Source organism: Cupriavidus oxalaticus (genome assembly GCF_038900635.1).
Taxonomy (GTDB): Bacteria; Pseudomonadota; Gammaproteobacteria; order Burkholderiales; family Burkholderiaceae; genus Cupriavidus; species Cupriavidus oxalaticus_B.
This window is the reverse complement of record NZ_JAYMRX010000009.1, coordinates 1-55,654: the sequence shown is the minus strand read 5'-3', so window position 1 is coordinate 55,654 and position 55,654 is coordinate 1. Positions and strand designations below refer to the sequence as shown.

Here is a 55,654-nt window from a genome sequence, read left to right as displayed (position 1 = left end):
GACAGCCCGGCCAGCCGCGCGGCTTCCATCACGTTGACCACCGCCTGGTGGCTGGCCTGCGCGTCGGCGTTGACGATCACCACCGGTGGCTGGCCATTTCCAGCTCCGGCGGGCCCGGAGGCGGCGCGCAGCTGGTCGGCCAGGCTGGTGACATCCTTCTGCTCCAGCACCTTCTTGTTGACCGAGTAGACCCCGCGCGACGACACCGACACCACGATTTCCTGCGGCCGCTGCTGGGCGCGCTCGGCGTCGGCGGTGGGCAGCTGGATCTGCAGCTCGGTATAGCGCGAGTACGTGGTCGTGATCATCAGGAAGATCAGGATCACGAGCAGCACGTCGATCAGCGGGATCAGGTTGATCTCCGGCTCTTCGCGCCGCTGGCGGGAACGGAATCGCATGGCGTGGCGGGTCCGTGATCAGCTGCGGCGCTGCGGCAGGATCGCGTCCAGGAACGCGGTGGCGCGGAATTCCAGCTCGGCCACGTAGTCGTCCACGCGGCGGCGGAAGTAGCGCCAGAAGATCAGCGCCGGGATCGCCACGATCAGGCCGAAGGCGGTGTTGTAGAGCGCCACCGAGATGCCGTGCGCCAGCTGTTCGGGGTTGGCGCCGGTGCCGCCCTGGCTGCCGAAGATCTCGATCATGCCGATCACGGTGCCCAGCAGGCCCATCAGCGGCGCCACCGAGGCGATCGTGCCGAGCGCGTTCAGGTAGCGCTCCAGCTCATGCGCGACCGCACGGCCGGCTTCCTCGACCACATCCTTGGCGGCGTCGCGCGAGGTGTGCGGCTGCAGCACCACGTGGCGCAGGCCGGCGGCCAGCACGCGGCCGAGCGGTGAGTTCTGTTCGAGCGTGTTGACCACTTCCGGCGTGGCGCGGCGCTGCTGCGCGGCGGCCAGCGCTTCGTCATAGAGGCGCGGGGGCAACACCTTGCTGCGCTTGAGCGTCAGGAAGCGTTCGACGACCAGCGCCAGTGCGAGGACCGAGGCCAGCAACAGCGGCCAGATCGGCCAGCCGGCCGCTTGAATGATGGAAAACAATTGGACCCCCGGGATCGACAACCCAATAAAGAAACCCCAACCAGCTGGTCGGCATGCCTTGAGGCGCGTCAGCAGGCAGCGCACTCCGGCATTGCTCTGAAAAATCAGGCGCAACTCTACCCCGCGGCCTGCCGCGCGGCAAGCGACGGCGGGCCGGCTGTCTCGGGCACGCATCGGAGCCGGCCGATGTGGCGGGCGACTTTCCACAGGGCGCAGGGACAGAATTGTGGATCGATTGTGGAAAGCTGCCGGACAAGCGATGCAAGTGCTTGATTCGCAAGAAGAAGCCTGGGCCTGCTTAAAAATTGTGCAGGCGCCCCCGGGGCGCTCGCGACGCTTGCCGCACATCGGGGGAAAGCCGGGTTTGACGCTGCCGCACACCATGTCTGTGCGCTACCGCAACATGCGGTGCGGTCTTCCACACGAGTGCGGGACAGAATTGTGGACCGGTTGTGGACAGGTGTCGGAGAAGCCACCTAAGTCATTGATTTTAAACGACTGGGATATGGTTGCTTAAAAATTAGGCAAACGGTCGGTGGCGTGCGATCGGGCGGGCCGGTTGCGCGTCGCTTGGGTATACCCGCGCTTTTCCACACCGGGAAGGGAGAGGATTGTGGATGCCCTGTGGATAAAGTCTGGAGAGGTATGCTAACCCATTGATTTCATGAGGTATGCAGCCTTCTGCCTAGAAATTGGGCAACGGCTCGCGTTTCGTCGTTCCACATGGTGCGGTGCCCGCGCGCGGCGTGACATGCCGGCTACGCCGCCCCGTGACGTGATGTCGGCCACGCTTGACGTATAGAGCAGCGGAAAAGTCGGGTAAACACCGCGTTTTATCCAGAGATCCTGTGGATAACTTTGTGAACAAGCGCCATCCGCGCCTGCTAAGTGGTTGATGCAAAAGAGAATTGGTTATATTGCCTAATTTTTATTGCCATCATAAAACTCATAAAAATCAAAGAGTTGTACGAGGCGATGCGGCTTGCCGGGCAGCGTCCGGCTATCATCGCTACCCCCTTGACAGACCAGTTATGCTGTGGACATGTCCCATTAACGCCGCTTGACCGGCGTGCGCCATGCCCGACCTGACCAGCTTTTCGCGTGACGCTTCCTCCACCGGCCCGCGCAGTGGCCGCGAAGTCATTCCTGTCGGTGAGCTAAACCACACTATTGCCCGATTGCTTGAGCGCAGCTTTCCGCTGGCCTGGGTGCGCGGGGAAATCTCCAACTTCACGCGCGCGGCCAGCGGCCACTGGTATTTCTCGCTCAAGGATGCGCGTGCCCAGATCCGCTGCGTGATGTTCCGCGGCCGCAACCAGCATGTCGACTTCCAGCCGCGCGAGGGCGAGGCGGTCGAGGTGCGCGCCGTGGTCACGATGTATGAGGCGCGTGGCGAACTGCAGCTCGGCGTGGAGGCGATGCGCCGCGCCGGCTTGGGCAACCTTTATGAAGCCTTCCTGCGGCTCAAGGAAAAGCTGGCGCAGGCCGGCCTGTTCGCCCCGGAGCGCAAGCGCCCGGTGCCGTCGCACCCGCGCACCATCGGCGTCATCACCTCGCTGCAGGCCGCCGCCTTGCGCGATGTGCTGACCACGCTGCGCCGGCGCGCGCCGCATGTGCCGGTGGTGGTCTATCCGGTACCGGTGCAGGGGGCCGGGGCGGCCCAGAAGATCGCCGATACGATCGACCTGGCAGATGCGCGCCGCGATTGCGACGTGCTGATCCTGTGCCGCGGCGGGGGCAGCATCGAAGACCTGTGGTCGTTCAATGAAGAGGCGGTGGCGCACGCGATTGCGCGCTGCGCACTGCCGCTGATTTCCGGCGTGGGCCACGAGACCGACTTCACCATTGCCGATTTCGTCGCCGACGTGCGCGCGCCCACGCCGACCGGCGCGGCCGAGCTGGTCAGCCCGGACCGTTCGCACCTGCTGGCACAGGCCCTGCGCGGCCGCGATGCGCTGGCGCAGGCGATGCGCCGCGCGCTGGACCTGCGCGCCCAGCACCTGGACTGGCTGGCGCGGCGCGTGCGCAGCCCGCAGGCGCAACTGCAGGAACGCCGCGCGCGCGTCGACAATCTGGCCCGACACTTGCGGTCGGCATTGCGCGACACCATGGTGTCACAGCGGCATCGCCAGCAGGTGCTGGCGATGCGCTGGAGCGCATGCCGGCCCGACACCGCCGCGGCACAGGCGGACCTGGCACGGCTGCGGCAGCGGCTGCAGGCCGCCGCCACGCGTGGCCACGAGCGCGCCGGCCAGCGCCTGGCGCGCGCCGCCGGAGCGCTGGAGCTGCTGGCGCCGCAGCGCACGCTCGAGCGCGGCTACGCGGTGCTGCTCGACCAGCGCGGACGCGCGCTGCGCTCGCCCACCGAGATCCGCCCTGGCAGCGTGGTCGAGGCGCACCTGGCCGAGGGCGTGGCCGACCTGTCGATCGCCGGCGTGCAGGCGAAGCTGCCTGAATTCTGAGTGGGCGGCATGTCCGCAACGGGTGCGATCCGCGCCCGGGGACGTGTCCAGAAAAGGGTGCGCAAAACCCCCGGAAACCCGCCTCCGGACAAACTAACATCGGAGCAGGGGGCATAGGCCTGCGGTTTGCGCGGGTATTCCAAGTCCCCTACAATCGGCAATTCCGGACCCTACAACCCCAACCCACAGAGACAGAACAATGGAACACAAGCTCCCCCCGCTTCCGTACGCGCATGATGCCCTGGCTCCGCACATCTCCAAGGAGACGCTGGAGTTCCATCATGACAAGCACCACCAGACCTACGTCACCAACCTGAACAACCTCATCAAGGGCACCGAGTTCGAGAACGCGACCCTGGAAGAGATCGTCAAGAAGTCGTCGGGCGGCATCTTCAACAACGCTGCCCAGGTGTGGAACCACACCTTCTACTGGGATTCGCTGAAGCCCAACGGCGGCGGCCAGCCGACCGGCGCGCTGGCTGATGCCATCAACGCCAAGTGGGGCTCGTTCGACAAGTTCAAGGAAGAGTTCACCAAGGTTGCCGTCGGCACCTTCGGTTCGGGCTGGGCCTGGCTGGTGAAGAAGGCCGACGGCTCGCTGGACCTGGTGTCCACCTCCAACGCCGCGACGCCGCTGACCACCGACGCCAAGCCGCTGCTGACCTGCGACGTGTGGGAACACGCCTACTACATCGACTACCGCAATGCCCGTCCGAAGTACGTCGAGGCATTCTGGAACGTCGTGAACTGGGACTTCGCCGGCAAGAACTTCGCTGGCTGATCCCCGGTCAACGTGGCATCTGCGAAAAGCCCCGGAAATTCCGGGGCTTTTTGCTTGGCGTTTCGAATTTGCCGATCCCGGTTGCAGGTCTTCCTGCGAGCCGGGCTGTTCGCCCACCAGCATGATGCGCGCGTGCGACGCGCCGGCGCCGGGCACGGCCTGCGTAGCGTTGCGCCATAGCGGGCAACGCCAGCACTCATTCAGCTCGGCACGGCTCACTGGTGGCTTCCTGCGCTCGGGCATCGGCATCGGAAAGGTGAGTCAGCCTTGCGCAGGCTCGCCGGCGGACAGCGACCAGTAGCGCTCCGGCGCGCACAGGTCGCACAGTTGGTCTTCGCCGAGCATCTGCACCTGGCTCTGGTAGGCATTGACCGCGTAGCTCTTCTGCGCGAGATGCTGGCTGACCGGCAGGTTGACCGGGGTCGCGTGCAGTCCAGCGCGCAGGCATTCGGCCAGCCGTTGCTGCAGCACACCGGGCAGGCGGCGGTAGATCGCGTCTTCGTAGTACAGCCACTGCACCGCCGGCGTCGATGCCGCTTGCCCTGGCGAGGGCGCCAGCAGCGCGGCCCACGCCGCCGCGCGTACCTGAGCCGCTTGCATCAGCAGGCGGCAGGCTTCATGCGTCACCACATGATCGGAATGGAACAGGCCGAGCGGCGCAACCACCATGCCGTCGGTCTGCGTCAGCAGGACCCGCTGCAGGCTGTCAGCGATCTCGCGCGGCGCATGGTGGCGGCCGTACTGGCTGTCCCAGAAATCGAGCCATACTGGCTGCGCGCCCAGCATGCCAAGCGCGCGGTTGTCTTCGCGCCGGCGCGCGCGCACCGCCTGCTCGGCGCTGTCGAAGCCCGCGGCGCGGTCCCAGTCAGGTGCCGCGACGCCGGCGGCCGGAACGCCGGCGAAGACCGTCACCACTCGCACGCCGCGCGCCGCGGCGATCAGGCTGCCGCAACTGAACACCGCATCGTCCAGATGCGGTGAAATCACCGTAACCGGGCCGGCTATGTGAGTCACCATCGAATCACCATTGCCATCGCCACTGGCAGGTTCGTGTCGCGCGCTGCCTGATGAGCAACACGGCGCGGGTTCCGCGGGCCGTGGCGAAATCCGTTCAGCGTTTGCCGTGGGCTCGGCCATTGCCAATGCCGCCGCCATGGCCGTCCGCGGCCGCCCCCGGGCCTCTGCGCACGGATGTATCGGCCGAGATCGTGCAGCAGACCAGGTAGTAGGCCCGCTTCAGCGCCATCGCGGCCTGCGCTTTCGAGCCGGCTCCGGCGCTGGCAAACGCTTCCTGCAAGCAGTTGTCGATGCTGGCGGCGGTGCCATGCCGCTCGAACAGGCCCTCGGGGCGCTGCGCCCATAGCGCGAATAGCACCCGCTGGCGTTGCGCCAACGTGTGCGATGGCCACACCCCGTCCCGGCTCAGCAGTTCCAGGCGGGTGGCCAGCAGGGCTTCGAGGAACAGGGTGGGCCGCGCTCGCTGCATGGCAGGGGCGGAAGGCCGTACCGCCGGTACGAGCGCAGAGTTGGCGCCAACCGCGGGCTCGGTCTGCTGGGGCGCGTCGTGATGCAGGAGGAAGGTCATGGCGGTGGGGCGGCACCCGCATCCGGTACTCATGCCAGGCATGACGTTGCGCCGCGGGGCCGGTGTCTGGTTGCGCTTGCGCGCTCACTGGTAGCGCTGCAAGGAGCGTTCCAACGCGCCCCCGAGACAGCAGGCGCGGCGCGGGCACGCGCAGCGCCTGACCTGCAGGGATTATTGCAACGTTGCGCGTAAATCCAGCGCAGGCGTTCGCTGGCGCACAGGCCCGCACAGACCAATCGGCGCGCGAAACGCGCGCGAAACGAACGCCGCGGTGCTTCAGGCGACGCGCAGATCCCGGATGGCGTTCAGCAAGGCTTCCAGTGAAACCGGCTTGGTCAGGTGGGCGTCGAAGCCTGCCTGCATCGACTCGCGGATATCGTCGGGCCGGCCATAGCCGCTTAATGCAATCGCGGTCAGCTTGTGGAGGTGCGGCTGGCGGCGGATGGCGCGAATGAAGTCCAGGCCCGACATGCCGGGCATGCCGATGTCCGACAGCAGCAGGTCGGGGCAATGCTGCCAGAGACGGTCCAGTGCCTCCTGCCCGCTGGTGGCGACCGACACGTTGGCGCCTTCCATTTCAAGCAGCATCTTGAAAGTCTCGACCGTGCCGGCATCGTCGTCGACCAGCAGGATCTCGGTGCCGCCCAGCGGCAGCGACGGCGACGGCGCCGGCGCGGTGTCGGCGGCGAACTCCTCGCGCAGCGGCAGCGTCACCGTGAACACCGAACCCTTGCCATGCCCGTCGGAATCCGCGCGCACCGTGCCGCCCTGCATGGTCACCAGCTCGCGTACCAGAGACAGGCCGATGCCGAGGCCGCCTTGCCGTGCGCTCGGCGGGGTGCCCTGGCGGAACATATCGAAGATATGCGGCAGGTTCTGCGCGTCGATGCCAACGCCGGTATCGCGTATCTCCAGCACGCCATCGCCGCCCTCTGTCGCCAGCGAGACCGTGATCCTGCCGCCGGCGCTGGTGTATTTGAGCGAATTGCTGACCAGGTTCCACACCACCTGCTCGACCCGCGTCAGGTCGGCGTCGATCATCAGCGGATCGGCCGGCAAGGTGCGCTCCAGCGCGATGTCCTTGTGCCCGGCCTCTTCCTCGATGGCGCGGCAGACGCGGTCGACCACTTCGCCCCAGTCGACTGGGGCGCGCACGATCGACAGCTTGCCGGTGCGCAGGCGCGACATGTCGAGCAGGTCGTCGATGATGTGCGCCTGCCCGATCACGGTGCGCCGGATGGTGCCGGCGGCGCGCTGGATCATCGCGTTGCCGCGCGCTTCGGGCGAACGGCTGATCAGTTCGGCGCTGGCGCTGATCAGGTTGAGCGGATGCTTGAGTTCGTGCGACACCACGGCCAGGAACTCGTCGCGCATGCGTTCGGCACGCGCGTCGGCGCGTTCGCCGGCGAGCGCGTCCGCGGAATCGATAAACCCCTGGCGCCCGGTGCGCGTGGCCAGCCGCGTCAGCGCCACTTCGTCGAGGTTGCGCATGATCTTGGCAAAGCCGCTGAAGCCGCCCTTGTCCAGGCGCGACAGCTCCCCGCTGGCGCGGAAGCGGCTGCCGTCCTTGCGCTGATGCCAGCGGTCTTCCTCGACTCGGCCGTACAGGCGCGCCTGCGCCATTTCTTCCTGCGCGATGCGGGCGGCCCGGTCTTCGGGCGTGTACAGGGTTTCCGCCGCCTGTCCAAGCATCTCCGCCTCGGTATAGCCGAAAATGCGTTCGGCGCCGGTGTTCCAGCTGGTGACGCGGCCTTCGTCGTCGAAGGTGATGATGGCGTAGTCGCGCGTGCTTTCGGCCACGATACTCATGCGCTTCTCGCCTTCGCTCAGGCGCTCTTCGGCGGCGCGGCGCGACGTGATGTCGATGAACGACAGCACCGCGCCCTCGATGCGGTCTTCGTTGGTGCGGTACGGCAGGAAGCGCGCCAGGTACCAGCGGCCGTCGCTGCTCCTGACTTCGCGTTCGATCAGGCGCAGGGAGTCGAAAGCTTCGCCGGCATCGTCGGCAAGCTTGTCGTACTCGAGCCGGTGCGTGATATCGAGCAGCGAACGGCCGATGTCGGACGGGATGATGCTGAAGACGTCGGTGGCGCGCGGGGTGTAGCGCTTGATGCACAGGTTGCGATCGACGAAGACCGTGCCGATATCGTTGGCCATGATCAGGTTCTGCAGGTCGTCGTTGATCTTGCCGGTTTCCTCGACCTTGCACTTGAGTTCGGCGTTGACGGTGGACAGCTCCTCATTGATCGACTGCAGTTCTTCCTTGCTGGTCTCCAGCTCTTCCGTGGTCGAGCGCAACTCCTCGTTGATCGCCTGCAGTTCCTCGTTGGAGGCCTTCAGCTCCTCGGTCGAGGTTTCGGACTGCTCGATGGTGGCCTGCAGCTGTTCCTTGGTGCGATGCAGTTCGAGTTCGAGCTGCGCGATCATCGGGTCGCGCTCGTCGGCGGACTTGCCGCGCGGCGATGCGCTCATGCTGTCCTCGACCTCGTCGAACAGCACCAGCACGAAGTCGCCGTTGGCCTCGGCGTCGTGTACCGGGCGCGCCGTCATATTGACGAAGAACTGCCTGCCATCGCGTTCAAGTTGCACGCGCCTGGCCTCGACGCTGTGGTTGGTCTGCAGCGCCTGGTAGATCGCGGTACGCAGTTCCAGCCGCAGTTCCTGGCGCACCGCGCCGATGATGTTGTGCGAAGGCACGCCGCCGGCGTACTGCAGGAAGCGCCCGGCGCGATCCGACAGATGCACGATCTCGGAATCGCGGCTGACCAGCACGCTCGGCGGCGCGTGCTGCTCGATCAGCCGCTGGTGCAGGTCGCCGAAGGAGAACTTGCGCTTGCCGGCCGGCTGCAGCACCGTCACCGGCGCGCGCGCATTGAGCATGCCCGACGACAGCGGCAATGGCGTCTCGGCGCGTACCGCGACGTTGGCGCGGTAGATGCGGGCCTTCTTGTCGACCACCGAAAACAGGTTGCTGACGCTGTCTGCGGCTTCGGAGCTGCCCAGGTACAGGTAGCCGCCCGGGCGCAGCGCGAAATGGAAGGTGCGCAGGATCTCGGTCTGCGCGTCGCGGTCCAGGTAGATCAGCAGGTTGCGGCAGCAGATCAGGTCCAGCCGCGAGAACGGCGGATCGCTGAGCACGTTGTGCAACGCGAACAGCACGCGCTCGCGCAGCTCCTTGCGCACGCGGTAGTGCGCGCCGTCCTTGGTGAGGAACTGCCGTACGCGCGACGGCTCGACGTCGGCGACGATCGGCTCCGGATACAACCCGTTGCGCGCGATCGCCACGGCGCGTTCGTCGATATCCGTGGCAAAGACCTGGAACGGCAGCTGGTCGGGTGTCTGCGATGAGGTTTCCTGCAACAGCATGGCCAGCGTATACGCTTCTTCGCCGGTAGCGCAGCCAGGCGCCCACACGCGGATCGAGTCGTTCTCGGGACGGTCCTTGAACAGCCGCGGCAGCACGTCGGCGCGCAGCAGGTCGAACGCGTCCTTGTCGCGGAAGAAATTGGTCACGCTGATCAGCATGTCCTGCAGCAGCGGTGCCGTTTCTTCCGGATGCAGGTGCAGGAAGTCGCGGTATTGCTGCAGGTCCGTCAGGCCATTGACCTGCAGCCGGCGCTCGATGCGGCGCAGCACCGTGGCGCGCTTGTAGTGGCGGAAATCATGCGAGGTGCGGGTGCGCAGGATCACCATGACCTCGCGCAACGCGCGCTCGTTGCTTTCCGATCGCGGCGCAGGCTCGGCTGCCTCCTCGTCCTCGGGCGGCTTGGGCAGCTGGATATGGCTGGCGGTATTCCACAGGTCGAGCAGGCGCTGCGGGATCTCGTTGGCCGGCATGACAAAGTCGACCAGCCCGGTGCCGATGGCTGCGCGCGGCATGCTCGAGTATTCGGCTTCCTCCGGCTCCTGGGCGATGGCGATGCCGCCCAGCTCCTTGATGCGGGTCAGGCCGACAGAGCCGTCGGAGCCGGCGCCGGACAACACCACGCACACGGCGCGCTGGCGATGCGCATCGGCCAGCGAGCGGAAGAACAGGTCGATGGCTGCGCCGCGGCCGTCGCGGCGTTCCTGCGGGCCCACGCGCAGGTAGCCGTCGATCATTGTGAGGCTGTGGTTGGGGGCAATCACGTAGACGTGATTGGCTTCGATGGGCGTAGTGTCGGTGACCTGCAGCACCGGCATGGTGGTGCGTGCCTGCAGCAAGGGTGCCAGGTTGCTGGCGTGGTCGGGCGCGAGGTGCACGACAAGGACAAAGGCTGCGCCGGTGCTGGCGGGCAGTCCGTCGAACAACTGGATCAGGGCTTCAATGCCCCCTGCGGACGCGCCCATCCCGACCACGGGAAAGGCGAGCTGGCTGTGCAGGGGGTGTTCACGATTCTTGGCCATCGCTGCGTGGATAAGTTAAGTGCGCCATTTGCATGCTCGGGTTGGCGCCGATGTGCAGTACGGCCAGTACGGTCGCGTCCAGGTCCGGCGGCAAGCCGGCGGCAATGTCCCGCAGCGCATCGACGCCACCGGAGGAGGTGCCCAGCACTATGGTGTCGCGCTTCATGGGAACTCGGGTTGGCTCGGGTTGGTTTCAGGTCGCTGCCGGCGGCCGGAATCGAGCGGCAGGCTGCCGGTCTACTCCGCGGTGGATACCTCTGCCGCTATTTCGGGCGCGGCAGCGGCGCCGGTGTCGGCTGGCTGGACGATAGCCGGCGCCGCCGCGCGGATCCGCAGCACGGTCTGGCGCGAGGTGTTGAAGCGCCGCGCGGTTTCGCTGACCGACAGGCCTTCCGCCAGCGAGCGCAGGATGGCATCGCGCTCGTCGGGGTTGTGCTTGGGCGGGCGCCCGACCGCCCGGCCCATGGCCTTGGCCGCCGCCAGGCTGTCGCGCACGCGCGCGCTGCGTGTGCTGCCCTCCAGCGCGGCCACTGCGCGCAGCACCATCACAGCCTCGGGCGGGGCGGGGCTGCTCAGGTTGGCGCGGCTCAGTTGCACGCAATGCAGCGCGACCCCGAGCAGGCGGAACCTGCGGATCGTGCCCAGCACTTCCTGCACGCTCCAGCCCAGGCAGCTCAGCTGCATCGTCACCAGGGTATCGCCAGCCCGCACCCGTTGCAGCAGCGACAGCAGCCGCGGCCGTTCGGCCGCGGGCACGGAGGCCGGCTCGCACTCCCAGAAAGCCCGGCGCAGGTCGACGGTATAGCCGGCCCGGTCGGCTATGCGCAATTCGTCTTCCATCGTTTCGAGGTCACGGGCGCGGTTCGAGTAGATGAAGGTGGACGTCATGAGAATTCCTCGTTCTGGTTTTCGTCTCCGGTCGCGCTGCGGACGCCCCTGCGGGCAAGCTCGCAGGCGACCTGTTTCTTCTGATTAGCAAAACTCGTCCCAGCAGCAGGGAGCGGCAAGATAGTGACGGTTAACGTGCGCGTGTGTGCATTTCTGGCGTGTACGTAAAGCAGGTTTTACGTACCCTTTACGGACGCTCTGCGATGTGCACGCCTCGGTTAGGATGTCCGATAGGTGCGATCCCGGCCTGCGCCGGACGCGCGGCGTGGCGTCCACCAGCGGCAATCACGACGGCGGTCTCCCCACGGCAAGGAGTTGGCGATGACAGCGCAGCACTATTTCGGCTATCTCGTTCACGGCACGGCGCGCGCGGGCGCAAACGGGCTGTTTGAAGCGTCCGGTGTGGTCGAGCGCGATGGCACGCCGGTGAACAGTTCCGGGCCCCGGGGCTGCCACCCGACGCGCGAGAGCGCTATTGCCGAAGGCGTTGCCTGGGGCAAGGTCTGGGTCGACATGCGCGTGCGTGGCTACACCGACCTGCGTGCCAACGCGCGCAAGCCCGCGGCGGCGAGGACATAGCCATGGCCAGGGTGATCCACGTCGTCATCACCGCGATATGCGGGCGCTGGTACGCCACGCCGGTCCATGAAGACGAGAGCGCCGGCGGGCCGACGGGTTTCGATTCGCGCCAGGCCGCGCAACGGTTCTGCGCGCGCGCCTTCCCGGGCGTGCCGATCTCGCAGGGTGGCATGCGCGCCCCGCGCCGCATCGTCGCCTGCCCCGTGGTCGCCGGATTCGGCGCCAAGTCGCAAGGCTGACTCGAAAGCCAGCGCGATACTTCTTTCGCCATCGCCCTGGCCGGCTCGAAGGGAGTTCCTCCGAGCGCCGGCCGCCGCGCGCCTTGGCGGGCACAAATAACAACCCTTCGCGCAGGAATTGCAATGATTGCCGTGCGCGCGTGCCGGATCCGCTCCCCCATTGACCTTGCCGAGCCGTGCTCGGACTCGGCACAGAACCTGCCTGCGCGGTGGCACAGCCGGGCGTAACCGGCTTCCCACTCAAACTCACCAGGAGGTAATCGTGGACAAGTCGAAGATCCCTGCAGACCAGGCTGACGCCCTCGGCGCCTTGATGGACGATCACCGCGCGGTCAAGAAACTGTTCAAGTCGTTCAAGGACACCGACGACCGCGATGAAAGGGAGTCGATCGCGCTCGAGGCCTGCCACCAGCTGACCGTGCATGCCACCATCGAGGAAGAGATTTTCTACCCGGCGCTGCGCGGCGCCAGCGATGACATCGACGACATGCTGGACGAAGCCGAGGTCGAGCACCAGGTCGCCAAGGACCTGATCGCCGCGATCGAGGAAGACCCGGCCGGCGACATGCTCGAAGCCAGCTTCACGGTGCTGTCCGAGTACGTCGCCCACCATATCGAGGAAGAGGAGGGCGAACTGTTCAAGAACACGATCAAGGAGAAGATAAACCTGCGCGACGTGGCACAGGCCATGGCGGCGCGCAAGGAAGAACTGATGCGGGAAACCGCCTGATTTCCTGCGAATCCTGCGAGCAGCCCGGAGGCCAGCGCTCGAACCCGGATCCCATCAGCTTTTCCCGCCAGCTTCCGTCAAGTCGCGCGCGCCGCGCCGCTGCCCCGCCCTGGCAGCCTGTGGCGCGCGCGCCACTGCCATCGATCCCCGTCTCCCGGATGCAACTTGCGTGGACCACAATGTGCGCCCACAGGAATTCTTTCATTCCGCATTCAGAGGAGTTGCGCCGATATGCCCCGGATTGCCGATGGTGTGCACCTGCCCGTAAACCTGCTGGCCGCCATCGTGGCGGCGGCGCTGCTGGCCGGTTGCGGCGGCGGGGGCGGCGACGAGGCATCGTCCACGCCGCCAGCCGCCACCACGGGGTCCAGCGCCGCGCCGCTGCTGGTCACCGGACTGGACCCGGCCTGCACCGGCTGCGGCGCGGCCAGCGGCTCGGCCTACGCCGGCAGCGGCACGGGCATCTGGCAGCAGCGCAACACCACCGGCGCGGATATCGACGTCAGGTTCGCGCTCGGCGGGCTGGCGGGCCAGTCGCTGTCGCTGATGCTCACCAATACCAGCGGTGGGTCCACCACGCTGTCGTCGTTCCAGCCCGCGGTGCTGGCCGATACCGTCAGCGGCCTCTCGACGCGCGCGCTGGCCAGCGTCAGCGCGCCGGCTGCGGCCGGCGCCGCGGATGCCGAGGCCACGCGGCGCGAGATTGCTGACTTCAACCGCAGCGGCTGGGCCGAGCGCGCCGCGGCGGCCGGGCAGCAGCGCAGCGTGATGAGCGCGCCCGCCCCGCAGCCGGCGCTGTTGTCGGACACGCGCGGCTGGTACCACACCGACAAGACCACGCGCACGGCCAGCCTGGTGCGGCAGGCCACCACCAGCGACGGCGTGACAGTCAATGTGTGGGTGGAAGACGAGGAATACGCACCGAACCGCGTGCAGCTGCCGCTGGTCGACGCGCTGGCGGAAACCTTCGCCGGCGCCGCGGGCAAGCCGGGGGTATACGACATGCTGAAATCCGTCGGCGGCCCGCTGTGGGGGCCGCACAATTTCGGCAGCACGCTGATCGCCGGCAGCGGTCAGCCGATCGATATCGTGATCCTCAATTTCGACCGCAACAGCCGCCCGTTCGGCATGGTCGGGTACTTCTGGGGCCTGCACAACCTGCGCCGCTCGGTAGAGGCCAACAGCAATGAATCGGTGTCGCTGTACCTGGATGCCGAAACGCTCTACCTCGGCGGCGACGCCGGCCTGCAGGCGATGAAGATGGTGATGGCGCACGAAGGCATGCACATGCAGAACTTCTACCGCCGCGGCGTGCTGATGGGGCCATCGTATGCGTTCCAGGACTGGCTGGAAGAGATGACGGCCATGATGATGGAGGACTTCGCCAGCTACGCCATCGACAGCAGCTTCAACAATATCCGCGACGTGCGCATGCCCGACTACGTGCGTACCAACAGCAGCAACTGCAACCTGTTCCAGTTCACCGGCTTCGGGCAGTCCTGCGAGAGCTATTCGGTATCGGGCAGCTTCGGCGGCTTCCTCAACCGCCAGCTCGGGCTGGCCTTCTTCAGGGACCTGCTGGCGCGCAACGGCAGCACCGTGTCGAAGACGGTGCTGGAAGAGGCGATTGCCAGCGCGCAGCCCGGCACGACGCTGGCCGACCTGATGCGGCGCTGGGCAGTGAGCGCGAATGCGCTGCTGCCGAGCACCGGCCTGCCCGCCGGCTATGGCTATCCGGCGCGCAGCGAAGGCGGCTTCACGCTGCCGGCGATCGACCTGCAGGCCTATGTGCCGCTGCGTCCGGCGCCGGCGCCGCAGTCCACGCTGGCCGCATACGGCAGCTACCTGGTGCGCACCGGCGCGGTCAGCGGCACCTACACCAACACCGTGCGCGTGCCGGCCGGCGCCGTGCTGTCGGTGGTGGCCTACTGAGGCCGGGCGCAAGGGAAGCGCAAAGGAAGCGCGAATGAAGAGCGAATGAAGCGCGAAGCAGCGGAACGGAAGCGGGCGGGGTGGACTTCAGGCAATTTGAAGGAGTCGCACAAGGCGGCACCGCCCGCGCGGCTTGGCATGGGGCTACGATTGCGCGGTCCTTACCGTCGTAACGCGTTTGCCCCATGACCTTTGTCGTGACGGATGCCTGCATCCAGTGCCGCCATACCGATTGCGTCGAAGTCTGCCCGATGACGTGCTTCCACGAAGGGCCCAACTTCCTCGCCATCGATCCCGACCAGTGCATCGATTGCTCGATGTGCGTGCCGATGTGCCCGGTGGGCGCGATCTACTCCGAGCATGACCTGCCCGACGACAAGCGCCATTTCGTCGCGCTGAATGCCGAACTGTCGCGCCGGCCGGACTGGCTGCCGCTGCTGCAGGCCAAAGGGCCGATTGCCGGCCACGAGCAATGGGCGGACCACCCTGACCGCCTCGCACTGCTGGTGCGCTAGCGCGTGCCGGTGTAGTCGGGAAACGCTTCGTCCAGCGTCAGCACGCTGCCGGTCAGCGCGCCGTCATAGCCCGGCAGCGCATTGACGCGCTGGCGGAAGGCCTCGCTGGTCAGCGCGCCGACCGCGCCTGACAGCGCCGCGCTGCGCAGCATCGATTTTTCGATGGCGAAGAAGTAGCGCTCCTTGATCACCGGCTCGAACCCCAGTCCGAACCGCCGCGCCGCGGTTTCCACGCCGAAGCCCACATCCGCCATGCCGCTGCCGATATACGCCGCCACCGCGGCGTGGGTGAACTCGCCGTTGCTGTAGCCCTCGATCCGTGCCGGGTCGATATGGCGCGCGGCCAGCATCAGGTCGAGCAGCAGCCGCGTGCCCGAGCCCACCTGGCGGTTGACGAAGCGCACCTCGCGCCGGGTCAGGTCTTCCAGCGTGCGGATTCCGAGCGGATTGCCCGGGCGCACGAACAGTCCCTGGCTGCGCACCGCCAGGTGCACCAGGCAGTGCGTGTCGGGCTTGAGCCAGGTGGTGAAGTGGCGCCACATGCCGTGCTCGAACTCGCCCATCGGCACATGGAAGCCGGCGATATCGCAGGCGCCCTCGGCCAGCGCCGCCACCGCCTCGACGCTGCCGCAGTACTTGAGGTCGTGCCGCACCTGCTGCTCGTCGAGGAAATCGCGCAGCGCGGCCACCGCGAAGCCATGGCTGGCGTGCAGCCGTACCGCCGCCCCGGACTGCTCCATCAGCTTCTTCAGTTCGATTTCCAGCTCGGATGCCAGGCTGTCCAGCGTCGGCGACAGCCGCGCGCCGATGCGCTTGCTGGCCCATACCAGCTGCTGCGCCAGCGGCGTCAGCGCGCTGCCGCGCCCGCGGGTCTTGTCGATCAGCGGGCCGCCGAAAAGCGCCTCGGCATCGCGCAGGATGCCCCAGGCGTAGCGGTACGAGAGCGACACCGCCTGCGCCGAGTGACTGATGCTGCCTGATTCCTCGATATGGCCGAGCAGGGCAACCAGCCGCGATACGTCCAGGGCCCCGGTGCCGGGCGTGGCGTCGTCGCGGATTTGCAGGTGGGGGAGGATCGAGATACGGAGCATATGAAAAAAATAGCTTATTGATGGACCGTTGTCACTCTCTTATATTGCATTCCAGGGCCTTGACAGCGTAGCTGAGAGGTCGGAAATAGGAAAAAAACAGCATATAAGGGGTGCGGACGGCAGTGGCTGCCAGCCCCAGCGACCCCACAGGAGACGCCATGCCAGACATCGCTCCCAACGCCCAGGCCTCCGCGGCCGCGATCGACGCCATCGTCGCCGCGCGGCAAGACATGCCGGGCGCATTGCTGCCGATCCTGCACGAGATCCAGGACACGCAGGGCTATATCCCGGACGCCGCCGTGCCCGTGATCGCCAGCGCGCTGAACCTGTCGCGCGCCGAGGTGCATGGCGTGATCACCTTCTACCACCACTTCCGCCAGCAGCCGGCCGGGCGCCATGTGATCCAGGTGTGCCGGGCCGAAGCCTGCCAGGCGGTCGGCGCCGAGGCGCTGGCCGACCATGCCAGGCGCGCGCTGGGGTGCGGCTTCCATGAAACCACCGCCGACGGCGCGGTCACGCTGGAGCCGGTGTACTGCCTGGGCCAGTGCGCCTGCGGCCCGGCCGTGATGGTTGGCGAGCGGCTGCACGGCTATGTCGATGCGAAGCGCTTCGATGCGCTGGTCCGGTCGCTGCGCGAAGCGCAGGCCGCCAACGAAACCGCGGAGGCCCAGGCATGAGCGCCACTGTCACCACCATCTTCGTGCCGCGCGATTCCACCGCGCTGGCGCTCGGCGCCGATGAAGTCGCCCGCGCGATCGAATGCGAGGCGGCCCGCCGCGGCGAAGCGGTGCGCATCGTCCGCAACGGCTCGCGCGGCATGTTCTGGCTCGAGCCGCTGGTCGAGGTGCAGACCGAGGCGGGCCGCGTGGCCTACGGCCCGGTCAGCGCGGCAGACGTGCCGGCGCTGTTCGACGCCGGCCTGCTGCGGGGCGGCGCACATGCGCTGGCGCATGGCCTGACCGAAGAGATCCCGTTCCTGAAGAAGCAGGAGCGCCTGACCTTTGCCCGCGTCGGCATCACCGACCCGCTGTCGCTGGACGACTACCGCGCGCACGAGGGCTTCGCCGGGCTGGAGCGCGCGCTGTCGATGGCGCCCGCCGAGATCGTGCAGGAAGTCACCGATTCCGGCCTGCGCGGCCGCGGCGGCGCCGCCTTCCCGACCGGCATCAAGTGGAAGACCGTGCTGGGCGCGCAGTCGGCCATCAAGTACATCGTCTGCAATGCCGACGAAGGCGACTCGGGCACGTTCTCCGACCGCATGGTGATGGAAGACGACCCGTTCGTGCTGATCGAAGGCATGACCATCGCCGGCCTCGCGGTGGGCGCCGAGCAGGGCTACATCTACTGCCGTTCCGAATACCCCCACGCCATCGCGGTGCTGGAAAGCGCGATCGCCATCGCCAACGCGGCCGGCTGGCTGGGCGACGATCTGCGCGGCAGCGGCAAGCGCTTCCGCCTGGAAGTGCGCAAGGGTGCAGGCGCCTACGTCTGCGGCGAGGAAACGGCGCTGCTGGAAAGCCTGGAAGGCAAGCGCGGCGTGGTGCGCGCCAAGCCGCCGCTGCCGGCGCTGGAGGGCTTGTTCGGCAAGCCCACCGTGATCAACAACGTGATCTCGCTGGCCACCGTGCCGGTGATCCTGGCGCGCGGCGCGCAGTACTACCGCGACTACGGCATGGGCCGCTCGCGCGGCACGCTGCCGTTCCAGCTGGCCGGGAACATCAGGCAGGGCGGGCTGGTGGAAAAGGCGTTCGGTGTCACGCTGCGCGAGCTGCTGGTCGACTACGGCGGCGGCACCCGCAGCGGCCGCGCCATCCGCGCCGTGCAGGTGGGCGGTCCGCTGGGCGCCTACCTGCCGGAATCGCGCTTCGATGTGCCGCTGGACTACGAGGCCTATGCCGCGTTCGGCGGCGTGGTCGGCCACGGCGGCATCGTGGTGTTCGACGAGACCGTCGACATGGCCAGGCAGGCGCGCTACGCGATGGAGTTCTGCGCGATCGAATCCTGCGGCAAGTGCACGCCGTGCCGGATCGGTTCGACCCGCGGCGTCGAGGTGATGGACCGCATCATCGCCGGCGATGAGCCGCAGGAAAGCGTCATCCGGCACGTCAAGCTGGTGCGCGACCTGTGCGACACCATGCTGTACGGCTCGCTCTGCGCGATGGGCGGCATGACGCCGTACCCGGTGCTGTCCGCGCTCAATGAATTCCCCGAGGACTTCGGCCTCGCCCCTAACCCGGCCAAGGCGGCTTAAGCCGACATTGTCTGACGCCAGAACAGAACACGGGAGACAAACATGGACTGCCGCGATGTGATCGACTTCGGTACCCCCGCCAGCGAATCGACCGAGATGGTCACCCTTGAAGTCGACGGCGTCAGCGTCACCGTGCCCGCCGGCACGTCGGTGATGCGCGCCGCGATGGAAGCCGAGATCGCCGTGCCCAAGCTGTGCGCGACCGACAGCCTCAAGGCCTTCGGCTCGTGCCGCCTCTGCCTTGTCGAGATCGAAGGGCGCCGCGGCTATCCGGCCTCGTGCACCACGCCGGTGGAAGCCGGCATGAAGGTCAAGACGCAGAGCGACAAGCTCGCCGACCTGCGCCGCGGCGTGATGGAGCTGTATATCTCCGACCACCCGCTCGACTGCCTGACCTGCCCGACCAACGGCAACTGCGAGCTGCAGGACATGGCCGGCGTGGTCGGCCTGCGCGAGGTGCGCTACAACGACGGGGGACCCGAGGTCAAGCCCATCGCCACGCACACCGCGCTGAAGAAAGACGAATCGAATCCCTACTTCACCTATGACGCCTCGAAGTGCATCGTCTGCAACCGCTGCGTGCGCGCCTGCGAGGAAACGCAGGGCACGTTCGCGCTGACCATCAGCGGCCGCGGCTTTGATTCCCGCGTGTCGCCCGGCACCAGCCAGTCGTTCATGGAATCGGACTGCGTCTCGTGCGGCGCGTGCGTGCAGGCGTGCCCGACCGCGACGCTGACCGAGACCTCGGTGATCAGGCTCGGCCAGGCCTCGCACAGCACCGTCACCACCTGCGCCTACTGCGGCGTGGGCTGCTCGTTCAAGGCCGAGATGAAGGGCAACGAAGTGGTGCGCATGGTGCCGTACAAGGACGGCAAGGCCAACGAGGGCCACGCCTGCGTCAAGGGCCGCTTTGCCTGGGGCTACGCCACGCACAAGGACCGCATCCTCAAGCCGATGATCCGCGCGAAGATCACCGATCCGTGGCGCGAAGTGTCGTGGGAAGAGGCGATCGGCTACGCGGCTTCCGAGTTCAAGCGCATCCAGGCGAAGCACGGCAAGGATTCGATCGGCGGCATCGTGTCGTCGCGCTGCACCAACGAAGAGGGCTACCTGGTGCAGAAGCTGGTGCGCGCCGCCTTCGGCAACAACAACGTCGACACCTGCGCGCGCGTTTGCCATTCGCCCACCGGCTATGGCCTGAAGCAGACGCTGGGCGAATCGGCCGGCACGCAGACCTTCAAGTCGGTGGAGAAGGCCGACGTGATCATGGTGATCGGCGCCAACCCGACCGACGGCCATCCGGTGTTTGCCTCGCGCATGAAGAAGCGGCTGCGCGCCGGCGCGAAGCTGATCGTGGTCGATCCGCGCCGCATCGACCTGGTCGATTCGCCGCATATCCGTGCCGATTTCCACCTGCAACTGCGTCCGGGTACCAACGTCGCGCTGGTGACGTCGCTGGCGCATGTGATCGTCACCGAAGGGCTGCTCAACGAAGCCTTTATCGCCGAGCGCTGCGAGGACCGTGCGTTCAACCAGTGGCGCGATTTTGTCGCGCTGCCGGAAAACTCGCCCGAGGCGATGGAACCGGTCACCGGCATTCCCGCCGACCAGCTGCGCGGCGCCGCGCGCCTGTACGCCACCGGCGGCAACGCGGCGATCTATTACGGCCTGGGCGTCACCGAGCATGCGCAGGGTTCGACCACCGTGATGGGCATCGCCAACCTGGCCATGGCCACCGGCAATATCGGCCGCGAAGGCGTGGGCGTGAACCCGCTGCGCGGGCAGAACAACGTGCAGGGCTCGTGCGATATCGGCTCGTTCCCGCATGAGCTGCCGGGCTATCGCCACGTGTCGGACTCGACCGTGCGCGGCCTGTTCGAATCCGCGTGGAATGTCGAGATCAGCCCCGAGCCTGGCCTGCGCATCCCCAACATGTTCGAGGCCGCGCTGGCCGGCAGCTTCATGGGCCTGTACTGCCAGGGCGAGGACATCGTGCAGTCGGATCCGAACACGCAGCACGTGTCCGAGGCGCTGTCGTCGATGGAGTGCATCGTGGTCCAGGACATCTTCCTGAACGAGACCGCCAAGTACGCGCACGTGTTCCTGCCGGGCTCGTCGTTCCTGGAGAAGGACGGCACCTTCACCAACGCGGAACGCCGCATCTCGCGCGTGCGCAAGGTGATGCCGCCCAAGGCCGGCTACGCCGACTGGGAAGCCACCATCCTGCTGGCCAACGCGCTCGGCTATCCGATGGACTACACCCACCCGTCGCAGATCATGGACGAGATCGCGCGCCTGACGCCGACGTTCTCGGGCGTCAGCTACAAGCGGCTAGACGAGCTGGGCAGCATCCAGTGGCCGTGCAACGCCGATGCGCCGGAAGGCACGCCGACCATGCATATCGACGCCTTCGTGCGCGGCAAGGGCAAGTTCATCATCACCAAGTACGTGCCGACCACCGAGAAGATCACGCGCGCCTTCCCGCTGATCCTGACCACCGGCCGCATCCTGTCGCAGTACAACGTGGGCGCGCAGACGCGGCGCACGGACAACGTCTACTGGCACGCCGAGGACCGGCTGGAAATCCATCCGCACGACGCGGAAGAGCGCGGCATCAAGGATGGCGACTGGGTCGGCGTGCAGAGCCGCGCGGGCGATACGGTGCTGCGGGCCATCGTCAGCGAGCGCATGCAGCCGGGCGTGGTCTACACCACCTTCCACTTCCCGGAATCCGGTGCCAACGTGATCACCACCGACAACTCCGACTGGGCCACCAACTGCCCGGAGTACAAGGTCACCGCGGTGCAGGTGATGCCGGTGGCGCAGCCGTCGGCCTGGCAGCAGCAGTACCAGGACTTCAACGCGCAGCAGCTGCAGTTGCTGGAAGCCGCCAGCGCGGATCCGGCACAAACCGCGGCGCAGGCGGCGAACTGAGCGGAGGACGACATCATGATGCGCTGCATGCAGTCACCGCAGGTGGATGCGTCCATGCTGGACGAGATGCCGACCCACAGCACCTTTGCCGTCAGCCGGTGGCGGCAGGGCGAGATCTCGCTCAGTCCCGACGAGGTGGCCGAGGAGGTGCCGGTCGCGCTGGAATACAACGGCATCTCGCATGCGGTGATGCTCGCCACGCCGGCCGACCTGGAGGACTTCGCGCTCGGCTTCAGCCTGAGCGAAGGCATCGTGTCGACAGCGCGCGATGTCTATGACATCGAAGTCGACATGCGCGAGCACGGCATCGCGGTGCGGCTGGAAATCGCCTCGGAAGCGTTCATGCGGCTGAAGGACCGGCGCCGCTCGCTGGCGGGGCGCACCGGCTGCGGGCTGTGCGGCACCGAATCGCTGGAGCAGGTGATGCGCATGCCGGCACCGGTGCGCAGCGACGCCAGCTTCCATACCGATGTGATCCAGGCCGCGTTCGTGCAGCTCCAGCTGAGGCAGGCACTGCAGCGCCACACCGGCGCCACGCATGCCGCCGCATGGCTGCGTGCCGATGGCCACGTCTCGCTGGTGCGCGAGGACGTGGGGCGCCACAACGCGCTCGACAAGCTGGCGGGCGCGCTCGCGCGCAGCGGCGAGGACATCTCCACCGGCGCGGTGCTGGTTACCAGCCGCGCCAGCTACGAGATGGTGCTGAAGACTGCCGCCATCGGTGCCGGCGTCCTGGCGGCCGTGTCGGCGCCGACGGCGCTGGCGGTGCGGCTGGCCGAGCAGGCCAATATCACGCTGGCCGGGTTCGTGCGCGCCGGCGCGCACGTGGTCTATGCCCATCCCCAACGTTTGCAACACGAAGCGAGCCTCGCATGAATGTCGAGAACCTGATCACCATGGCCAACCAGATCGGCAGCTTCTTCGAGGCGATGCCCGATCGCGAGGAGGCGGTCTCCGACATCGCCGGGCATATCAAGCGCTTCTGGGAGCCGCGCATGCGCAGGGCGCTGCTGGGGCACGTCGACAGCGAATCCGGCATCGGGCTGGATGGGATCGTGCAGGAGGCGCTGGCACGGCACCGTAGCGTGCTGGAATAGGGAGGCGCTGGCGGAGACGAACGACCGCCAGCGCCGGGCGTCAGCTGCTGCTGCCGTATTCCAGCTTCGGATACCAGTCGCCACCGCGGCCTTCCGGCGTGGTATCCAGCAGCGTCCAGAGCGGGTCCAGGTCCGGCGCGCCGCGCGGGTCCTGTCCGGGGTCCGACGTAAGGGCGTACATCTCGCCGCTCCAGAAGTGCCGGATCTTGCCGTCGCGGCGCGTGAAGACCGAGTAGCCGGGCACGTCGCCGTCTTCCGGGCTGACATAGTCGCGCGTGAATGCGCCGTCGAGGTCGGCATAGACCTTCAGCCCGGTCCAGCCTCGTTCCTTCTTCGCCTGCAGCAGGCGTTCGACCGGTGAGCGGGCGATCATCGCCAGCGCCACGCGCTGCCCGATATCCGGCACCTTGTGGTCCCACGATGCCATCAGCGAAGTGCACATCGGGCACGGACGTTCGCGCTGCGGCCCGAACATGTAGCTGTAGATAACGAGGGTGTCCTTGTCGCCGAACAGGTCTTCCAGCGTCACGGGGCCGTGTTCGCCCTGGAAGGTATAGCGCCTGGTGACTTCGCCGCCGGGCGGCAGCTTGCGGCGTTGCGCGGCGACGCGTTCGATATGCCGCCGCAGTTCGATCTCTTCGGCCAGCAGCGCATTGCGGGCCTTGCGGTACTCGGCACTTTCGTTGGGGAAATGAACCGGATTGCGTTGCGCCAGGTCCGTGGCCGGGGTGAGTGTTGACTTGGCTTCCATATCGGCCCTCCTTGTCAGGCTAGCGTCTCGGAACAGCCATGCAAGGTGCGCTGCCCGCCACCAGGCGGGCGTCGCGGATGGCATGGCCCGTCATGGTTGGTGCGCGTGCGGCACGGAATCGTTCCCATGCCGCGCGCCGGGCATCACTTCAGGCGCAAGGGCTCCAGCAGCGCCCCGTCATATTCGGGATGCGAAATCCTGCCCAGCTCCAGCATGCGCCGCAGGATATAGACCTGCCGCTGCCGCGCCCGGCGCGGATTGGCGACCGGGTTGTTCGCCGAGGGCGCCTTGGGCAGGCCGGCCAGCATCGCGGATTCAGCCAGCGACAGTTGCGCCAGCGGCGTGCCGAAATAGGTCTGCGCCGCATCGGCGAAGCCATACGCGCCCTGGCCCAGGTAGATCTTGTTCAGGTACAGCTCGAGGATCTCGTCCTTGCTCAGCGCGTCCTCGATCCGGTACGACAGCAGCACCTCGTACAGCTTGCGCGTATAGGTCTTGTCGCGCGACAGGTAGAAGTTCCGCGCCACCTGCATGGTGATGGTCGACGCGCCCTGCGACAGGTCGTCCGACAGGTTGGCGACGCCCGCGCGGATCACGCCGACATAGTCGATGCCGTCATGCACGTAGAAGCGCTCGTCCTCGATCGCCACCACGGCGTCGATCAGTTCGCGCGGGTAGCGCGACAGCGGCACGTAGTCAGCCGTGCGGCGGAAATCCGTCAGCGCGTCTAGCGAGGGCAGTTGCCGCTGGACGGCGAGGAGGGCAACGGTGGCAAGCAGCGCGCCGCCGACCACGGCGAGGACCAGCAGCTTGAGGAAGGCGGACCAGAGACTCTTCATGCCGCGTATTTTGCCAGCCGCGGGCGGCGGAGCGCGAGTCCCTGTTGGCCCCGGTTCGCGATTGGCGGCGCCGCGGCTGGCGCCGCCGCCGCGTTCAGCCCTTCGGCACCGGCACGCCTAACGTCTGCGCCAGCTGCTCCAGGTTGCGCCAGATCGCGGGATTAATGTCGAGCGCGTCGGCCGCGCGTTCGCGGTTGGCCGCCTCGAACTCGCCGGGATACTGCACGCGGTCGAAGCCGGGCGCCGTCGGCGTGTCGTGCAGGTATCTGACGAACGCCTCGACCTCGGCGCTTTCCCAGCTCAGGCCGAGGTCCAGCTCGGGATTGACCAGCACCGCGAACAGGTTGTTGGTGGCCACGCCGCCACGCGGGTTCTCCGGCTGGATGGTGCCGCCGCCGGACAGCACGCCCGCCAGCAGTTCGGCCACCACGCCGAGCGCATAGCCCTTGTGCAGGCCGAACGGCAGCAGCGCGCCGGGGTCTTCGCCGAACATGGTCGAGGCGTCGGTGGTGGGATTGCCTTCGGCGTCGATGATGCTGTTCTCGGGCGCAGCTTCGCCTTTCTCCGCCAGCACACGCGCCTTGTTGATGGCGATCGCGCTGGTGGCCATGTCGACCACGATCGGCGGGCGGCCGTTCGGCATGGGGCCGGCGAAGCACAGCGGGTTGGTGGTCAGGCGCGCGACGCGGCCGCCGTACGGCGCCACCACCGGCGGGCGGTTGGTCACGTTGGTGAAGCTCAGCAGCACGAAGCCCGCCGCGGCCACCAGCTCGCCGTAGTGTCCCATGCGGCCCAGGTGGTGCGAATGGCGCAGCGTGACGATGCAGTGGCCGTGCTCGCGCACGCGTTCGATGGCGGCCTGCATCACAGTCTTGCCCACATGCTGGCCAAAACCGCGGTGGCCATCGAACACCATCAGCGTGCCGCGGTCCAGCGCGCAGGTGGCGCGGCCTTCGCGGTTGACGTTGTCGGTCTCGATCGCCTTGCGGTAGCTCGGCAGGATCGAGATGCCGTGGCTGGCGTAGCCGCAGCGGTCGGCTTCGACCAGGTGCTCGGCGACGTCGTCGGCGATGTCCTCGGGTACGGACTGCGCCACCAGCAGGTCCCGCGCAAATCGGCGGGCGGAATCAAGGGAGAGTTTCATGACGGCCTCCTTACACCCATCCCAGCCAGCGCCAGTAAGTGGCCGCGAACAGCAGCATCAGGGCATAGCCGACGATGGTGACCGGGATGCCGATGCGCGCGAACTGGCGGCCGTTGAAGGTCTCGGTGCCCAGGCACACCATGTTCTGCGGGGCGTTGATCGGCAGGATAAAGCCGAAGCTCACGGTAAAGCCCAGCAGCATGGTCAGGCCGACGCGGTTGATGTCGCCGGGCAGGGTCTGCAGCACCGAGATCAGGATCGGCAGCAGCGCCGCGGTCAGCGCGGTGGCGCTGGCAAAGCCCAGGTGGATCAGGATCAGGAACGCCGCCAGGATGGCGAACACCATCACCGCGCCCTGCGTGGCCAGGCCAGAATGCGTCACCACGAATTCGCCCAGCCACTGGCCTGCCTTGGTGGACAGCAGCGCCGTGCCCAGGCTGATGCCGACGCCGAACACGATCAGCGTGCCCCACGGCGTGCGCTGCTGCATGGTCTTCCAGTCCATCACGCCGATGCGCGGCAGCATCAGGATCACCAGCCCGACAAAGGTCACGGTGGCGGTGTCGAAGCTGTGCAGCTTGCCTTCGGTGGCCCAGAACAGCAGCAGGCCGATCGAGACGGCGGCCAGGCGTTTCTGCGGGCCGGTCATCGGGCCCAGTCTGGACAGCTCGCGCTGCACCGCTTCCTTGCCGCCGGGAATGGCGTCGGTCTCGGGCGGCAGCAGCCAGCGCACCAGGAAGTACAGCACCACCGACATGACGATCGCCCACGGCGCGCCCGCGATCAGCCATTGCAGCCAGGTGATGCGCTCGCCGAGCAGCTTGTCCATGAAGCCGACGGTCAGCAGGTTCTGCGCGGCGGCGGTCTGGATGCCGACGTTCCAGATGCTGGTCGCCTGCGCCACCGTGATCATGATGCCGGCGGCGATATTGGATTTCTTGTCGACGCCGAACGCGGCGATCACGCCCATCATGATCGGCACCACGCAGGCGCTGCGCGCGGTGGCGCTTGGCACCACCAGGCTCAGCGCGATGGTGACGGCGATCGTGCCGATCAGGATGCGGCGCGTACTGGTGCCGATGGCCGACAGCGTCACCAGCGCGATGCGCCGGTCCAGCCCGGTCACGGTCATGGCCGCGGAGATGAACAGCGCGGCGGCCACCAGCGCCAGCGCGGTGTTGGAGAAGCCGGCCAGCGCCATGCCCAGCGCCCTGGAGGTGCCGTACTGCACGCTGGGGTCGTTGACTGTCGGCGCGAAGCCGATCAGGCCCGCCATCAGCGACGTGATCATGATCGCGCTGGCCTCGTACGAGACCGCCTCGGTGATCCACACCACGATGGCGAAGGCAAGGATGGCCAGCATGCGCTGGCCGGCAATGGTCAGTCCCCCCGGCTGCGGGATCGCAAGTACGCCGAGCAGCACGGCGACGGCGACGAACAGGCCCCAGTGCAGCGTCGTCTTGGGCGCTGCGGCGCTGGCGGTTGCAGCGGTCGCGGGCGCTGTCGGCGGAGCTGGTGGAGTCGGGGAGGCCGGGGAGGCAGGTGAAGCGTGAGAGGTTTCGGGCATCGCCGTCATCCTTTTCGTTGAGGATCCTTGTCGGATACCTCGACACGGCGTGCTGGTGCGATGCGATCGGTGCGGCAGGCCGGCAACTGCGCCGGCGGGGGCTGTCGGTCGCGAGGCGGCATCCGCGTCGGGCTTGCTCTGGCCGGGCTTCTGGCTGGCCGTTGCGTTCGACATGATAGGAATTGTCCGAGCCGGTAGGGACGATGTCGAGGCTTCCAAACGCCTCATTGCGCCGACAATGACTCAGATCAAGTTTTGCTTCGGACGGCGAAATCTTGCGGCGGATTCGTTATCCCATCTGTAAAGGCAGGCACCACAAGGCCTGGCGGGCGAAGCGGCGCACGCGCCGCCACACCCGGCCAGCCAGGTGATGCATGCGTCGGGGTGATCTGAAATAATTGGAGCCGATGATGAAGGTTTTGGTGCGCGGACTGAAGGCAGGACTCAGCGCAGCGGCGCTGCGCAAGGCATTGGCGCAATACGCCAGCATCCGCTCGGTCGAACTGGTCGAGGCCGGCGATCCGAAGCGCCCGTGGGCCTGGGTCGATATCGACGCCGGCGCGCTCGCGGTGTGGAAGCTGGTGGCGCGGCTGGACCGGCGCTATATCGCCGGCTCCCACCTGCGCTGGTATGTGCCGGCGTACCGCGGCCGCTGACGTTGGCGGCTGACGTTGGCGGCTGCCGGGTCCGCATCGATAAAAACAGTCAGGGAGCAACAATGAACAAGTGGTTCCGATGGGCATTTCCGCCTGTCCACACGGTCGTGTCGCCCGGGCCGGCGGCACTGGACGGCATGACCGGCACGCTCGGGGACGCGGCGCTGGCATTCGACACCATCAGCAATGCGCGCGACCTCGGCGGCCTGCGCGGCGCCTGCGGTCGCCGCGTGCGCAGCGGCCGGCTGTATCGCAGCGGCAACCCGGCGCTGGCCAGCACGGCCGACCTGGACCGGCTGCATGCGCTTGGTCTCGACATGGTGGTCGACTTCCGTTCTCCCGGCGAGAAGTCGCCGGACGAGGCCGGCTTCAGTGCGCGCTTCAACTGGGTGGCGGTGCCGGTGCTGGACGGCAGCATGGCGATGGACGTGCTGATGCCGCGCCTGCGCGCCAGCACGCCGGCGCAGATCGACGGCTTCATGCTCGAGGTCTACCGCGATTTCCCGGTGCGCTACCGCGACGCCTTCGGCGGCTTCATGCAGACCGCGCAGCAGGGCAAGACGCTGCTGTTCCACTGCACCGCGGGCAAGGACCGCACCGGCTTTGCCTCGCTGCTGCTGCTGTCGGCGCTGGGCGTGGCGCAGGACGATATCCTCGCCAACTACCTGGAATCGAACCAGCGCAATGCCCGCTTCAACGAGACCGCGCTGGCGCGCATGGCGCAGCTGGGCGTGAGCGCCGAGGCCATGATGCCGCTGCTCGAAGTCCGTGCCAGTTATCTCGATGCCTCGCTGCAGGCGATCGGGCAGGGCTGGGGCAGCGTCGACAACTACCTGAGCGATGCGCTCGCCGTCGACGTCGCGCAGCTGCGCGCGCACTACCTCGAAGACTGACGCGCCGCGCTGCTACAGCATCAAAGCCGCCCGCATTCGCGCAGGATGCGGGCGGTGCTCAGCGCGATCATGCCTTCTTCATCGGTCGGCAGCACCAGCACCGGCACGCGGCTGTCGTTGCTGCTGATGCGCTGGCCGTTCTCGCCATTGGCGCCGCTGTCCAGCGCGATGCCGAACAGCCCCGCCAGGTGCGCGCAGATGCGCGCGCGCGCCGGCGGCGAGTTGGCGCCGATGCCCGCGGTGAAGACCAGCGCATCGAGCCCGCCCAGCGTGGTCGCCAGCTTGCCGATTTCCTGCGCGGCGCGGTAGGCATAGAAGTCCACCGCCAGCCTGGCGCGCGGCGCGTCGCTGGCCAGCAGCGCGCGCATGTCGCTGCTGACCCCGGACAAGCCCTTCAGCCCGGACTCGCCATACAGCATCGTCTGGATCTCGGCCGGCGGCATGCCCTGCTGCGCCAGCCACAGCAGCGCGCCCGGATCGACCGAGCCGCAGCGCGTGCCCATCGGCAGGCCGTCGAGCGCGGTCAGGCCCATGGTGCTGTCCACGCTGCGGCCGTCGCGCATCGCGCACAGGCTGGCGCCGTTGCCCAGGTGCGCCACGATCACGCGGCCCTCGGCCAGGTCGGGCGCGACCTGGCGCAGCCGGCGCGCGATGTATTCATACGACAGCCCGTGGAAGCCATAGCGGCGGATGCCGCGCTCGTAGTAGCTGTACGGCAGCGCCATCAGCTGCGCCAGCACGTCATGGCCGGCGTGGAAGGCGGTGTCGAAGCAGGCCACCTGCAGCAGGTCGGGCACGGCTTCGCGCACGGCGCGGATCGCGGTCAGGTTATGCGGCTGGTGCAGCGGCGCCAGCGGCACCAGCGCCTCCAGCCTGGCGATCACGTCGTCGTCGATGCGCACGGCCTGCGCGAAATCGGCGCCGCCATGCACCACGCGATGGCCGATCGCCACCGGCGGGTTGTCGCGCAGCCCGACGCTGAGCACCAGGCGCACCAGCCTGAAGGCGGCGTCGTGGTCGGCCACCTGCGCCTGCGGGAAGGTCTCGTCGGCGACCACGCGGCCATCGGCCATGCGCGCGGACAGGCGCGGCGCCACGCCGATGCCTTCGATCTGGCCGTGCGCGCTCAGCACCGGGTTGATGTCGGCATTGCCGTGCGCGGCGTCCGGTACGGCGTAGACGGAGACTTTGACGCTGGACGAGCCGGCGTTGACGACGAGGATGACGGGATGCACGGCAGGCTGGATGGCGGTCACGCTGGTTCGACTCCCGGGTTGTGATGCGACGCTGTACGGCGGGGCGCTAGACCTGCGCCGCGGCCTCCGCGGTGCGGCGCGCATGCGCCAGCAGGACCGCGATGGCGCAGCTGCCGATGCGCGCGCGCACGCTGTCGGCGCGGCTGGTCAGGATGATCGGCACGCGCGCGCCGAGCACGATGCCGGCGGCTTCGGCACCGGCGAGGAAAGTCAGCTGCTTGGCCAGCATATTGCCGGCTTCCAGGTCGGGCACCAGCAGGATATCCGGATCGCCCGCCACCTCGGAGTCGATGCCCTTGGTGATGGCGGCTTCGCGGCTGATGGCGTTGTCGAAGGCGAGCGGGCCGTCGAGCAGGCCGTTGCTGATCTGCCCGCGGCGCGACATGGTGCACAGCGCGGCCGCGTCGATGGTCGACGGGATCTTGTCGGTGACGGTTTCCACCGCGGACAGGATCGCCACCTTGGGCCGCTCCACGCCCAGCACCCGCACCAGGTCGATGGCGTTGCGGCAGATATCCGCCTTTTCGTTGAGCGTGGGGAAGATGTTGACCGCGGCGTCGGTGATGAACAGCGGCTTGTGGTAGCGCGGCACGTCCATCGCGAACACATGCGACAGCCGCCGGCCGGTGCGCAGGCCGCTGGCGGAACTGGTGACCTCGTGCAGCAGCTCGTCGGTATGCAGGCTGCCCTTCATCAGCAGCTCGGCATCGCCGGCGCGCACCGCTTCGACCGCGCGCGCGGCGGAGGCATGGCTGTGCGGGGCGTCGATGATCACGGTGTCGCGCAGCGCCATGCTCTGTTCGGCGGCGACCTGCCGGATGCGCGCCGCGGGGCCGACCAGGATCGGCACGATCAGGCCGAGTTCGGCGGCCTGCAGCGCGCCGCCCAGCGACGATGCGTCGCACGGGTGCGCCACCGCGGTCGGGATCGGCGCCAGCCCGGCGCAGCGCGCGAGCAGCGCGGCGTATTTGTCCGGCGCCTCGGCGGCGGGCGCGGCAAATCCGGACATGGCAGACGTGGCAGGCGGGGCAACGGTCATGGCGATGTTCCGAGGGCAAGGCAGCGGGTGAAAACAGGCGAGGCCTTGCATCGGTCCGGCACGGCCCGCAGCGGTTGCGCCGGCGTCAGGAATGCTGCATCGCGCAAGCGCAACGGCCAGTATAGGCGACGATTCGGACAGCGAGATGACAGTCGAAATTGGCACGACAGTATCCCGCGCGCGCAGCCATCGCCACGCCGCCGGCGCCTTGCACCGCCCAGCGCCGGCTGCTAGGCTTAATTCTAGTTGCAGTGCAACATGCGCCACTCCGGCCTGCGCCGCCAGCGCGCAACGCCCGCAAGCGGCGCCAACTGGGGGAAGTGGAATGACCGCACGCATACCCGCCGGGCCGACTGAGCACGGCGCCGGCCCCGCCACGCGTCCGTCCGACGATGGCGCCAACCTCCTCGCGGCGTCGGCCCAGCCGGCGCTGGAATACCTCGCCGATGCCTGGCAGCGTTACGTGCTGCTGCTCGATATCCTGCGCCAGCGCGGCAACGAGTCCGCCGAGCATGAGCGCGAAGGCATGCCCGCCGTGCTGGTGTTCGAGCATGAGCTGCTTGCCGACGGGCGCGCGCTGTCCGAGCCCGTCAACTACGCGCTGCTGCGCATCCTGCCACCCGCCGACACCCCCACCGACCCGTCCAAGCGCGCTTTCGTGGTGATCGACCCGCGCGCGGGCCACGGCCCGGGCATCGGCGGCTTCAAGGCCGACAGCGAGATCGGCATCGCGCTGCGCACCGGGCATCCGTGCTACTTCATCACCTTCTACCAGGAGCCGTGCCCGGGGCAGACCATCGAATCGGTTGCGCGCGCCGAGGCGCATTTCCTGCAGCTCGTCAACGAGCGCCATCCCGACGCGCCGGGCAAGCCCTTTATCGTCGGCAACTGCCAGGCCGGCTGGGCGCTGATGATCCTCGCCGCGGTGGCGCCGGAGCGCTGCGGGCCGCTGCTGGTCGCCGGCGCGCCGCTGTCCTACTGGTCCGGCGTGCGCGGACGCAACCCGATGCGCTACAGCGGCGGGCTGCTGGGCGGCTCGTGGCTGGCGTCGCTGACCGCCGACATGGGCAACGGGCGCTTCGACGGCGCCTGGCTGGTGCAGAACTTCGAGAAGCTCAATCCGGCCAACACGCTGTGGACGAAGCTCTACGACGTCTACGCCAAGGCCGATACCGAGGGCCCGCGCTTCCTGGAATTCGAGCGCTGGTGGGGCGGCCACTTCCTGATGAACCGGGAAGAGATCGACTGGATCGTGCAGAACCTGTTCGTCGGCAACCGCCTGACCGCGGGGCAGGTGCGCAGCAGCGACGGCAAGACCGTGGTCGACCTGCGCAACGTGCGCTCGCCGGTGATCGTGTTCGCATCGTGGGGGGACAACATCACGCCGCCGCAGCAGGCGCTGAACTGGATCCCCGACCTGTACGCCACCGACGAAGAGCTGGTGGCCAACGACCAGGTCATCGTCTATTGCCTGCATCCGACCGTCGGCCACCTCGGCATCTTTGTCTCGGCCGGGGTCGCCAACCGCGAGCACAGCGAACTGTTCTGCGCGCTGGACCTGATCGACGTGCTGCCGCCGGGCCTGTATGAAGCCAGGATCGAGGACGTCGCGCCCGACATGCCGCACCGCGACCTGATCGAGGGGCGCTACCTGATACGCTTCGAGCGCCGCAGCGTGACCGACATCCTGGCGCTGGACGACGGGCGCCAGGACGAGCGCGCCTTCGAGGTGGTGAACCGCGTGGCCGAGGTCAACCAGCACCTGTACGACACCTTCGTCTCGCCGTGGGTGCGCGCGATGTCGGGCGAACTCACCGCGCAATGGATGCGCAACCTGCATCCCGCGCGGCTGGAACGCTCGCTTGCCACCGACATGAACCCGTGGATGGCGTGGATCGGCGCGCTCGCGCCGATGGTGCGCGCGCACCGCACGCGGGTGTCCGCGGACAATCCCTTCCTGACGCTGGAGAGGGCGGTATCGGCGCAGATCGTCAGCGCGCTGGACCAGTTCCGCGACGTGCGCGACGCCTGCTACGAACAGACCTTCGAAGCCATCTACAACTCGCCGGCAATGGCCGCGCTGGTGGGGCTGCAGGCTCAGCCGCCGGCCAATACCGAATCGCCGGTCACGCAGGCGTTGCGCCAGGAACTGGCCGAGCGCCGGCTGCGAGACGCCGAGGCCGCGATCGAGCAGGGCGGCACGCTCGAGGCCTTCGTGCGCGTGCTGGCCTACGTGGCGGACCGTCCGAGTTCGATCGAGGAGCGTCCCTTCAACCTGCTGCGCCGGTTCGCGCGCGAGCAGCCCGAGGCCGCGGGGCATGTGGACCTGGCCACGTTCAAGCGGGTGGTGCGCCAGCAGACTTTCATCGTGCAGCGCTATCCGCGGCATGCGGTGCAGGCGCTGCCGGCGCTGGTGCCGGACCGCGATTCGCGGCGCCGGCTGATGATCGCGGTGCACCGGGTCATGACGCTGGACCGCCCCCTCGAAGGCGAGCGGCTGGAGCGCTACCGCGAAGTGACCGAGGTGATGGGCACGCGCCACCCGCCGCGATCCGCCGAAGGCGATGGCGAGGCCGTGGCCGGCAGCGAGGCGCCCGAGGTTGCCGACAGCGCAGGCAAGCCGGCATCGCGCGCGTCGGCGCAGCGCAAGGCCGCGCAGCGGCCCGGCAGCTGACAGGCACGCTCAGTGATCCGCTTCAGCAGTCAAGCTTGAAGTCTTCCCCCGGAGGCATCCATGGTCAACGTATCCAACCCGGCGCTCGCCGGTTCCCGTGTGCTGGTGGCCGGCGTCGCCAATGACGGCTCGATCGCGTGGGGCTGCGCCAAGGCCTTCCACGAGCTCGGCGCGCAGGTCGCCATGACGTACCTGAACGACAAGGCCTATCCGCACGTCGCGCCGCTGGCCGAGGCCGTGCAGGCGCCGATCCTGATGCCGCTGAACGTGGAAGACCCCGAGCAGATGCGCGCACTGTTCGCGCGCATCGAAGCGGTATGGGGCGGGCTCGACGCGGTGGTCCACTCGATCGCCTTCGCGCCGAAGGAGGACCTGCAGGGCGGCTTGCTCAACTCCTCCGCAGAGGGCTTCGCGCGCGCCATGGACGTCTCTTGCCATTCGTTCATCCGCATGGCGCGGCTGGCCGCGCCGCTGATGCGCAACGGCGGCACGCTGTTCGCGATGAGCTATGAAGGCGCCAACCGCGTGGTCCCCAATTATGACCTGATGGGGCCGGTCAAGGCGGCGCTGGAAGCCAGCTGCCGCTACCTGGCGCATGAACTGGGCCCACAGGGCATCCGCGTGCACGCGATCTCGCCCGGGCCGCTGAAGACGCGCGCGGCGTCGGGGCTGAAGGACTTCGACCAGATGCTGGCCGATGCCGCCGGGCGCGCCCCGCTGGGCGAGGTGGTCGACATCATGGACGTCGGCTTTGCCACGGCGTATCTGGCCACGCCATACGCGCGGCGGATTTCGGGCAATACGATGTACGTCGATGGCGGCGTGCACATCATGGCGTAGCGGAGCCGGGCATGCAGGTCCTGATCCGTGGTTTGCCCCGCGATGTGACCGAGTCCATGCTGCAGGAAAAGCTCAGGGACCGCGCGCCGGTCAGGTCCGTCGAGATCGTGCGCGACGGCGATCCCGAACACCCGTGGGCCTGGATCGACCTCGACATCGACCGGGTGGCGGCCTGGCGCCTGCTGCGCCAGTTCGACCGCCAGTCCTTCAACGGCAGCGTGATGCGCTGGTATATCCCGATGCACCAGGAGTGAATGCCCGGGAATGGGATTACCATAGCCGCGTTTGCCACTCTGTCACGGCACCGGCTTGCGGTGCCGGTTACCCATGCTTGAACTCCAGGGAGCCATCTGGTTCCGCTCCGGCTCGCAGGACTGGGGCGGCAAGGACCGCATCGCGCTGCTTGCCGCCATCGGCGAGCACGGTTCGATCACCGCGGCCGCGCGCGCGGTCGGCATCAGCTACAAGGCCGCGTGGGACGCCATCGACCTGATGAACAACAGCGCCGGCGAAGCGCTGGTGGTGCGCGCCGCCGGCGGCAAGGGCGGCGGCGGCACGCGCCTGACCGCGCGCGGCGAGCAGCTGATCCGCACCTACCGCGCGCTCGAGGACGAGCACCGGCGCTTTGTCGCTCAGCTGTCGCGGCTGGGCGAGGGCGCTGCCGACGATATCCAACTGATGAGGCGAATGATGATCAAGACTAGTGCGCGCAACAAGCTGTTCGGGAACGTCGCCAGCGTGCGCGGCGGCGCGGTCAACGACGAGGTGGTGCTGGCGCTGCCGGGCGGCCAGCAGATCGTGGCGACGATTACGCATGAAAGCGTCGAGACGCTGGAACTGGCCGCGGGCGTGGAAGCGTTCGCGCTGATCAAGGCGTCTTCGGTGCTGGTGGGCCTGCCCGACCCGGGCGTGCGGCTGTCGGCGCGCAACCAGCTGCCCGGCGTGGTGTCGCGCGTGATGCCGGGCGCGGTCAATGCGGAGGTGGTGATCGAGCTGGACGGCGGCGGCACGATCGCGGCGATCGTGACCAATGGCAGTGCGGAGGCGCTGGGCCTGGCCGTGGGTGTGCCGGCGGTGGCAGTGTTCAAGGCGTCCAGCGTGATCCTGGGCGTGGTGGGGTGATCCTGTCGTTGCGCCTGATCTCAGGCGCTTGCGTCGACCTGTCGCGCGCTCAGGCCACGCGCGCCGACAACGGCGCGTAGACCGGCGGATGGTGGCGGCTGTCGCCGCTGCCGAAGATGCGGCCTTCGCGGATCTCGAGCACGTGGTCTCCGAGCGCTTCGACATCGGCGGGATCGTGCGAGATCACCAGCATGGGAACGTCCAGGCTCGCCTGCAGCGTGCGCAGCTCGGCGCGCATGCGCGCGCGCAAGGCGGGATCGAGCGCCGAGAACGGTTCGTCGAGCAGCACGATATCGGGCTGCGCCACCAGCGCTCGCGCCAGCGCCACGCGTTGCTTTTGCCCCCCGGAAATCTCGGCGGGAAAATTGCCGACGATCTCGTCCAGCCCGAAGGCATCGATCCAGCGCCGCGCTTCCGGCGGAATCGCGCCGCGGCGCGGATTGCGCCAGCCGCGCGCCAGCCCGAAGGCGATGTTCTGGCCCACGGTCAGGTGCGGGAACAGCGCGTATTCCTGGAACAGGTAGGCCACGCGGCGTTCCTGCGGGCGGACGTCGATGCCCGCTTCGCTGTCGAACAGCGTGCGCCCGTTCAGCTCGATGCGGCCGCTGTCGGGCGCGAGCAGGCCGGCGATGGCGCGCAGCGTCAGGCTCTTGCCGGCGCCGGACGGGCCGAACAGCGCAATGCGGCGGCTGTCGGAGCCGAAATCGATATCCAGCGCAAACTGCCGGTCGGCCGACACCATCTGCTTGCGGATGCTGACATGCATGCCCATGGCGTTCCTCAGCGCGCGGCGCGCGGGCGCAGGCGCCGGCGTTCATAGAGTTCAGCGGGATTGCGCGCGGCGGCGGGCACCAGCCGGCCGGCGACCACCAGCAGCAGCACGCACGTGACCGAGGTCACCAGCACCAGCAGGTTGGCGGTGTTGTCGTCGCCGGCCTGCACGGCCTCGTAGATCGCCACCGACAGCGTCTGCGTGCGGCCGGGCAGGTTGCCGGCGATCATCAGCGTGGCGCCGAACTCGCCCAGCGCGCGCGCGAACGCCAGCAGCACGCCGGCGATGATGCCGCGCGCGGCCAGCGGCAGCGTCACGCGGAAGAAGATGCCGGATTCGGAAACGCCCAGCACGCGCGCGGCGTTTTCCAGCTGGTGGTCGACCCCTTCGAAGGCAGCGCGGGCCGACTTGAGCACCAGCGGGAAGGCGACGATGGTCGAGGCCAGCACCGCGCCCTGCCAGGTAAAGACCAGTTCGATGCCGAGGCGGGACAGCCACTCGCCAAACACGCCGCGCCGGCCCACCAGCACCAGCAGGTAGTAGCCGAGCACGGTCGGCGGCAGCACCAGCGGCAGCGTCAGCACCGCGTCGACCACGTCGCGCAGCGGCGAGCGCCAGCGCGCCAGTGCCCACGCCGCGCCGACGCCGAGCACGGCGTTCAGCACGGTGGCCCAGCCCGCCACCTTCAGCGACAACAGCAGCGGCACCCAGACGGCATCCATGGCGTGGCGTGAATCAAGGCTTCTGGAAGCCGTAGCGCGACAGGATCGCCTGGCCTGCCGGCGATGCCACGAAGTCGACGAACTGCGCCGCTTCCTTCTGCTGGCGGGTCTGGCTGGTGATGGCGATGGGGTAGGTCACCGGGGTGCGGCTCGGCACGCGCACCGCAACCTTGACCTTTTCCGGCATCACCGTGGCGTCGGTGGCGAAGACGAAGCCGGCCTCGACCTCGCCGCGCGCCACGTAGTCCAGGCTCTGGCGCACGTTCTGCGCCGGCACGCCCTTGGCGGCCACCGTGTCCCACAGTCCGGCGGCTTCCAGCGCGCCGCGGGTGTAGCGGCCGACCGGCACCGAGGCCGGGTTGCCATAGGCGATGCGCTTGACTTCCGGCTTCGCCAGATCCTGCAGCGAGCTGATGTTGAGCTTGCTGTCCGACGGCACGATCAGCACCACCTCGTTGGCGGCGAAGTTGCGGCGCGAGGCGGGCGCAATCACCTTCTCGGTCTCGGCCTTGTTCATCGCTTCCTGCTCGGCCGAGGCAAACACGTCGGCCGGCGCGCCCTTGACGATCTGCTGCATCAGCACGTCGGACGCGCCGAAGTTCAGCACCACCTTGGTCCCGGGATGGGCACGCTCGTACGACTCGGCCAGCGACTTGAAGGCGTTGGTCAGGCTGGCTGCCGCGGACACCACCAGGTCCGCGCCGAAAGCCGGACCGGCGGGCAGGGCCAGCGCCAGGGCGGCGAGCATGGCACCGGCGGCGCCGGCAAGAACGGAGCGGCGCCCGGTGCGGGCGGAGCGGAACGCGGACATGGGAATCCTCAGCGAAGCGGCCAGAAAAGCTGGCGCTGGTATGGGTGGACTGTCAGGCGCAATATACGTCTGTATATAGCGGTCCGTCAATGATGCGCCATGACCACCGGCATGGGTATTCCGGCAGGCGCAAGTGCGGTATCAGGGGCTGCGAATGTGCCCCGGGGGGATGTCGGGGCTGGCGCCATTGCAACGCCAGCCGGTCCGGCTTCAGGCCGGCGGTGAGCCTTCCTTGAACAACGACTTCAACTGTGCGCGCAGCTCAGGGGTGTCCTGATGCTGGTGCACTGCGACCGCGTGCTGGACCGCGGCTTCGAGCAGTTCGTCTTCACTGTCGGCGCTCAGCGCAACCGTGCAGCCGATGTCGCTCGGGTACTCGCGGCAATCGATAAACTTGCGTCCCATGGTGCCTCCTGTCACCGGCCGCGCGGCCGGCGTATCCAGTATAGGCAGGAGGACCGGCCACTACAGCACCGGCGTCAGCACCTTGCCATCGGCCAGGAACGCATCGAGATTGCGCAGCGTCAGCGCGGTCATGGCGGCGCGGGTCTCGTGCGTGCCGCTGGCCATGTGCGGCGCGAGCACGACGTTGTCGAGCGCCAGCAGTGCGGCCGGCACGTCCGGCTCGTCCCGGAACACGTCGAGGCCGGCGCCGCCCAGGCGTCCTTCCGCCAGCGCCGCCACCATGGCGTCTTCGTCGATCACGCTGCCGCGCGAGACATTGACCAGGATGCCCTTGGGCCCGAGCGCGTCGATGATCTCGCGCGACACCAGCCCGGCGGTTTCCGCACCGCCCACGCAGGTCACCACCAGGATGTCGGACCAGTCGGCCAGTGCCTTCAGGTCAGCCTCGAAGCGCCACGGCGCGCCGTCGCGCGGGCGGCGGTTGTTGTAGGCGATCTCCATATCGAAGCCCTGCGCGCGCCGCGCCACGATCTCGCCGATGCGGCCCAGCCCGAGGATGCCAAGCTTCTTGCCCGAGACCCGCGTCGTCAACGGAAAGCCGCCCTGCGGCCAGCGCCCGGCCCGGACGAAGCGGTCGCCGTGGGCAATGCCGCGCGCAGCGTCGAGCAGCAGGCCGAAGGCCAGGTCGGCGACGCAGTCGTTGAGCACGTCGGGCGTGTTGCTGACCTGGATGCCGCGCGCGCGGGCGGCGTCCAGTGCGATCGAGTCATAGCCCACGCCGAAGCTGACGATGGCCTGCAGCGCCGGCAGCGCCTCGATCAGCGCGGCGCTGCAGCCATGGCGCGCCGAGGTCACCACCACGCGCACCTGCCGGCCGTGCTCGCGCGCCCAGGCCAGCGCATCGCCCTGCTGCCACAGCGCGATGGCGCCGTATTGTTGCTGGAGGGTGGCATTGGTCTGCGGCGCGAGCGGGCCGACCTGGAGAATCTGGGAAGCGGACATGAGGCGTAGCGGGTCTCGACGGAGGGATCAGGGATGGTAGCGCATGCCCCCGCGTCGCGCAGGCGACCGTTGCCGCCCCGGAGCGCGGGCAACTTTGTGCGATGTCCGGGTGGAGGCGGGTTATGCTGCGGCATCCCATTTCCTCCGTGACGAACATCGCCATGAAAACCATCTACCTGGCCGGCTTCGACGTGTTCCGCAAGGACGCCATCGCCTGGGGCGAGCACCTCAAGTCGCTGTGCGCGGCGCATGGCTTCACCGGGCTGTATCCGCTCGACAAGGCGGCGCCGGAAGGCCTGTCGGGGCCGGACACGGCGCGCTGGATCTATGACGCCAATATCGCGCTGTTGCGCCGCGCGGACATGGTGATGGCCAACCTCGACGATTTCCGCGGGCCGGGAGAGCCGGACTCGGGCACGGCCTTCGAGGTGGGGTTTGCGGTGGCGCTGCAGAAGCCGGTATGGGGCTACAGCGCGGACCCCGGCACGGTGCGCGATCGCGCCACGGTGGTGACCGACGAGGAAGGCCGGCCGCTGGATGCGCGCGGGTTTGTCGTTGAGGATTTTGGCTTGCGCTGTAACCTGATGCTGGCGTGCCCGGTGAAGCTGGTGCGGGGCGGGGCGGCGGAATGCCTGGCGGCGATGGCCGAGGCCATTCACCGGCGCGCGGCCGAAGCCGCGGCACGGCGCGAGCGCGATGCGGCGGCGTGGGGGGATGACTGAGAGCGTTTCTCTACCGCTGGTTTGCTCCCCTCTCCCGCCTGCGGGAGAGGGGTCGGGGGTGAGGGCAGGAGTATCCACGGCTGACGCCCGTGGGTTAAAACCGAAGGCCTTGCTTGATGTGGTGCCTAGCTAGACCACCCCTCACCCCAACCCTCTCCCCATGAGGGGAGAGGGAGAACACCTTGCTTAGGCTAGTTCGGGGCGGCTTGGGTGCACCTTCCTTCCGGCAAGCTCCGTGGCGTTCGGTTTACCGCCGCAACGCCTCCACCCCCGCCGCAATATCCTTCGCCGTGCTTGCCACGATCTCGCGGTAAGCCGCCACCACGCCATCGATTTCGCCGGGCGCGGACAACTCCGCCTGCGTGCTGCCGCTGACCACCTTGCCGTCCGGCAGTCGCCGCACCGTCCAGTTGATGGTTGCGCCCGCGCGCTGCCCGACATCCGCGTCGAGCCGCAGCACTTCCGTCGTGACCCGATACAGCGGCTGCACATCCGACAAGCCCTGCTGGTAGGTATCGACCGCGCCCAGCGTGGCCTGCAGGCGCTGCGACAACGCATCGCGCAGCTCGTCCGGCAGCGGCGACGACCAGCGCGCCAGGTCCAGCAGGCGCAGGCTGGCGTCGTTGCCGCCGTCGCGCACCACCAGCTGCGGCCGGTTGAGCCGCTCCGGCACGCGCACCGGCGCGACTTCCAGCCACAGCGTGCTGGTCGACGGCGCCGGTGTCGCCGCCGGCAGCGTGGCGACGCCGGCAGGCCCCTGGGCCAGCGTGTAGTAGCGCGGCTCCGGCGAGGCGCAACCGGCGAGCACGGCGGCGCCCGTTGCGCTGGCAATGGCGCCGGCAATGGCGCAGCGGGCAAGCACGGCGGCAAGTGCCGAGGTGGGGGGATGGCGCTTCATCAGTCTTTCTCCGGCTTGCCGCGCAGCAGCGCTTCGGGATGGCGTTCGAGGTAGTCGGTCAACGTGCGCAACGACGTGGCGGTGCGCGTCAGCTCCTGCAGCATGCGGCGCGTGTCCTGCTGCAGCGGCGCATCCGATGCCAGCGTGCCGTTGGCCGTGGTCAGCGTTTTGCGCGCGTCCTGCAGCGCCGCCAGCACCTGCGGCGCGACGTCGCCATTGAGCTGCTGCACCAGCTGGTCGGCGGTGTTGAGCGTCTTGTTCAGGCTCGCTACCGTGGTGCGCAGGTCCTGGCCGATCTGGTCGAACGGGACCTTGTCGATGCGGTTGACGATATCGCCGACCTGCGCCTGCAGCTGGTCGAAGGTGCCCGGCGTGGTGGCGAACTCGGGGATCGGCGCGTCCAGGTTCACCTGGGCAGGCGGCGCCTTCGGGAAGAAGTCGAGCGCCACGTACAGCTGGCCGGTAAGCAGGTTGCCGGTGCGCAGCTGCGCGCGCATGCCGCGCTTGAGCAGGCCCTCGATGATCTGGCGGGCGCGCGCGCGGTCTTCCACGTCGCGCTCGCGGAAGCCCATGCGCGACGGGTACAGCTCGACCACCACCGGCATGCGGAAGGCCTTCTTGTCGCGCTGGTATTCGATGCCGATCGAGCGCACCTGGCCCACGATCACGCCGCGGAAGTCCACCGGCGCGCCCGGCGACAGGCCGCGCACGGACTGGTCGAAGTTGAGCACGGCCAGCGTCGGCGCCAGTTCCTCGGGCTCCTTCATGGCCTCGGACTGGTCGGCGGCCAGCAGGAATTGCGTGTTCTCCGCGGCGGCATCGGTGGCGGCGGTACGGTCCGGCGCCTGGAACGCAACGCCGCCCAGCAGCACCGTCACCAGCGATTGCGTCGACAGCTTGAGGCCGCCGGCATCGAGCTTGAGGTCGACGCCGCTGGCATGCCAGAAGCGCGAATCGGCGGTGACCAGCTTGTCATAGGGCTTGTTGACGAATACGCGCAGCGTGATGTCGCGCCCGTTGGGCTCCAGCTGGTAGGCCACCACCTGACCCACCTGCACGCGTCGGTAGTAGACCGGCGAACCGATGTCGAGCGAGCCCAGCTCGGAGGCGCGCAGCACGAACTGCTTGCCGGATGCGTCGGTGGTCACCACCGGCGGCACTTCCAGGCCCTTGAATTCGCGCGTGGTTTCGCCGGACTTGCCGGCATCGACACCGATATAGGCGCCCGACAGCAGCGTCTCCAGCCCCGACACGCCACTTGCGGCGAAGCGCGGGCGCACCACCCAGAAGCGCGTGTCGGCCACGGCGAAGTTCTCCGCGTCCTTGGTCAGGTCGATCGACGCGATCACGTGCGAACGGTCGCGCGCGAGCCGCACCGCCTTGACCAGGCCGATATCGACATCCTTGTAGCGCACCGCGGTCTTGCCCGGCGTCAGGCCCTCGGCGGTGCGGAAGCTGACGGTGATCTCCGGCCCGCGCGAGGCCAGCGTGTGCACCAGCAGCGACACGCCGACAACCGCCGCGACGATCGGGATCAGCCATACCAGCGATGGCAGCCAGCGCGCGCGGCGCCGGCGCTCGGGTCGCGGCAGGCCGGGTGCGCCAGCCGGGTTAGTCGGATGTTGTTCAGTGTCGGGCATTGTCGTCTTCCAGCGAATCCCACAGCAGGCGCGGGTCGAAGCTGAGCGAGGCCAGCATGGTCAGCACCACGACCGCACCGAAGGCCAGCGCGCCGCCGCCTGGGATGATGGTGGCCAGCGCCCCGGCCCGCACCAGCGAGGCCAGCAGCGCCACCACGAAAATATCGAGCATCGACCAGCGGCCGATCACCTCCACCAGCCCGTACAGCCGGGTCTGCTGCCGGATGCGCCAGGTCGCGCGGAAGTGGACCGACAGCAGCAGGAAGGTGAGGATCAGCATCTTCATGAGCGGCACGATGACGCTGGCGATCAGCACCAGCGCCGCCAGCATGTGCGAGCCGGACAGCCACAGGTAGATCACGCCGGACAGGATGGTGTCCCGCTGGGTGCCGAGGATCGATTGCGTGACCATCACCGGCAGCATGTTGGCCGGGAGGTAGAGGATAAAGGCAGCCAGCAGGAAGGCCCAGGTGCGCGCCAGGCTGTCCGGCTTGCGGTGGTGCAGCGTGGCGCCGCAGCGCGGGCAGGGCTCGCCTTCCAGCGTGCGCGGGCTGACCAGGTCGCAGGCGTGGCAGGAGAGCAGGCCCAGGCGGCTGGCGGTGGGCACCTGCGGCAGCGGCGTGCGTTCGTCGTCGTCGGTGAGTTCGGCCACCACTTCGCGCGCGAGCCGGCGCGGGTGCGCCAGGCGGTCGGGGCGCGGTGGCTGCGGCGATTGGGACGGTCGGGGCGGGAGCGCGTTCGTCATTGGCCTCCCTCGCCGGTGCCGGCCGGCGCGCCGGCGTCATCGTCCGGCGTTTCCAGGTAGCGCCACAGGTCGCGCGGGTCGAACGACAGCATCGCCGCCAGCACGATCACCAGCGCGGCGAACGACCACAGCGCGATGCCGGGCAGCACGCGCGCCATCGTGGACAGCTTCACCAGCGTGACCAGCACGCCGATCATGAAGACCTCGATCATGCCCCACGGCCGCGTCTGGCGGATGCCGCGCACGATGCGGTCGAAGCCCGCCGGCATGCGGTGCTGCGCCATCGGCACCAGCAGGTAAATCATCATCAGCAGCTCGGACAGCGGGAACAATATGGTGGTGGCGAACACCAGCGCCGCCACCAGTGCCATGTGGTCGTCGTACAGGGCATGCACCGCGCCCAGCAGCGTGGTTTGCGTGCGCACGCCCTTGAGGTCCATCTCGACGATGGGATAGGCGTTGGACACCAGGAACAGGATCAGCGCGGTGATCACCAGCGGCAGCAGGCGCCGGTAATGCCGGCGGCTCTCGCGGTACAGCTCGCCGCCGCAGCGCAGGCACAGCGCGCGCTCGCCGGGCGAGATCGGGGTGCGCTCGTAGACCGCATCGCAGTATTCGCACGCCACCAGCCGGTGCAGCGCGGCGGGCGAGGTATCGGGCAAGGCGGGCGCGGGGGCGTGGTCTGGACCTGCCATCAGCCGTTCAGCCGGGGTGCTTGCCGGTGGCCGCTGGCGGCACGTCGGGATTGTCGACCACGGCGGGGAGGGCCGGAGCCGGCGCGGCGGGATGCGTCGCCGCGGGCACCGCTGCCGGCGCGCCGCCCGGCTTCAGGTCGTGCGCGAGATCCTGCTTCAGCTCGCCCTCCGAGCCGATGGTCCAGTCGCGCAGCAGCGCATACGCCACCGCCAGCAGCGTCGGGCCGATGAACACCCCCAGGAAGCCGAATGCCAGCGCGCCGCCCAGCACGCCCAGCATGATCCAGATCAGCGGCATGCCGGTGCCCTTGCTGATCAGCAGCGGCTTGACGATGTTGTCGGCCATGCTGACCACGCCCACGCCCCAGATCACCAGGAAGACGGCCCAGCCGGTGGACCCGGTGTGGTACAGCCACAGCGCCGCCGGCAGCCACACCAGCGGCGGGCCCACCGGCACCACCGACAGGAAGAACGTGACGAAGCCGAGGATGGCCGCGCCCGGCACGCCGGCGATCCACAGCCCGATGGCGGCCAGCACCGCCTGGATAAAGGCCGTGCCGAGCACGCCGTAGACCACGCCCTTGACCGTGCTGCCGGCCAGTTCCAGCAGGTGGTCGGCACGCTCGCCGGCAATGCGGCGCATGCCCGCGCGCAGCCAGGCGATGGCGAACTCGCCGCCGGTATAGAAGAAGAATGCCAGGATGATCGACAGCGCCAGCTGCCCCAGCCCCGCGCCGATCGACAGGCCGGCGCCGAGCAGCACATGACCGACCGGCGCGATCAGCTTGCGCAGGTTGGCCACCATCTCGGAGTCGGCATTGATGATGCTGTCCCACGAGCGCTGCAGGTACGTGCCGACATAGGGCAGGCTGCTCAGCCAATCCGGCAGCTGCGGGATGCCATGCTCCATGTAGCGGTCGACCAGCGCCGACAGGTCGTCCAGGTGCGCCGAGAAGCTGGCACCGGCGTAGACAAACGGCCCCAGCACGATCACCGTGGCCAGCAGCACGCAGATCAGCGCCGCCAGGCCGCGGCGGTTGCCGAGCCAGCGCGACAGCACCGTGTACGGGTACCACGAGCTGTAGGCCAGGATCGCGCCCCACAGCAGCGCCGTGGTGAACGGTGCGAGCACCAGCAGCGAGCCGCCGATCAGCACGATCAGCGCAAAGACTGCAGCAATCTTCTCGATTAACTGGCCGGAACTCATTGATGGCTCTCCCTGGGCGCGCCGGTGTGACGGAAACGGCGTAAATATAGCCTACGCCGGGGGGGCGATGCCAAAGGGCTGCTGGAAGGGTGCTTCGGGCGCCACCACCACGGTGCGCCGGGGCAGCATGCCCGGACGCATCCCACAGTGCCATAGCTTTGTGACGTTGAACAGCGCGGCGGTCGTGCCGCCCAGGCGTGAGGGGCAGTGAGCGCGACGCGCCGGACAGGGCCGGCGCCAGGGAAAAGGGCTAGCTTCAGCCCGGTACCGCCATTACGCCGCTCTTGAGCAGCGCGGCCACCAGGTCGGATTGCGTCACCATGCCGACCACGCGGTGCTTGTCGTCGATCACCGGCGCATGGTGCAGGCCGCCGTCGGAGAAGGCCTGCGCCAGTTCCACCATCGGCTGGTCGGGGCGGGCGGTGACCACGGCGCTCGTCATCAGGTCGCGCACGGTGCCGGCCAGCCGGCGCGCGCCGGTATCGCGCTGCGCGGCGAAGAAATCACTCTGCGTGATGATGCCTTCGAGTCGGTTGTTGGCATCGACCACCGGCAGCGCCTTGATGCGGTGCCGCGACAGCAGGTGCCCGGCTTCGTGCGCGGGCTGCCCGGGCCGCACCATGATGACGTCTCGCGACATGATCTCGCCGCACAGCACGTTGCCGAAGTGCCGCCGGTACGCGCGCAGCTGCGCCGCCACCATGATGGCTTCCAGGTCGTCTTCTTCGATGTCGAAGAATTCGCCGCGTGCCTTCAGGGCCGCGTCCAGGTCGGCACGGGTAAAGCCCACCCGCTGCGTCGGCGGCACGTCCCTGGTGCCATGTTGCATCGCGGGCTCCGGCGGGCGGTGCGGGTAGCGCCGCCGCGACAGGTTGTTGAAGGCCAGCGCCATCAACAGCAGCAGCATCGAGTTGAACAGCACCGGCACCACCACGAAACCGAAACCGAGCGCGCTGACTGCCGGCCCGCCGAATACCGCCGTGATTGCCACGGCGCCGCCGGGCGGGTGCACGCAGCGGAACTGGAACATCACGGCGATCGCCACGGCCACCGCCGTTGCCGCCGCAAGGCCCGGGTCAGGGATCCAGCGCGCGCAGGCCACGCCCACCAGTGCCGCAAACAGGTTGCCGCCGATGATCGACCACGGCTGCGCCAGTGGCGAAGACGGCACCGCGAACAGCAATACCGCCGAGGCGCCCATTGGCGCGACGAACCAGGGATTGAATCCGCCCAGTGTCTGGTGGCAGATCCATTCGGTGCAGAACAGGCCGAGCAGCGCGCCAAGGCAGCTCTTGATGCGCTCATGGCGGTTGGCAGCAACCGGCAGCGGGACAAAAGTGCGCAGCCATGCACGGGTATTTTGCGCCAGCAAGGCGACAGCGGGGGCAGTTGGCATTCTCGGACGGGGGCGGCTTGGAATGGTGCACGTAATATATCACGCGGTGATATATTTGGCCGCCTTTGGTGCAGCGCATCCCCGGGTTGGGGCGTGATGCACCGCACCAGAGCAATCAGAAGTGCAATCAGGAGTCGCCCCCTATGTCGTAGCATGGACAGCATGCGGCTGGCGGGCATCGTGTCCTTGCGCGACCTGCTGCGTGCAAGTTCTCAGGTTCACCATGAGGAAGCGCGGCGCGAGCGGTCGCGGGGGCGGTTGGCCGGCTGAATTTCAACCGGCGGCGCTATTTGTAGGTCGACAGCAAAATGCTCGTTTCCGTCGCACTGATCCCCTCGATCAACCTAATCCGGTCCAGCGTCCGGTCAAACGCCTCCAGCGTATCCGCGCGCAGTTCCGCAATGATGTCCCAGCGCCCATTGGTGGTGTGCAGCGCCTGCACGTTGGGCTCGCCCCTTAGCGCCTGCAGCACCGAGCGCGCCTTGTTTCCCTCCACCGCGATCGTCATCCACGCGCGGATCCGGTGCGCCTCGGCCTCGGGCCGCAGGCGCACGGTATAGCCGACGATCAGTCCTTCCTTCTCCAGTTTGTCGATGCGGTTCTGCACGGTCGCGCGCGATACGCGCAGCGCCTGCGCCAGCGCGGTGACCGGCGTGCGCGCGTTGTCGCGCAGCAGGGAGAGCAGTTGTTGATCGGTGGCGTCCATGAGCTTGAGGGGCCTTCTGTCGATTTGCCAATGAGGTCTGGCGTTTTGCTCGGTACAAGACGCAAATTGCACATCTTGCTGGCTATTAGTTAACACCAGCGTGCACCAGAATGCAATCGACTGAATTGTTTCCAGAACCCCCAAAGAAAAAAGGAGCCGCCGTGATCCACACCCCCACGATCCTGCTTGTCGAGCCGACCTTCTACGACGTGTCGTACAGCATCAATCCGTGGATGGACCCCGACGCCTGGGCGCGCGACCCGCGCGGCATGCACAGCAACGCCATGCAGTCCTTCGACGCGCTGCGCACGGCGCTGGCCCGGGCCGGCTTCACGGTGGAAGTGGCCGCGGGCGCCGCCGGCCTGCCCGACATGGTTTTTCCGGCAAACGCCGCCGTGGTGCTCGACGGCCGCGCTCTGCTGGCGCGCTTCCGCTACCCGCAGCGCCGCGGCGAAGAAGCGCCGTTCGCGGCAATCTTCGGCGCGCTGCGCGAGCGCGGCCTGCTCGACGAAGTGGCGCTGCTGCCCGAGGGCTGCTTCCAGGAGGGCGCGGGAGACTGCATCTGGGATGCCGGCCGCGGCCATTTCTGGGCCGGCTTCGGACCGCGTTCGTCGCATGAGGCGGCCACCGCCGTGTCGGAATTCTTCGGCAAGGAAGTCGTGGCGCTGGAACTGGCCACCGAGCAGAGCTACCACCTCGACGTATGCTTCTGCCCGCTGTCCGGCGGCGAGATCCTCTATTACCCGCCGGCGTTCAGCGAAGCGGCGCTGCGCGAGCTGCGCGCACGGCTGCCGGCGCGGCTGCGCATCGAGGCCAGCGCCGACGACCTGCGCCACTTCAGCGTCAACGCCGTCAACCTGGACGACCAGGTGGTGATGACGCGCACTACGCCGCACCTGCGCACCGAACTGGGCCGGCGCGGTTACCAGCTGCATGAGGTCGACCTGGCCCCCTTCATGCTCTCCGGCGGCGGCGCCTATTGCATGACGCTGCGGCTCGACCGCAGCAGCGGCCCCGGCCTCGCCGCGGCCGCGGCCTGATGCCTCCGTCATCGACAGCCAGGGAGACAATGATGAAAGAGACCGCCCGGTCGCTGTTCCTCGACGCCAACGACGTGGCCCGGCTGGTGGCCGCGGTCGGCGTGCAGCCCGCCATCGTGCAGATGGCCGACCATGTCCGCCAGGATTTCCTGCGCTGGGATGCCTTCGACAAGTCCGCCCGCCTGGCCAGCCATTCCGCGCGCGGCGTGATCGAGCTGATGCCGGTGAGCGACGGCATCCAGTACGCGTTCAAGTACGTCAACGGCCATCCGCGCAACGCGCAGCATGGCATGCCGACCGTGATGGCGTGCGGCATGCTGGCCGAAGTGGAAACCGGCTTCCCGCTGATGCTGGCGGACCTGACGCTGGCCACAGCGCTGCGCACGGCCGCCACCTCGGCGCTGGCGGCGCAGGCGATGGCGCGGCCGGGCGCGCGCACCATGGCGCTGATCGGCAACGGGGCTCAGGCCGAATTCCAGGTGCTTGCCTTCCACGCCATGCTGGGTGTGCGTGAAATCGCCGCCTACGATATCGACCCCGCCGCCACGGCGCGGCTGATGCGCAACCTTGCCGGCGTGCCGGGACTGGCGATCCGCGCCGCGGAGTCGGTGCAGGCCGCGCTGGCCGGTGCCGACATCGTGTCCACCGTGACCGCCGACAAGACCCGCGCCACCATCCTGACGCCGGCGCAGGTGCGCCCGGGCATGCACCTGAACGCGGTCGGCGGCGATTGCCCCGGCAAGACCGAGCTGCATGCCGACATCCTGCGCCAGGCGCGCATCGTGGTGGAGTACGAACCGCAGACGCGCATCGAAGGCGAGATCCAGCAGCTGCCCGCCGACGCGCCCGTGACCGAGCTGTGGCAGGTGCTGGCCGGCGCCGCGCCGGGCCGTGGCGCGGCCGACGAAGTGACGGTGTTTGATTCCGTGGGGTTTGCGCTGGAGGACTACGCCGCGCTGCGCTGGCTCTATGCCGCCGCGCATGCCCGGCGCGCGGGCAGGGCGGTGGAGCTGGTGGCGATGCCGCCCGATCCGCGCAATCTCTATGGCTGGATGATGGCGCAGGCCGAAGGCCGCGACGCCGGGCTGGAACTGCAGAGGCTGGCGTCGCTGGCCTGACCGTGACGGGCTCCAGGCGCGGGAGCCCCCCGGCTCAGCCGGCGCGGCCCATCATCAGCTGGGCGCGCAGGAAGCCCTTGACCTCTTCCAGCGACGGCGTCTTCAGGAACACCATGATGCCCCAGTGCTGCAGCGCGTCGGCCACGCCGTCATAGGCCTGGCGGTTGGTGATCACCGCAAAGATCACATGCTGGCTGGCAAAGAAATTCTGCAGTTTCTCGATGGTGGCCGACTCGGCGTCGTTCAGTTCGTCGACGTAGTACAGCACCACGCGCGGATGCGCGCTGACCGAGGTGATCACGGTGTCGAGCACATCGTCGACCACCACGCTCTTGAGCGGCAGACCCCACTTGCCCAACTGGCCGTGGATGCGCTGCGCTTCCTGGTGGTTGGGGTGGAACACCACCAGGTCCAGGCCGTGGGGCGTCACGGTTTCAGGGCCGATGCGCGTCGCCAGCAGGCGATGCACGGTTTCCTTGTGGATGCGCCGGTGCCCGCCATTGGTCTTCCAGGCGCCCAGTTCGCCGCGCTCTACCATCTTCTGGACAGTGCCCAGCGAGACATTGAGCAGTTTTGCCGCTGTACGCGTGCTGTAGTAAGGCTTTTCAGCCAGTGCCGGATCCAGTTTCATCCAATCACCCGTAGTCCTGAAGGCAGTTCGCGCCGGGCAAGGCGCGCGGTACCAGGCACCTGCACCGCGTATTGTTACTGCCAATGGTTGACTGACCCTGTGTCCTGACCCGCTCCCCCGCCGGCCGGACGATTATTTATAGTCGATTTGATGTTTTTGTCACTTCCCGCAGACCGCCCGCAGTTGATTGCTTTGCATGTCCCGGGTCCGGATTTGCCGGAAGCCCATAATATGCCGCAAAGGTCAGGCAATCAGTAAGAAAAAACTACAAATTCATCGCACTTTTGTTTTTCAACGCACACTGAACACTGTTTCGGTGCCAAGGGCTTGCAGCCAGTAATTGGCAGACACCGTGCTGCCCGGGTGGTTCCCCGCGCTGCTGTCATCTTTGTTGCGGCTGCTGAATTCAGCGGCCGCTTCAGAGCATATATATGTCACAACATGATGTATTGACCGCGAGACGCGCGGCCGGCGCTACCGGTCTTGCAGGCCGTGCTTGCGCACCTTGTCGAACAGTGTGGTCTTGGCCACGCCAAGCGCCTCGCTGGCGCGGCTGAGGTTGCCGTCGTGCCTGCGCATGGCATCGGCGATCAGCGCGCGCTCGAACTGGTCGACCGCCTGCGCCAGCGGCAGCGCTTCCGGCGCGGCAGTGCCCTGGCCAGGATTGCAGCCCAGCCCGAGGACATGGCGCTCGGCCAGGTTGCGCAGCTCGCGCACATTGCCCGGCCAGGGGTAGGCCACCAGCGCCGCCAGTTCGCCGGCGCTGGCGGGCACGGCCTCGCGCTCGAAGCGCAGCGCCGCCTGCGCGACGAAATGCTCGAACAATGCCGGCACGTCCTCGCGCCGCTCGCGCAGCGGCGGCAGCTCCAGCGTGATCACGTTCAGGCGGTAGTACAGGTCGGCGCGGAACTGGCCGGCATCGGACAGCGCGCGCAGGTCGGCCTTGGTCGCCGCCACCACGCGCGCGTTGACCGGCACCGGCTGGTTCGAGCCGAGCCGCTCCACCACGCGCTCCTGCAGCACGCGCAGCAGCTTGATCTGCAGCGGCATCGGCATGCTCTCGATCTCGTCGAGGAACAGCGTGCCGCCTTCGGCGTGCTCGATCTTGCCGATGCGGCGGCGCGCGGCGCCGGTGAACGAGCCGGCCTCATGGCCGAAGATCTCGCTTTCGAACAGCTGTTCGGGCAGGCCGCCGCAATTGATGGCGACGAAGTGGCGTGCATGGCGCTGGCTGGCCTCGTGCAGGCAGCGCGCCACCAGTTCCTTGCCGGTACCGGTCTCGCCGTGGATCAGCACGTTGGCGTCGGTGCCGGCGAGGTCGGCGATCAGCCGGCGCAAGCGCTCGACCGCGGGCGAATGGCCGATCAGGCGGGTTTCGAGTTTTTCGCGTCCTGCCAGACGTTCGCGCAGTTCTGACACTTCCAGCGCGAGCCGGCGCTGCTCCAGCGCGCGGCGGGTGGCGTCGACCAGCTGCTCGGGCGAGAACGGCTTTTCCAGGAAGTCGTAGGCGCCTTGCTTCATCGCCTGCACCGCCAGGCCCACGTCGCCGTGGCCGGTGATCATGATCACCGGCAGCGCGGGGTCGCGTTCGCGCAGCTGCGCCAGCAGCGCCATGCCGTCCATGCCGGGCAGGCGGATGTCGCTGACCACCACGCCCGCATAGCCGGGGCCGACTTCGCGCAGCGCCGCCTCGGCGCTGCCCACGCCGCGCGTGGCCAGCCCTTCCAGGCGCAGCGCCTGCTCGCAGCCGAGGCGCACGTCGGCATCGTCCTCGACGATCAGTACGGTCAGTTCAGCCGGCATGCCTGGAATCCTGTGACCTGGCCTCGTGCGGCACCAGCGGCAGCACCAGCGTGAAGCAGGCACCGCCGTCGGGGTGGTTGGCGGCCGACAGGCTGCCGCCGTTTTCATTGAGGATACCGGCCGACAGCGTCAGGCCCAGCCCCAGTCCCTGTCCGGCGGGCTTGGTGGTGAAGAACGGCTCGAACAGCCGTGCGAAGGCTTCCTCGGACAGCCCGGCGCCATTGTCGCGCACGGTCAGGTGGACCATGGCGCCGCTCACGTGCGCATGCAGCGCGATGCGCGGCGCGGGCCGGCCGGCGACCGCATCGAGCGCGTTGCCCAGCAGATTGACCAGCACCTGTTCGAGCCGGTTGGGGTCGCAGATCACGGCCAGTTCGGGGTCGATGTCGCGCTGCAGATCGGGCTGCACGGCGTCCACGCGGGTCTGCAGCAGGAACAGCGCGTTGTCGACCGCCTCGGCCAGCCGGGCCTGGCTGCGGCCGTTGCCCGACTTGCGCGCGAACGACTTGAGCGCGCCGGTGATGCGGCCCATGCGCTCGACCAGCCCGATGATGGTGTCGAGGTTGGTGCGCACGGTGGCATAGTCGCCACGCTCGAGGAACTTGCCGGTATTGCCGGACAGCGTGCGCAGCGCGGCCAGGGGCTGGTTCAGCTCGTGCGCGATGCCGGTCGACATCTGGCCCACCGCGGCCAGCTTGCCGGCCTGCAGCAGGCCGTCCTGCGCCTGGCGCAGCACGGTCTCGGCGCGGATGCGCTCGGACACCTCGGCCTGCAGCCGGTGGTTGGCGGCGGACAGGTCGGCGGTGCGCTCGATCACCTTGCGCTCCAGCTCGCTGTTGGCCGCTTCAAGCGCGGCGCGCGCGGCCAGGCGCTCGTTGACGATGCGCCGGCGCACGTTCCAGGCCGCGCCCAGCAGCAGCACGAAGGCGGTCAGCACGCCCGCCAGCGCGGCGCTGTTGAGCGCCGCCACGCGCGCCTGCGAGGTATTGGTCAGCAGCGTCAGCTGCCAGTGGGTGCCGGGCAGGGCGGCATGCTGCGCCAGCATCGGCGGCCCGCGGCGCAGGCGCACCAGCTCGTCGCTGCTGCCGCCGTTTTCATTGGCAAGCTTGCGCACCGACTCCAGCGGCAGCTGCGGCAGCGGCGCGCGGTTGTACTGCAGGCTGCGCGACAGCCGCTGGCGCGCCTCGTCCGACAGCGGCCGCAGCGCGGCCAGCTTCCACGACGGGTCGGAGGCGAGGATCACCACGCCGTTCTCGTCGCTCAGCAGCATCTGGCTGTCGGCGCCCTGCCAGCGGTTTTCGAGCGGCTCCAGCCCGATCTTGACGACCGCCACGCCGGCCGGGTTGTCGCGCTCGCCCAGCGGCGCCGACAGGTAGTAGCCCGATTCGCTGCGCGTGGTGCCGACGCCATAGAAGCGCCCGAGCTGGCCCTCCATGGCGGCCTGGAAGTAGGGGCGGAAGCTGAGGTCCTCGCCCACGTAGGTGTCGGGGCGCTGCCAGTTGCTGGCGGCCAGCACCTTGCCGTGGGCATCCAGCACATAGACCACGCGCGTGCCGGCGCGGGCGTTGAGCGAGGTCAGGTATTCGTTGGCGCGGGCCACGCGCGCGGCTTCGTCCGGGCGCAGCAGCAGTCCGGATATGCGCTCGTCCAGCGACAGCAGGCCGGGCACGTAGTCGTAGTGCGCCAGCTCGCTTTCCAGCGCCTGCGTGTACAGGCGCAGCTGCACCTGGCCGCGCTCGGCCTGGCGCGCCAGCGCGTTGTCGAAGCTGTAGCGGTAGCCGAGCGCGCCGGCCAGCCCGATCAGCACGGCCAGCGCCAGCAACGCCAGCAGCGGCGCGGCGCCGCGCAGGCCGTGGGGCAGGCGCGAGGGCGTGGCGGGCGTGGCGGCGGGCGCGTGTGGGGTATCGCCGGGATGGTGGAGCGGGCCGGTCATCAGGAAGTCTGGTCAGGCAAGGGCGAAGCGGCCGCGCCGGCGGGACAGTGATCCATGGCAGTCTTTTCGGGGACCAGGGCGGCGCGGGTGCCTACTTTTACCACACCGGCGCTACCGCGCCCGCCTCATGGATGCAAAAAGGCCCGGTTGCCTTGTCGGCAACCGGGCCCTGGCACGCCTGGCTGGCGGTGTTACTTGCCGGCCATGGCCTGGACCGATGCCAGGCTGGTGGTGGTATCCGCGACGACGGGTTCATCCTCGTCGGACAGTACCGGCGCGCCGATGGCGCCTTCGCTTTTGGCGACGACGGCGGTGGCAATGGCATTGCCGAGCACATTGGTCACGGTGCGACCCATGTCGAGTACGTGGTCGATGCCGAGCACCAGCAGGATGCCGGCCTCCGGCAGGCCGAACATCGGCAGCACGGCGGCGACCACCACCAGCGAGGCGCGCGGCACGCCGGCGATGCCCTTGCTGGTGACAAGCAGGACCAGCAGCATGGTGATCTGCTGGCTCAGCGACAGCTCGATGCCATACACCTGGGCCACGAACAGCGCCGCGAACGAGGTGTACATGATCGAGCCGTCCAGGTTGAACGAGTAGCCCAGCGGCAGCACGAAGTTGGTGATGCGCTCCTTGACGCCGAAGCGGGTCAGCTGGTCGATCACCTTCGGGTAGGCCGATTCGCTGCTGGCGGTGGCGAAACCGATCATCAGCGGCGCGCGCATGCCCTTGAGCAGGCGGAACACGTCACGGCCCAGGAAGAAGTAGCCGCCGCCGATCAGCGCCACCCACAGCAGCGCCAGCGCCAGGTACAGGCTGCCGATCAGCTTGGCGTAGACCACCAGCACGCCCAGGCCCTGCGCGGTGATCACCGCCGCGATCGCGCCGAACACGCCCACCGGCGCGAACGCCATCACGTAGTTGGTGACCTTCAGCATCACGTGGCCCAGGCCCTCGATGCCTTCCAGCACCGGCTTGCCCACGCCGTCCTTGACCGTGCCCAGCGCGAAGCCGAAGAACAGCGAGAACACCACGATCTGCAGGATCTCGTTGTGCGCCATCGCCTCGACGAAGCTCTTGGGGAACATGTGCGAGATGAAGTCGCGCAGGTTCAGCGCGCCGGTCTTCAGGTTCGAGGTGGCGTCCGCCGCCGGCAGCGGCAGGTTCATGCCGTGGCCGGGCTGCAGCACGTTGGCCATCACCAGGCCGAGCAGCAGCGAGGTGACCGAGGCGCCGATGAACCACATCATCGCCTTCGTGCCGATGCGGCCGACGGCGCGGCCGTCGCCCATGCTGGCGATGCCGGCCACCAGCGTGGCGAACACCAGCGGGCCGATGATCATCTTGATCATCCGCAGGAACACGTCAGTCAGGATGGACAGGTGGTCCGCAATCGATTTGGCGGTGGCGGCGTCCGGCGCCATGTTGTGCGCGGCGGTGCCGACCAGCACGCCTAGCAGCATCGCAATGAAGATCAGGGTGGGCAGTCGATTCAGTTTCATCGTGGATCAGGCCTGTGCGTCCGGTCCCCGCGGACAGGGGCGGACGTCGGTATGTCGGAATGGCGGGACGGCTCTGGAGGGCGCCGACCCGGCCATGCGGTTTTTTTTCAGCGCGGCAACAGGTGCCAGCGGGTCGCCCGGGCGGCGAGAGGGGGGATGGGCAAGGCGGGGTCAGTCATGTGTTTCCTCCTTTGTTTTTTGGCGAGGCCGGTGCGTTGGGAAGCGTGCCGGCCAACCTGTCTGGGCGCTGTTAGCGGCGGCCTATATTGCACACGGCGTGCCAGGCGGCGGGGGGCGCGATGGCTATGCAACCCGTTGAATTAAAAGGAGAAATTGAAGTGATTCCGGCGCACTATTCGGGGATCCGGACGGGCGGCGGGGAGTGGCGTTCGGGAATCCGAATGGTGGTGTAGGTGTAAACCCGGGGATTTTGAGGGGGCTGGGAAACCTTGGAGGCTTTGAATTGCCGCCGGTTCGCTCCCCTCTCCCTGTAGTGGTCTAATTTCCTCGGACAGGTCGATAGGAGGACAATCCCGAATCGACGAGGAAAAAAGCTAGATGACAAGAAGGCGCCGACAATTTGATGCCAGCTTCAAGCTGGAAGTGGTACGGATG

General features: G+C 68.2%; 51 protein-coding genes and 1 pseudogene (1 of these 52 cut by a window edge). 21 read left to right on the top strand and 31 right to left on the bottom strand.

What is annotated here, in order from left to right; genetic code table 11:
- Both VSR71_RS16370 and VSR71_RS16365 read right to left on the bottom strand, forming a co-directional pair.
- Positions 1–398, bottom strand: the 5' portion of a protein-coding gene (locus VSR71_RS16370) for an ExbD/TolR family protein (protein WP_029047916.1). 40 nt of this gene lie to the left of the window's left edge; only the first 398 of its 438 coding nucleotides appear in the window; its start codon is at positions 396–398; its stop codon lies beyond the left edge, outside the window.
- A gap of 18 nt (positions 399–416) precedes the next feature.
- Positions 417–1,037, bottom strand: a complete 621-nt coding sequence (locus VSR71_RS16365) for a MotA/TolQ/ExbB proton channel family protein (protein ID WP_342914906.1) — start codon at positions 1,035–1,037, stop codon at positions 417–419.
- 1,076 nt (positions 1,038–2,113) lie between these two features.
- Between VSR71_RS16365 and xseA the strand changes: the two genes are divergently transcribed.
- Positions 2,114–3,499 (top strand): exodeoxyribonuclease VII large subunit, encoded by a 1,386-nt coding sequence (gene xseA, locus VSR71_RS16360; protein ID WP_342914905.1) that lies wholly within the window; start codon positions 2,114–2,116, stop codon positions 3,497–3,499.
- Positions 3,500–3,698: 199 nt separating this feature from the next.
- Positions 3,699–4,280 (top strand): superoxide dismutase [Fe], encoded by a 582-nt coding sequence (sodB, locus tag VSR71_RS16355; RefSeq protein ID WP_012351891.1) that lies wholly within the window; start codon positions 3,699–3,701, stop codon positions 4,278–4,280.
- An 81-nt stretch (positions 4,281–4,361) separates the two neighbouring features.
- Here sodB and VSR71_RS16350 read toward each other — a convergent pair.
- From VSR71_RS16350 to VSR71_RS16325, 6 genes and pseudogenes are all read right to left on the bottom strand, one after another.
- Positions 4,362–4,523, bottom strand: a pseudogene (locus VSR71_RS16350) (uracil-DNA glycosylase); the annotation flags it as partial.
- Between the two features lie 18 nt (positions 4,524–4,541).
- Positions 4,542–5,297: a PIG-L family deacetylase gene (locus VSR71_RS16345; protein WP_342914904.1), complete on the bottom strand. Its 756-nt coding sequence runs from the start codon at positions 5,295–5,297 to the stop codon at positions 4,542–4,544.
- A 94-nt stretch (positions 5,298–5,391) separates the two neighbouring features.
- Positions 5,392–5,865 (bottom strand): hypothetical protein, encoded by a 474-nt coding sequence (locus VSR71_RS16340; protein WP_342914903.1) that lies wholly within the window; start codon positions 5,863–5,865, stop codon positions 5,392–5,394.
- A 276-nt stretch (positions 5,866–6,141) separates the two neighbouring features.
- Entirely contained in the window at positions 6,142–10,251 is a 4,110-nt protein-coding gene (locus VSR71_RS16335) for a CheR family methyltransferase (RefSeq protein WP_342914902.1), read from the bottom strand.
- Entirely contained in the window at positions 10,235–10,417 is a 183-nt protein-coding gene (locus VSR71_RS16330; RefSeq protein ID WP_342914901.1) for a chemotaxis protein CheB, read from the bottom strand. The genes VSR71_RS16335 and VSR71_RS16330 overlap by 17 nt, the downstream gene beginning before the upstream one ends.
- A 71-nt stretch (positions 10,418–10,488) precedes the next feature.
- Positions 10,489–11,139 (bottom strand): recombinase family protein, encoded by a 651-nt coding sequence (locus VSR71_RS16325; protein WP_342914900.1) that lies wholly within the window; start codon positions 11,137–11,139, stop codon positions 10,489–10,491.
- 321 nt (positions 11,140–11,460) lie between these two features.
- Between VSR71_RS16325 and VSR71_RS16320 the strand changes: the two genes are divergently transcribed.
- The 5 genes from VSR71_RS16320 to fdxA all read left to right on the top strand — a co-directional run bounded on the left by VSR71_RS16320 (position 11,461) and on the right by fdxA (position 15,134).
- Positions 11,461–11,718, top strand: coding sequence for a hypothetical protein (locus VSR71_RS16320; RefSeq protein ID WP_342914899.1), 258 nt, complete (start codon positions 11,461–11,463; stop codon positions 11,716–11,718).
- Positions 11,719–11,720: 2 nt separating this feature from the next.
- Complete coding sequence (locus VSR71_RS16315) at positions 11,721–11,957, top strand: hypothetical protein (RefSeq protein WP_342914898.1); 237 nt, start codon at positions 11,721–11,723, stop codon at positions 11,955–11,957.
- A gap of 262 nt (positions 11,958–12,219) precedes the next feature.
- Positions 12,220–12,687 (top strand): hemerythrin domain-containing protein, encoded by a 468-nt coding sequence (locus VSR71_RS16310; protein ID WP_342914897.1) that lies wholly within the window; start codon positions 12,220–12,222, stop codon positions 12,685–12,687.
- A gap of 231 nt (positions 12,688–12,918) precedes the next feature.
- A complete protein-coding gene (locus VSR71_RS16305) occupies positions 12,919–14,619 on the top strand; it encodes a M30 family zinc metallopeptidase (RefSeq protein ID WP_342914896.1) in 1,701 nt (566 codons plus the stop codon).
- A gap of 185 nt (positions 14,620–14,804) precedes the next feature.
- Positions 14,805–15,134 carry a ferredoxin FdxA gene (gene fdxA / locus VSR71_RS16300; RefSeq protein ID WP_342914895.1) on the top strand — a complete coding sequence of 110 codons (330 nt, stop codon included), beginning with the start codon at positions 14,805–14,807 and terminating at the stop codon, positions 15,132–15,134.
- Here fdxA and VSR71_RS16295 read toward each other — a convergent pair.
- Entirely contained in the window at positions 15,131–16,225 is a 1,095-nt protein-coding gene (locus tag VSR71_RS16295; protein WP_342914894.1) for a substrate-binding domain-containing protein, read from the bottom strand. The two genes, fdxA and VSR71_RS16295, sit on opposite strands and share 4 nt — an antisense overlap.
- Before the next feature lie 158 nt (positions 16,226–16,383).
- Here VSR71_RS16295 and VSR71_RS16290 point away from each other — a divergent pair, with 158 nt between their 5' ends.
- Genes VSR71_RS16290 through VSR71_RS16270 form a run of 5 tightly spaced genes read left to right on the top strand, consistent with a single transcriptional unit; the run spans position 16,384 to position 22,507 of the window.
- Positions 16,384–16,902 carry a formate dehydrogenase subunit gamma gene (locus tag VSR71_RS16290; protein ID WP_342914893.1) on the top strand — a complete coding sequence of 173 codons (519 nt, stop codon included), beginning with the start codon at positions 16,384–16,386 and terminating at the stop codon, positions 16,900–16,902.
- Complete coding sequence (locus VSR71_RS16285) at positions 16,899–18,476, top strand: formate dehydrogenase beta subunit (protein ID WP_342914892.1); 1,578 nt, start codon at positions 16,899–16,901, stop codon at positions 18,474–18,476. Before VSR71_RS16290 ends, VSR71_RS16285 begins: the two co-directional genes overlap by 4 nt.
- 42 nt (positions 18,477–18,518) lie before the next feature.
- Complete coding sequence (gene fdhF, locus VSR71_RS16280) at positions 18,519–21,410, top strand: formate dehydrogenase subunit alpha (RefSeq protein WP_342914891.1); 2,892 nt, start codon at positions 18,519–18,521, stop codon at positions 21,408–21,410.
- 15 nt (positions 21,411–21,425) lie between these two features.
- Complete coding sequence (fdhD, locus tag VSR71_RS16275; protein WP_342914890.1) at positions 21,426–22,286, top strand: formate dehydrogenase accessory sulfurtransferase FdhD; 861 nt, start codon at positions 21,426–21,428, stop codon at positions 22,284–22,286.
- Complete coding sequence (locus VSR71_RS16270; protein ID WP_342914889.1) at positions 22,283–22,507, top strand: formate dehydrogenase subunit delta; 225 nt, start codon at positions 22,283–22,285, stop codon at positions 22,505–22,507. Before fdhD ends, VSR71_RS16270 begins: the two co-directional genes overlap by 4 nt.
- A gap of 40 nt (positions 22,508–22,547) precedes the next feature.
- On the opposite strand, the gene VSR71_RS16265 is transcribed toward VSR71_RS16270, so the two are convergent.
- The 4 genes from VSR71_RS16265 to VSR71_RS16250 all read right to left on the bottom strand — a co-directional run bounded on the left by VSR71_RS16265 (position 22,548) and on the right by VSR71_RS16250 (position 26,808).
- On the bottom strand, positions 22,548–23,258 hold the full coding sequence (locus VSR71_RS16265; RefSeq protein ID WP_342914888.1) for a DUF899 family protein: 711 nt from the start codon (positions 23,256–23,258) through the stop codon (positions 22,548–22,550).
- Positions 23,259–23,401: 143 nt separating this feature from the next.
- The gene (locus VSR71_RS16260; protein WP_342914887.1) at positions 23,402–24,097 is read right to left on the bottom strand and encodes a transglycosylase domain-containing protein; all 696 of its coding nucleotides are present in this window, start codon (positions 24,095–24,097) and stop codon (positions 23,402–23,404) included.
- A 94-nt stretch (positions 24,098–24,191) separates the two neighbouring features.
- Entirely contained in the window at positions 24,192–25,241 is a 1,050-nt protein-coding gene (locus tag VSR71_RS16255) for an Ldh family oxidoreductase (RefSeq protein WP_342914886.1), read from the bottom strand.
- 10 nt (positions 25,242–25,251) lie between these two features.
- On the bottom strand, positions 25,252–26,808 hold the full coding sequence (locus VSR71_RS16250; protein WP_342914885.1) for a DASS family sodium-coupled anion symporter: 1,557 nt from the start codon (positions 26,806–26,808) through the stop codon (positions 25,252–25,254).
- 410 nt (positions 26,809–27,218) lie between these two features.
- On the opposite strand from VSR71_RS16250, the gene VSR71_RS16245 reads away from it, so the two are divergent.
- Positions 27,219–27,464 carry an RNA-binding protein gene (locus tag VSR71_RS16245; RefSeq protein ID WP_116317256.1) on the top strand — a complete coding sequence of 82 codons (246 nt, stop codon included), beginning with the start codon at positions 27,219–27,221 and terminating at the stop codon, positions 27,462–27,464.
- Positions 27,465–27,526: 62 nt separating this feature from the next.
- Positions 27,527–28,357, top strand: coding sequence for a tyrosine-protein phosphatase (locus VSR71_RS16240; protein WP_428979417.1), 831 nt, complete (start codon positions 27,527–27,529; stop codon positions 28,355–28,357).
- 20 nt (positions 28,358–28,377) lie between these two features.
- Here VSR71_RS16240 and VSR71_RS16235 read toward each other — a convergent pair whose 3' ends face one another.
- Together VSR71_RS16235 and VSR71_RS16230 are read right to left on the bottom strand one after the other, a co-directional pair.
- Positions 28,378–29,613, bottom strand: a complete 1,236-nt coding sequence (locus VSR71_RS16235; protein WP_342914884.1) for an acetate/propionate family kinase — start codon at positions 29,611–29,613, stop codon at positions 28,378–28,380.
- A 46-nt stretch (positions 29,614–29,659) separates the two neighbouring features.
- Positions 29,660–30,622, bottom strand: coding sequence for a phosphate acetyltransferase (locus VSR71_RS16230; protein WP_428979422.1), 963 nt, complete (start codon positions 30,620–30,622; stop codon positions 29,660–29,662).
- A gap of 355 nt (positions 30,623–30,977) precedes the next feature.
- Here VSR71_RS16230 and VSR71_RS16225 point away from each other — a divergent pair, with 355 nt between their 5' ends.
- From VSR71_RS16225 to VSR71_RS16210, 4 genes are all read left to right on the top strand, one after another.
- Positions 30,978–33,326, top strand: coding sequence for a DUF3141 domain-containing protein (locus VSR71_RS16225; RefSeq protein WP_342914882.1), 2,349 nt, complete (start codon positions 30,978–30,980; stop codon positions 33,324–33,326).
- Between the two features lie 60 nt (positions 33,327–33,386).
- On the top strand, positions 33,387–34,166 hold the full coding sequence (fabI, locus tag VSR71_RS16220) for an enoyl-ACP reductase FabI (RefSeq protein ID WP_342914881.1): 780 nt from the start codon (positions 33,387–33,389) through the stop codon (positions 34,164–34,166).
- A gap of 11 nt (positions 34,167–34,177) precedes the next feature.
- Positions 34,178–34,420, top strand: a complete 243-nt coding sequence (locus VSR71_RS16215; protein WP_342914880.1) for an RNA-binding protein — start codon at positions 34,178–34,180, stop codon at positions 34,418–34,420.
- A 73-nt stretch (positions 34,421–34,493) separates the two neighbouring features.
- On the top strand, positions 34,494–35,288 hold the full coding sequence (locus tag VSR71_RS16210) for a TOBE domain-containing protein (RefSeq protein ID WP_342914879.1): 795 nt from the start codon (positions 34,494–34,496) through the stop codon (positions 35,286–35,288).
- A 49-nt stretch (positions 35,289–35,337) separates the two neighbouring features.
- On the opposite strand, the gene VSR71_RS16205 is transcribed toward VSR71_RS16210, so the two are convergent.
- The 5 genes from VSR71_RS16205 to VSR71_RS16185 form a co-directional block, all read right to left on the bottom strand.
- On the bottom strand, positions 35,338–36,060 hold the full coding sequence (locus tag VSR71_RS16205) for an ATP-binding cassette domain-containing protein (RefSeq protein WP_342914878.1): 723 nt from the start codon (positions 36,058–36,060) through the stop codon (positions 35,338–35,340).
- An 8-nt stretch (positions 36,061–36,068) separates the two neighbouring features.
- Positions 36,069–36,782 carry a molybdate ABC transporter permease subunit gene (modB, locus tag VSR71_RS16200; protein WP_342914877.1) on the bottom strand — a complete coding sequence of 238 codons (714 nt, stop codon included), beginning with the start codon at positions 36,780–36,782 and terminating at the stop codon, positions 36,069–36,071.
- A 13-nt stretch (positions 36,783–36,795) separates the two neighbouring features.
- Positions 36,796–37,593, bottom strand: a complete 798-nt coding sequence (gene modA, locus VSR71_RS16195) for a molybdate ABC transporter substrate-binding protein (protein WP_342914876.1) — start codon at positions 37,591–37,593, stop codon at positions 36,796–36,798.
- A gap of 210 nt (positions 37,594–37,803) precedes the next feature.
- Positions 37,804–37,998: a DUF1059 domain-containing protein gene (locus VSR71_RS16190; protein WP_209762356.1), complete on the bottom strand. Its 195-nt coding sequence runs from the start codon at positions 37,996–37,998 to the stop codon at positions 37,804–37,806.
- Positions 37,999–38,058: 60 nt separating this feature from the next.
- Positions 38,059–39,000: a 2-hydroxyacid dehydrogenase gene (locus tag VSR71_RS16185; protein ID WP_342914875.1), complete on the bottom strand. Its 942-nt coding sequence runs from the start codon at positions 38,998–39,000 to the stop codon at positions 38,059–38,061.
- 161 nt (positions 39,001–39,161) lie between these two features.
- On the opposite strand from VSR71_RS16185, the gene VSR71_RS16180 reads away from it, so the two are divergent.
- Positions 39,162–39,722 (top strand): nucleoside 2-deoxyribosyltransferase, encoded by a 561-nt coding sequence (locus tag VSR71_RS16180; protein WP_342914874.1) that lies wholly within the window; start codon positions 39,162–39,164, stop codon positions 39,720–39,722.
- 247 nt (positions 39,723–39,969) lie between these two features.
- Here the strand turns inward: VSR71_RS16180 and VSR71_RS16175 are convergent, their stop codons facing one another.
- The 7 genes from VSR71_RS16175 to VSR71_RS16145 all read right to left on the bottom strand — a co-directional run bounded on the left by VSR71_RS16175 (position 39,970) and on the right by VSR71_RS16145 (position 47,009).
- Positions 39,970–40,620, bottom strand: coding sequence for a PqiC family protein (locus VSR71_RS16175; RefSeq protein WP_428979416.1), 651 nt, complete (start codon positions 40,618–40,620; stop codon positions 39,970–39,972).
- Entirely contained in the window at positions 40,620–42,260 is a 1,641-nt protein-coding gene (locus VSR71_RS16170; RefSeq protein WP_342914873.1) for an intermembrane transport protein PqiB, read from the bottom strand. Before VSR71_RS16170 ends, VSR71_RS16175 begins: the two co-directional genes overlap by 1 nt.
- Positions 42,247–43,005, bottom strand: a complete 759-nt coding sequence (locus tag VSR71_RS16165) for a paraquat-inducible protein A (protein WP_342914872.1) — start codon at positions 43,003–43,005, stop codon at positions 42,247–42,249. The genes VSR71_RS16170 and VSR71_RS16165 overlap by 14 nt, the downstream gene beginning before the upstream one ends.
- The gene (locus VSR71_RS16160; protein ID WP_342914871.1) at positions 43,002–43,700 is read right to left on the bottom strand and encodes a paraquat-inducible protein A; all 699 of its coding nucleotides are present in this window, start codon (positions 43,698–43,700) and stop codon (positions 43,002–43,004) included. Before VSR71_RS16160 ends, VSR71_RS16165 begins: the two co-directional genes overlap by 4 nt.
- Before the next feature lie 7 nt (positions 43,701–43,707).
- Complete coding sequence (locus VSR71_RS16155) at positions 43,708–44,907, bottom strand: AI-2E family transporter (RefSeq protein WP_342914870.1); 1,200 nt, start codon at positions 44,905–44,907, stop codon at positions 43,708–43,710.
- A 256-nt stretch (positions 44,908–45,163) separates the two neighbouring features.
- Complete coding sequence (locus VSR71_RS16150; RefSeq protein ID WP_342914869.1) at positions 45,164–46,303, bottom strand: HPP family protein; 1,140 nt, start codon at positions 46,301–46,303, stop codon at positions 45,164–45,166.
- 286 nt (positions 46,304–46,589) lie between these two features.
- Complete coding sequence (locus tag VSR71_RS16145) at positions 46,590–47,009, bottom strand: Lrp/AsnC family transcriptional regulator (RefSeq protein WP_342914868.1); 420 nt, start codon at positions 47,007–47,009, stop codon at positions 46,590–46,592.
- A gap of 161 nt (positions 47,010–47,170) precedes the next feature.
- Between VSR71_RS16145 and VSR71_RS16140 the strand changes: the two genes are divergently transcribed.
- Positions 47,171–48,049 carry a dimethylarginine dimethylaminohydrolase family protein gene (locus VSR71_RS16140; RefSeq protein ID WP_342914867.1) on the top strand — a complete coding sequence of 293 codons (879 nt, stop codon included), beginning with the start codon at positions 47,171–47,173 and terminating at the stop codon, positions 48,047–48,049.
- A gap of 32 nt (positions 48,050–48,081) precedes the next feature.
- Complete coding sequence (locus VSR71_RS16135) at positions 48,082–49,167, top strand: ornithine cyclodeaminase (protein WP_342914866.1); 1,086 nt, start codon at positions 48,082–48,084, stop codon at positions 49,165–49,167.
- 34 nt (positions 49,168–49,201) lie between these two features.
- Here VSR71_RS16135 and VSR71_RS16130 read toward each other — a convergent pair whose 3' ends face one another.
- From VSR71_RS16130 to VSR71_RS16115, 4 genes are all read right to left on the bottom strand, one after another.
- Complete coding sequence (locus VSR71_RS16130) at positions 49,202–49,798, bottom strand: helix-turn-helix domain-containing protein (protein WP_342914865.1); 597 nt, start codon at positions 49,796–49,798, stop codon at positions 49,202–49,204.
- Between the two features lie 474 nt (positions 49,799–50,272).
- Positions 50,273–51,601 carry a sigma-54 dependent transcriptional regulator gene (locus tag VSR71_RS16125; protein WP_342914864.1) on the bottom strand — a complete coding sequence of 443 codons (1,329 nt, stop codon included), beginning with the start codon at positions 51,599–51,601 and terminating at the stop codon, positions 50,273–50,275.
- A complete protein-coding gene (locus VSR71_RS16120) occupies positions 51,591–53,534 on the bottom strand; it encodes a sensor histidine kinase (protein ID WP_342914863.1) in 1,944 nt (647 codons plus the stop codon). The genes VSR71_RS16125 and VSR71_RS16120 overlap by 11 nt, the downstream gene beginning before the upstream one ends.
- A 191-nt stretch (positions 53,535–53,725) precedes the next feature.
- Positions 53,726–55,039 (bottom strand): dicarboxylate/amino acid:cation symporter, encoded by a 1,314-nt coding sequence (locus VSR71_RS16115; RefSeq protein WP_342914862.1) that lies wholly within the window; start codon positions 55,037–55,039, stop codon positions 53,726–53,728.
- Positions 55,040–55,654: the final 615 nt, after the last annotated feature.

What these genes read in the sequence shown, in the direction of transcription:
- VSR71_RS16325 (WP_342914900.1), bottom strand. Translation starts at nt 11,139, where the DNA reads ATGACGTCCACCTTCATCTACTCGAACCGCGCCCGTGACCTCGAAACG.
- VSR71_RS16205 (WP_342914878.1), bottom strand. Translation starts at nt 36,060, where the DNA reads ATGGGCATGCATGTCAGCATCCGCAAGCAGATGGTGTCGGCCGACCGG.
- VSR71_RS16210 (WP_342914879.1), top strand. Translation starts at nt 34,494, where the DNA reads ATGCTTGAACTCCAGGGAGCCATCTGGTTCCGCTCCGGCTCGCAGGAC.
- sodB (WP_012351891.1), top strand. Translation starts at nt 3,699, where the DNA reads ATGGAACACAAGCTCCCCCCGCTTCCGTACGCGCATGATGCCCTGGCT.
- modB (WP_342914877.1), bottom strand. Translation starts at nt 36,782, where the DNA reads ATGGATGCCGTCTGGGTGCCGCTGCTGTTGTCGCTGAAGGTGGCGGGC.
- VSR71_RS16120 (WP_342914863.1), bottom strand. Translation starts at nt 53,534, where the DNA reads ATGACCGGCCCGCTCCACCATCCCGGCGATACCCCACACGCGCCCGCC.
- fdhF (WP_342914891.1), top strand. Translation starts at nt 18,519, where the DNA reads ATGGACTGCCGCGATGTGATCGACTTCGGTACCCCCGCCAGCGAATCG.
- VSR71_RS16305 (WP_342914896.1), top strand. Translation starts at nt 12,919, where the DNA reads ATGCCCCGGATTGCCGATGGTGTGCACCTGCCCGTAAACCTGCTGGCC.
- VSR71_RS16260 (WP_342914887.1), bottom strand. Translation starts at nt 24,097, where the DNA reads ATGAAGAGTCTCTGGTCCGCCTTCCTCAAGCTGCTGGTCCTCGCCGTG.
- VSR71_RS16290 (WP_342914893.1), top strand. Translation starts at nt 16,384, where the DNA reads ATGCCAGACATCGCTCCCAACGCCCAGGCCTCCGCGGCCGCGATCGAC.
- VSR71_RS16285 (WP_342914892.1), top strand. Translation starts at nt 16,899, where the DNA reads ATGAGCGCCACTGTCACCACCATCTTCGTGCCGCGCGATTCCACCGCG.
- VSR71_RS16270 (WP_342914889.1), top strand. Translation starts at nt 22,283, where the DNA reads ATGAATGTCGAGAACCTGATCACCATGGCCAACCAGATCGGCAGCTTC.
- VSR71_RS16115 (WP_342914862.1), bottom strand. Translation starts at nt 55,039, where the DNA reads ATGAAACTGAATCGACTGCCCACCCTGATCTTCATTGCGATGCTGCTA.
- VSR71_RS16190 (WP_209762356.1), bottom strand. Translation starts at nt 37,998, where the DNA reads ATGGGACGCAAGTTTATCGATTGCCGCGAGTACCCGAGCGACATCGGC.
- VSR71_RS16245 (WP_116317256.1), top strand. Translation starts at nt 27,219, where the DNA reads ATGAAGGTTTTGGTGCGCGGACTGAAGGCAGGACTCAGCGCAGCGGCG.
- VSR71_RS16185 (WP_342914875.1), bottom strand. Translation starts at nt 39,000, where the DNA reads ATGTCCGCTTCCCAGATTCTCCAGGTCGGCCCGCTCGCGCCGCAGACC.
- VSR71_RS16315 (WP_342914898.1), top strand. Translation starts at nt 11,721, where the DNA reads ATGGCCAGGGTGATCCACGTCGTCATCACCGCGATATGCGGGCGCTGG.
- fabI (WP_342914881.1), top strand. Translation starts at nt 33,387, where the DNA reads ATGGTCAACGTATCCAACCCGGCGCTCGCCGGTTCCCGTGTGCTGGTG.
- VSR71_RS16125 (WP_342914864.1), bottom strand. Translation starts at nt 51,601, where the DNA reads ATGCCGGCTGAACTGACCGTACTGATCGTCGAGGACGATGCCGACGTG.
- VSR71_RS16165 (WP_342914872.1), bottom strand. Translation starts at nt 43,005, where the DNA reads ATGACGAACGCGCTCCCGCCCCGACCGTCCCAATCGCCGCAGCCACCG.
- VSR71_RS16150 (WP_342914869.1), bottom strand. Translation starts at nt 46,303, where the DNA reads ATGCCAACTGCCCCCGCTGTCGCCTTGCTGGCGCAAAATACCCGTGCA.
- VSR71_RS16255 (WP_342914886.1), bottom strand. Translation starts at nt 25,241, where the DNA reads ATGAAACTCTCCCTTGATTCCGCCCGCCGATTTGCGCGGGACCTGCTG.
- VSR71_RS16265 (WP_342914888.1), bottom strand. Translation starts at nt 23,258, where the DNA reads ATGGAAGCCAAGTCAACACTCACCCCGGCCACGGACCTGGCGCAACGC.
- VSR71_RS16130 (WP_342914865.1), bottom strand. Translation starts at nt 49,798, where the DNA reads ATGAAACTGGATCCGGCACTGGCTGAAAAGCCTTACTACAGCACGCGT.
- xseA (WP_342914905.1), top strand. Translation starts at nt 2,114, where the DNA reads ATGCCCGACCTGACCAGCTTTTCGCGTGACGCTTCCTCCACCGGCCCG.
- VSR71_RS16335 (WP_342914902.1), bottom strand. Translation starts at nt 10,251, where the DNA reads ATGGCCAAGAATCGTGAACACCCCCTGCACAGCCAGCTCGCCTTTCCC.
- VSR71_RS16330 (WP_342914901.1), bottom strand. Translation starts at nt 10,417, where the DNA reads ATGAAGCGCGACACCATAGTGCTGGGCACCTCCTCCGGTGGCGTCGAT.
- VSR71_RS16230 (WP_428979422.1), bottom strand. Translation starts at nt 30,622, where the DNA reads ATGTCCGGATTTGCCGCGCCCGCCGCCGAGGCGCCGGACAAATACGCC.
- modA (WP_342914876.1), bottom strand. Translation starts at nt 37,593, where the DNA reads ATGTCCGCGTTCCGCTCCGCCCGCACCGGGCGCCGCTCCGTTCTTGCC.
- fdxA (WP_342914895.1), top strand. Translation starts at nt 14,805, where the DNA reads ATGACCTTTGTCGTGACGGATGCCTGCATCCAGTGCCGCCATACCGAT.
- VSR71_RS16175 (WP_428979416.1), bottom strand. Translation starts at nt 40,620, where the DNA reads ATGAAGCGCCATCCCCCCACCTCGGCACTTGCCGCCGTGCTTGCCCGC.
- VSR71_RS16170 (WP_342914873.1), bottom strand. Translation starts at nt 42,260, where the DNA reads ATGCCCGACACTGAACAACATCCGACTAACCCGGCTGGCGCACCCGGC.
- VSR71_RS16225 (WP_342914882.1), top strand. Translation starts at nt 30,978, where the DNA reads ATGACCGCACGCATACCCGCCGGGCCGACTGAGCACGGCGCCGGCCCC.
- VSR71_RS16160 (WP_342914871.1), bottom strand. Translation starts at nt 43,700, where the DNA reads ATGGCAGGTCCAGACCACGCCCCCGCGCCCGCCTTGCCCGATACCTCG.
- VSR71_RS16320 (WP_342914899.1), top strand. Translation starts at nt 11,461, where the DNA reads ATGACAGCGCAGCACTATTTCGGCTATCTCGTTCACGGCACGGCGCGC.
- VSR71_RS16135 (WP_342914866.1), top strand. Translation starts at nt 48,082, where the DNA reads ATGAAAGAGACCGCCCGGTCGCTGTTCCTCGACGCCAACGACGTGGCC.
- VSR71_RS16145 (WP_342914868.1), bottom strand. Translation starts at nt 47,009, where the DNA reads ATGGACGCCACCGATCAACAACTGCTCTCCCTGCTGCGCGACAACGCG.
- VSR71_RS16345 (WP_342914904.1), bottom strand. Translation starts at nt 5,297, where the DNA reads ATGGTGACTCACATAGCCGGCCCGGTTACGGTGATTTCACCGCATCTG.
- fdhD (WP_342914890.1), top strand. Translation starts at nt 21,426, where the DNA reads ATGATGCGCTGCATGCAGTCACCGCAGGTGGATGCGTCCATGCTGGAC.
- VSR71_RS16340 (WP_342914903.1), bottom strand. Translation starts at nt 5,865, where the DNA reads ATGACCTTCCTCCTGCATCACGACGCGCCCCAGCAGACCGAGCCCGCG.
- VSR71_RS16180 (WP_342914874.1), top strand. Translation starts at nt 39,162, where the DNA reads ATGAAAACCATCTACCTGGCCGGCTTCGACGTGTTCCGCAAGGACGCC.
- VSR71_RS16240 (WP_428979417.1), top strand. Translation starts at nt 27,527, where the DNA reads ATGAACAAGTGGTTCCGATGGGCATTTCCGCCTGTCCACACGGTCGTG.
- VSR71_RS16155 (WP_342914870.1), bottom strand. Translation starts at nt 44,907, where the DNA reads ATGAGTTCCGGCCAGTTAATCGAGAAGATTGCTGCAGTCTTTGCGCTG.
- VSR71_RS16215 (WP_342914880.1), top strand. Translation starts at nt 34,178, where the DNA reads ATGCAGGTCCTGATCCGTGGTTTGCCCCGCGATGTGACCGAGTCCATG.
- VSR71_RS16295 (WP_342914894.1), bottom strand. Translation starts at nt 16,225, where the DNA reads ATGCTCCGTATCTCGATCCTCCCCCACCTGCAAATCCGCGACGACGCC.
- VSR71_RS16250 (WP_342914885.1), bottom strand. Translation starts at nt 26,808, where the DNA reads ATGCCCGAAACCTCTCACGCTTCACCTGCCTCCCCGGCCTCCCCGACT.